The sequence below is a fragment of the Terrihabitans aquatilis genome (assembly GCF_052542005.1).
Genome location: NZ_JBOCUO010000002.1, coordinates 110,596 through 167,172, shown reverse-complemented (window position 1 = coordinate 167,172; position 56,577 = coordinate 110,596). Strand labels below are relative to the sequence as shown.

The following is a 56,577-nucleotide window of genomic DNA, read 5'->3' as shown; positions in this document are numbered from 1 at the left end:
GCCGGCCTCGATTATCTCGCGCTCGGCGACTGGCATGGCCCCCTTCAGGTCGATCCCCGCACTTTTTATTGCGGCGCACCCGAGCCCGACCGTTTCAAGCACGACCGGCCCGGCGAGGCCTTGCTGGTCAGCATCGCCGGTCCCGCCGCTTTGCCCGAGACACGCACGCTGGAAACGGCGAGCTTTGCCTGGCGCACGCTGCCGCTGCATCTGCTCGACGGTGACGATCCGGTTGCCGCGCTGGACGCTCTGCTGCCGGACATGCGTGATCGTCGCCAGACGCTGGTGCGCGTCGTGGCCACGGGCTGCAGCCGCCTCACGGGGCGGACGGCGCTGGCCGCGGCGGTGGCGCGTGCGGTGCCGGATTTCGCGTTTCTGGAACTGGACGACACCAACCTCGGGGCGGAGTGCGAGGTCGGCGACCTCGACGGTATCGACCGCGCGGGTGCGTTGCGCGAGGCGGCGAACGCGCTCCTCGCCGAGGCGGAGGATGCAAATCGGTCGGCGGCGGAGCGCGCCATCGCGCGGGCCGCACTCGCGCGTCTGTTCTCCTATGCCGAGACGGTGTCGCAATGAAAATCTCGGCCTTGCGTCTGTTCAACGTGAAGCGCTTCGCCGGCCGGGGCGTGGCGATCGAGGGGATCGGCGACGGCGTCAACGTACTGTGCGCCGCGAACGAATTCGGCAAGTCCACGAGCTTCGAGGCGCTGCACGCGCTCTTCTTCCAGCCCCATTCCGGAATGTCCGGCGATGTGAAGAATTTGAGGCCCTACAGCGGCGGGCATCCGCTGGTCGAGGCCGATATCTCGACCGTCGAAGGCGCCTTCCGCATCACCAAACAATATTACGGCGGCCGTTTCGCCCGAATAGCCGACCTCGCGACGGGCAGGATCGTCGCCCAGGCCGACGAGGCCGAGAATTTCATCGCTGATCTCATCAAGGGCGGCACGGCAGGACCGGCGGGCCTGCTCTGGGTGCGTCAGGGGATCACCGGCATCGAGAAACGCAGCCGGACTGAAGAGGAGAGCGACAATCGGGTTCGGGCAAGCCTGCTCGAATCCGTGCAGGGCGAAGTCGAGGCCGTGACCGGCGGGCGGCGCATGGCCGAAATATTGGCGGCTGCGCAGGAGGCGCGTTCAGCGCTCGTGACCGCAACGGGGCGGCCGAAAACCGGCGGGCGCTATGCCCAGGCGATCGAGGCGCGCGACACCCTCGCCGCCGAAGAGCAGCGGCTTGCCCGAGACGTCGCGATCCTGCGTGAGGCCTTGGACAAACGCACCGCCGCCGCCGCGAGGCTCTCCGAGCTCGACCGGCCCGAGGAGCGCCAGCAGCGGCGACAGGCAATCGAGACTGCCCAGTCCGCGTTCGATGCCGCCAAGACCCAAAGCGAGACGCTGAAGACGGCAGAGGCCGAATTGAAGCTCGTGCGCGAGCGCCGGGATGCCGCCCACCGCGATCTCACGGCTTTCCGGAGCGCCATGCGCAAAGCAGGCGAATTGCAGGAGCGCCAGCTGACCGCCGAGCAGGGCCGGGCAGACGCAATCGCCCGGCGGCAGAACACGTTCGACGCGATCGATCGGGCGCGGGCGGATGTCGAGACGGCCGAAGCCGGCGAGCAGGACATGCACAATCTCCTCGCCCGCGTCGAAACGGCCTTGAGAGCACGCGAGGCCGCGGAGCGACTGACGGAGCTAAAGGAGCGTCTGAGCCAGGCGGAAGCAATCCGCCGGGCTCTGGAGGAGGGCGAAGCGGGCTTTGCTCTCCTGAAGATACCCGCCAGCGCGATCGATGAATTGCAGGCGGTCGAACTGGACATCGCAAAGCTGCGCGCGATCGGCGAGGCGGCCCGCCCCTCCGTCATGGTCGCCTATGAGACGGACGCGGCCGTCACGATCGACGGTGTGCCGCTGATCGATGGGCAGGAGCGGGGCTATGACGGACAGGCGCAGCTTTCGATACCGGGTATCGGCCGGATAACGCTTCGCTCGAACCGTCCTCCGCATGACAACGACCGGCTCGTGAAGGCCGAGGAAAAACGGCGGACGCTGCTTGCCTCCTTGGGGATCGACACGCTTTCGGCGGCCCGCGAGCGGCAGGTTCGCGCGCAAGCCATGGAGGCCGAACTGCGCGAATTGCGTGCACGCCTGTCCTTCCTCGCACCGGAGGGGCTGCCGAAGCTCAGGGAAGACATCGCCGCGCGCGACGCGGCGGCCACCGACGCGCTCGAGCTGAAGGAAGACCCCCAACAGGTAAGGATGGCGCTGGCCGAGGCCGCGGAGATACGGACGAACGCCAGAGCGAGGCTTCGTGAAACGGAAGGCCTGCGGGGGAACGTCGAGCAAATCTTCGTCACCGCCGAAACGGCACTGGCCTCGCTGCAGGGAGAGCGTGCCCAGGTGGAAGCGATCCTCGGCCCGCCAGAGGGGCGTGTTGAGCGCGAGCAGGCCTTGTCGGCGCGATGGGAGGAACTGGAGGGGGAACTCACCGCGCTCGGCGAGCGCGTGGAAGCATTGAGGGCTAGGGTGGCCGATCTCGAAACCGCCGAGGCGGTGCTGAAGCGCGCCCGCTCGATCGAAGAGGCCGTCGAGAAGGAGGCCAACATTCTCCGCCAGCAGATCGCGGAGCTGAACGGCCGGATCCGCACCTCGGCCGATGAGGCCGTCGAGGAGAAATGGCGGGAGACCTCCGACGCCCTGTCGGCGGCGCGCGCGCGGGCCGATGCGTTCGAGAACGAGGTCAAGGTTCTACAACGTCTTGTATCCGCGCTTGAGGCCGCGCGATCCGAGGCCCGCGACCTCTATCTGAGGCCGGTCATGGCTGAGCTGAAGCCGTTGCTCGGCCTGCTGTTCGATGATGTCTCGATCGCCTTCGACGACAAGACGCTCCTTCCGCAGACGATCCGGCGCAACGGCCAGGATGAGGATGTCGAGCGCCTGAGCGGCGGCATGCGCGAGCAGCTCTCCGTCCTGACGAGGCTCGCCTTCGCACGGCTGCTGGCGCGCAACGGGCGGCCCGCTCCGGTCATCCTCGACGACGCTCTCGTCTATTCCGACGACGACCGCATCGAGAAGATGTTCGACGCGTTGCACCGGCAATCCAGAGACCAGCAGATCATCGTCTTCTCCTGCCGCCAGCGCGCGTTTCAGAAGCTTGGCGGCAATATCCTGCAAATGAAGGAGTGGGCGCCGGCTTTCTGATTAGGCGCTGACAAGCGGAGGCCGGATTACCTGTCCGAAAAGCGCGTCGGAAGATCTGCTTCCGGCCCGGCGGCCATTACGGCGGTGTAGACGGCCGCTCTCTCTCTACTGCGGGTCCGCGTCCCTCGGAATCGCGATGACGGCCCGTGGCCCTGCCCCAACCTTCAGGCGCCTGACATTCGTGATCCTCGCGGGATCCAACGAGATGATTTCATCTTTCGACCAGTCCACCACCAGCACGCATACGGGCGAGATGAACGTTACGCCCTCCGGGGCCGCGCCGATGCGCGCCGGGGCCTGAACCTCCAGAGAAACGCCATCGATGATGCTGAGCGTGCCGCTCTGTTGATTGGTCACGGCGATGCGGGCGCCATCCGCAGAGACGCTGACTCCGTAGGGCATGAGGCCTGTCTTCAGGCGTTTGATCTCACGCCGTGCCATGGTGTCGATCACCGACACATCGTTGCTTCGGACATTCCCGACATACAGACGCATGCCATCCGGCGAGAGGGCGAGGGCGAAGGGTCCGGTGCCGACCTCGATGGTGCCAACGCGGGTCATGCTTACGATGTCGACCACGCTGACAGAATTGCTTTCGCGATCGGCCACATAGGCCAGCGCGCGGCGGGCATCGAGGGCGATATGGGCGGGTGAGCGTCCCACCTCCGTCCGTGCTGTCTCGCGACCGCTTGTGGTGTCGATGCGGATCAAGGCATTGGCGGCCCAGTCGGTCGACAGCACGCTCCCGCCGTCGGCGGTGACCACGAGGCCGAATGGCTCACCTCCGATCTCGAACGTCATGACCATGTCGGTGGTGAGATCGATGCGGGAGATCTTGCCGAGATCGGGGTGCGAAATCCACAGGCTGCGGCCATCCGGCGACGCCGCCCCGCCTGCGGGTACGCCAGGAACCGCGATCGTGCGCAGCGCGCGCAGTTCGTCCACGGCGACGATGCTGACCGTGCCGGCCTGCTGGGAGATGACGGCCGCGTGTTTCGCATCTTCCGCCCGGCAGGGCCGGGGGGACAGGACAAGGGCAATGGCCAGTGCCGTTACAGCCGGCAGGCATCTGAACCGCGGCCGGTCTCTCACCGGGCCTCGGCCTTTGCCTTCAGACCGCTGAGGCCTTCCTTGACGAAGCCGGTCATGGCGGCAATGGCCGCCTCGTCATTCAGCTCATCCGGGGGGTAATTCCCGGTGTCGCCGCGATAGAAGCGGGCGCTCCAGGCCACCTGGCTGCCCCCGTCCGACGGGGTGATCTCGATGGTCGAGGTGTAGAAGCTGACGGGGATGGCCTCCGCGTTTTCGGTGAGCAGGCGCCAGGAGATGCGGCGTGCCCCGGCATCGCTCTCGTCGAGCCCTTCCGTGACGATGCCCTTGTCCAGCGTCAGCGCGCGCTCGGCGCCAGCGGCATCGCCGCCCTTGGCCTCGACCGTCTTCACCAGAGGATGCCACTCCCCGATGCCGCCGAACGCGCTGACCAGTGCCCACACCTTGTCGGGCGGCGCCGTGATGGTGATGATCTCATCGGCTTTCTGCGGGGTTGGGCCATGAGCCGCGACCGGAGCGGCGGTGAACAGCAAAGCAAGGGCGATAAGCAGGCGTCGGCAGGATGTCATCGAGCTTTTCCCGGTTGAAGATTGATGCGGCTCTGGCGTCGCCCCGATGCGAGCCTGAGGAGAAAGCTGGACGCGTAGAGCGCGCTCAGCGTCAGAAGTGCGAGGACCGCAGGGACGGGCGCCATGTCGATGCGGGTTGGAACGGGTCTCTCGCGGGTGGCCCCGGCAATCGCGGCAACGAGGCTGGCCGGTGAATCGAGACGGGCATAGGCGAGGCCGGTCTGGGCGGCGAGGGCCTGGAGGTGCGGCTCGCGCAGGGAGCTGAGATGCTCGTTGCCCCGCGCCTCTTCGCCGCCCCACGGGGCGTTGCGGGCGTCCCAGCCCTCGCGCAAATGAGCATCGTCGGGTGGCGGCCCGCTGCGGTTCTCCTGCGGCACGTCCATCTCGCCGTAGAAGCCGATCTCGCGCCCGTCATCATTGTATTTCGGGATGGGCACGGGCTCGGCCCCGCCCACGCCGACGATCAGCCCGCGCACCTTGCCGGGCTCGCCATCGAAGGTCGTCAGCCCCCCTCCGGGGAGAGGGGGTGCCTCCTGTCCGTCGGTGAGAAAGATGAGGTCCGCGTCCACCGTCCCGGCCTGGGCAATGCCGGCGTGCACGCCGCGCGCGACGTAGCTGTCGCCCTCCCATGCCATGCGCCAGTCGAGCGTGGCGATGGCGCCGTCGAGCGCGGCGAAGCTTTCGCAGACCTCCACCGGTTCGAACAGGAGGAAGGTCTGGCGTTCGGTGAAGATGCCGAGCCCCAGGCGCGAGCCGCAGGGTAATGCCGCAAGCAGGGCTCGCAGGCCCCTTTTGCCCATGTCCAGACGCGAGGTCGCGCTGCCGCCCACCATGTAGTCGCGCACATTCATGCTGCCCGTGACGTCGATGACGGCCAGCACATCCCGCGCCGGGCGCATCAATTCGATGCGGGGCGCAATTTGCGTGATGAGCAGCGCAACAAGCGCGACGGCGAGGAGCAGTGCCCGCCAGGAACGCGCGAGCCGACGCTGCAGGTCGGGATGGGACGCCCTCATGGCAGCCCCTTGGGCAGGCCGGGCAGGTCCATCCACAGACGCTTGGCCGTCTCCGGCGGCACGTCCTCGCCCGTCGCTTCGATCTGCGGGAAGTCGCGCACGAGGCGCATCGTGATGTCCAGATTGTACTTTGCGTCCCAAAGCCCCGGATCGATGACGAGGGCACGGCGATATCCGTCCTTGGCGAGGCGGACGAGCGGGATTGCGGGATCGATGTCGTTGGACCCGAGATGATCGAGGGCCGCGCGCAGCCGGGCATTGGCCAGATCATAGAGCGCGGCTGCGGCCAAGGCCTTGTCATCACCCTGTGCCAGGCGGGCGGCGATGGGCTGTGCCTCGTCGAGACGCCCTCGGACGGACAGGAAATGCAGCCGCGCGAACAGGGCTTCGGGAGATGCCCGGTCGTCGATCGCGATGTCATGGGCCGCCGCCAGCGCAGCGATGTCGGCATTGGCGCGCCGGTCCGAAAGCCAGCCAACGCCGTTCCAGACCGCAAGGGCGATGCCGGCGATGAGCGCCAGTCCGGTCAGGGCCGGCACGATGCGCCGGATGGCGGAGGGGTTGTGGAGCGCGCCCATTCTCATGCCGCGCGCCTCATCGGTGTGGGCTCGGCGCGTTGCATGGATGCGGCGGGGTTTACGCGGCGAAGCCCACGTTCGGCGAGTTTGGCGGCAAGAAGCCCTGCCACGCACAGGGCCGCGAGGGCGAAGGCAAGACGTGCGAAATCCCGCCTCGGCACCGCTTCCTCGTAGAGGATGGGGCGCGTCTCCTGCCGATCGATCTCGTTGATCGCCCCTTCCACGGCCTGCGGATCCCCGGCTTCGAAGGCGCGGTAAGGAATGCCGAGGCTTTGCAGGAAAAGGTGGAGATGGCGCTCGGGATTGGCCTGCGGCGTATCTTCGCCGGCGGGGGGCTTCTCGAAAATCCCGGGCGAGCCGCGTGAGCGCAAGAACAGCCAGTAAAGATGCACGGGCGTGCGGACCACCGCGTCGCGCAGGGCGTCCTGCACCCGGCGGTCGATGAGCGCTGCGCCGTCCGACACCAGCACCACGGCGCGCGAGGCCTCGCTGGTGTCGTCCGCGAAGGTGGAGAAAGCAAGCGCGAGGCCGCGGCCGACATCGGTGAAGGCGAGACCGGGACGGTCGATGGCGGCGATGGCCCCTTCGACGGCCTGGTGATGGTCGGTCAGCGGCAACACCGGCATGGGTGAGGTTGAGAAAGCGGCGACGCCGATGCGGTCGTGCGGGCGGCGCTTGACGAAGGCCGTAAGGAGCCGCTTCGCGGCCGCGGACTTGGATTCCTGGTCGCCGCTCGGGGCCCGGTCGGCGAAGCTGTTGTCCATGCTCGACGAGCGATCGAGCAGCAAAACGAGATGCGCACCGGTTCCTTCACGCACCACGATCTGTTCGCGACGATGAAGGCCGGCGAGCCCCAGCACCAGAGCGGAGATTGCGAGCGCGCCCATGATCCGCAGGGCCATGCCCACCAGCCGTGACGGAAGATCGTCCGGGATCAGCGCAACAGACGGCACCAAGCCTCCCTGCAGGGGGCTTGCCACAAACGGTAGCAAAGCGAGCGCCAGGGCAAGGAGGAGAAGCGGGTGATCGAAGCCAAACCCCGCAAGGTGGATTGGGGGAAGGTTCATGCCGCCGCCTGCTCGATTGCGCGCAGGCTGCGGGCAAGTTCGGTGAGGTGCCGGGCGGGCAATTCCTCCTGTGCTGCGGCAAGGTCGGCGGCGAAGAAGGCTCGACGGGAGGCCGCGAAAAGCCGATCGATTTCGGGCTCCGCGGCACGAAAGTCCGGATGCGCCGCGAAGAAGGCTGTGAGGTCTTCTGCAAAAACGCGTTTGCCCGCGGTTTTATCGAAGGCTCGATGCAGCGCGATGAGCGCCGCGTCGTAGTTTGGCGGTTGGTGCGCCAGCACGGTGCGGACCACGCGCCCGGCTGTCAGGAAGGGCCGGTTGCGCCGGGTATGGAACGGCCAGAGCCCGCGTTGCCAGGCGAGACCGGCGCCCGCCAGCGCTGACAGCGCAAGGCCCGTGAGAAACAGCGCCAAGGTGCGCCCTGTCGGGATGGGCCGGGGTGCGATGTCGGGCCGGGGAACCATCACCTCGCCCGAGCCCCCCGTGATCTCGCGCAGGGGGGACGTCACGAACGACCAGGAGGGAATGGTCAGAGCGATCCGCCGCTCCTCTCCGAACGCGGCGACCGGTACGGGCGGAATGGTGAGCCGCTTGGGCTCCAGCGGGGCGTAGAAGGTCTGGTAGGTGAAATCGAGCCGGTAGCGCCGCTCGCCGGCTCTTATGCCCTGATCGGTGAGACGGACGTCTCGCAGGTCGAGCCAGTAATCCACCGGCCGTGGCTGGGGCAGGGATGCCGGATCGAGCGTGAGGCCCTCATCCAGCGTGATGTCGGCGCTGAGTGCGATCGTGTCGCCGATGAGGTGGCCGAATGGGCGCGGCGCATAGAGCGTCACCTCCTGCCCATGGCTCTGCGTGGGGCTCACAGCCATGGGCAGCAGTGCAAGAAGGGCTGGCACCATCCTTTGGAACCGCATCGCTCACCCCGCCATCAGCCGGCGCGTCAGGGTGTCGATGTCGAGCCTGTCCACGAGGTCGAAGCCTCGCAGGCCCCGCCGTGCGAAAGCGTCCTCCAGCCTCTGCCGGCGGGCGCGGGTCTCGTCTTGCCAGCGCTTGCGAAGGGACGGGCGCATGAACACGAGACGCCGCGCCCCGGTTTCCAGATCGTCCAGCTCGATAAGCCCCCAGCGGGGCAAAGCGTCTTCGACGGCGCTGTTGCGCACCACGACCGGGATCACGTCATGGCGCCATAGCCGATCGAGCAGGCCGGCAAGCCGCTCGTGCGGAAACAGGAAGTCCGAGACCAGAAAAACGAGAGATCGACGCCGAGGCAGCCGGTCGGCCGCCTCGAACAATCCCTGTATGCCCGCTCCTCGTGCGGCGGCTCTGGTCAGGATGCGGTGCACCTCCTCCTCAAGGCCCGTACGACGTGAGAACGAGAGGCTGGCATCGGGCCGAATGCGCGCATCGCAGCCGAACAGCGCGAAGCTGTCGCCGCTGCGACGGGCGGACAGGGCGATCAGCGCACCAAGCTCCGCCAAGGCTTCGCGAGGCGCATCGCCGAAGGCCATCGATCCCGAGAGATCGACCAGCATCGCCACCGGCACCGAGCGGCGGGGCGCGAAGGCCCGGACTTTGAGGTCTCCGAAGGGATCGCGCAGCGAGGCGCGCAAATCGATCCGGCGTGGATCGGGATGGCGCAGCAGCGAGACGTGGCGACGGAACTCGCCCTCGGCTCCTTCACCATGGCCCGGATGGGCGCCGGGCAGAATGCCATCCGACCGCCAGCGCAGCCGGTAGGGAATGGGTTGGAGGCGCCGGTCCTGCACATCTGTCCCGGCGATCATGGCGCGGGCATCTGGGCGAACACGCCCGCGATGAGGGCCGCGACGATGCGCTCGCGATCCAGCTCATAAACCGGGTCGATGAAGATGCGGTGCGCCATGACTTCGGGGAACATGTCGCGCAGATCCTCGGGCACCAGGATGTCGCGCCCATCGAGCCAGGCACGAACGCGTGCTGCTCGTGCGAGATAGGACATGCCGCGTGGACTGGCCCCGCCCAGCACGAGCCGGTCCATGTCCACGCCGTTGATCTCGATGCCGTGGTCCCCCGGGTTGCGGATGGCGTCCCACAGCGCCAGCAGATAGGTCTCGAGCGTTGGGCTCGAGCGCACGCCGGTCTGGATGGCACGCGCCACATCCTCCAGCGCATCAGGATCGAGGATGCCGCCTTCAATTTCCGTCAGCAGGACGTCCACATCGTGGAAGCGGGGATCGAACACCAATTGCCGCCTCATCTCCTGTTCGGCGGGCATGCCCACGGCGATCTCCATCAGGAAGCGGTCGCGCGCGGCCGCCGGCAGTTCGAACGTCTCCTCGCGCTCCACGCGGTTGCGGTCGGCGAACACCTGCACATGGGGAAAGCGGTATTCGCGGTTGAAGGCGGAGACGGAGCGTTCCGCCATCAGCCGGAGCAGCAGCGAATGCACCTGCGGGCGGGCCCGGTTGATCTCGTTGAAGAAGAAGATCGCGAGGTCCTCGCCCTGCTTCAGGAGGGGGCCAGGGTCGATGCGCGGCTTTCCGTCCTCGCCGAGATGCGCGTGATAGACGAGATCGCTCGGCATCAGGTCGATCGTGCCCTCGATGCGCTCGAACGCGCCGCCGATTGCGCGGGCCAAAGCGCGCAGAAGGGTGGTCTTGCCGACACCGACATCGCCTTCGAGGAGGACATGACCTCGGGCGAAGGTCGCGATGGTCAGCAGACGTATGACACGGTCCTGGCCGAGCACCACTTTGGCGATCTCGCGCTGAAAAGTTTGAGCGCGGTTCTGCCAGTCCGACAGCATGGAATCCGTGTCGCGAAGGGCGCGCATCGCCGAACCTTTCTGCAGAATTCCAGGTGGGCCTAGGTACCTGCGGGGAAAAAGTGCGGTCGAAGCCGAGCGGATTGCTGCATCGGCCCCGACCGCACCAGTTGCTTGCGCGCGGGACGGGTTTCGTCTGGAGGAAGGCAAACCGACAGAGCGGTGCCGTCCGCGCACAAGGGTTCGCGTAGCTCGATCAGTTGGCGGCCGGGATCTGTTTGACGTCGTAGACGAACTTCCCGGACTTCTTGAAATGCTCGACCCGCTGCGCGTTGCGCTGCTCCATGGCCTTGATCGTTTCTTGCTGCTTGTTCAGCTCGGTCGGATTGTGCTTGGGGTCGTATTTCGAACCGGCGACCTTGTCGGGAAAACCGGGCTTCGGCTCCCAACAATTGCCCGGCTCCTTGCAATTGGTGCCGTCATAGGCAGCCGCGCCCGCCATCATGGCGAGGCTGAGGGCGCCCGCGCCAGCCACGATCCGCGATAATCTCACGCTTCGGTCGATGATGCTCATGGTCGTCTCCTCGTGGTTTCCACCCTTTATTGCCAGCGGTTCAGTCCGCCGGTCCGCCGCATTCGGGGGGCAGGTCCTCTGCCGGCTCGATATGCTTGGCGTTCTGGTCGAAGGGCTTGAACTGGCCGCGCTGCTCGTCGGTCAGCCACACCGCGCCCTTCGGGTCGTCCTTGTAGAGATGGCGTACCCACGACATCGAGAGCAGCATCTCGTTCATGTTGAGGGCGCCGTACATCGGGCCCATCTGGCCCTGGGCGCCGCCGAAGATTGTCTCGAACAGGCCCTGGTCGGTTTCGTTCTTCGGGTAGGTCCAATAGGCGTCGTTCAGGCCGGGGCCGATCTTGCCCTCGCCGTAATGCCCGTGGCAGCCCGAGCACATCGACAGGAAGATCTCGTGCGCCTTGGGCAGGCAGATCTGCTTTTCGTTGTAGATGTTCTCGCCCGTCTGCAGGAAATGCTTCACGGCGTCGGTGTCGCGCCCCTCCTCGGGCGCTTCCGCCAGATCCAGCGGCTGGCCGGTGACGGTGTGGGTCAGCATGATCGCGGCATGCGCGCCCCAGACGAGGCCGCTGACGGTGAGAAGCGCCGCCGCCGTCTTCAGAAATGTCGTTCGCATCGGACCTTCATCGCAATCGGAGGATGGAAGGCCGGGCGGTCGAGCCACCCGGCCGCGCGAGCCGCAATCAGCTGTCGGGCTTCAGGAGCGGTATTCCTTCCTCGGACAGAATCTTCTCAACCTCCGGGCGCGCCTTCTGGAGCGCGGAATCGATCTCGGCGAGCAACGCCGCATCGTCCTTGCGGACACCGATCGCCTGGTCGTATTGCATCCGGATCGGGTCGCCGTTGGGCTGGTCGATGTTGTTGGCGATCAAGGTCATGCGCAGAGGTGTCGACGATTGCTTGACGTAGCGCGCCACTTCGGGCGCAAACGCGATCGCGACATCCGCTTCGCCGCTCGTCACCTCGGTCACCAGCCGGTCGCCGGGCACCTGGACCCATTGATTGCGGCGCGATTTGAAGTTGACCAGCGAATACATGTAGGCCGCATTGTCTTCAAAGCGCCCGATGCGCTTCAGCAAGGTTTCGGCGGGCGAATAGAAGCGCACCGCGAAACGATCCTGCTCCTTGATCTGGGCGTCGTCCCAGCGGCTGGCCGTGATGCCGCGATCCTCCCGCGTCACCATCACATAACCGGTGCGGTAATAGGGTTTGGAGGTCAGCACCCGTTCGTCGCCGACATCGACGCCCATCACGACGTCGCAATTGTTCTTGTCGAGCTGGTCGCGCACCAGATAGATGCCCGGCTTGTCGGTGCGCACGAATGCAGCCTGTCGGCCCATCGCCTCGGCCAGCACCTTGGCGATGCGGTCCTCGAAACCGGATCCGTCCTTCTCTGAAAACGGTGCCTCGACGTCGGAGGCACAGATACGCAGGACATTCGACGTGTCGGGCTTTTCGGAAGCCGGGGCTGCCATGCCGGGGGAGCCGGCGAAAGCGAAGCCGCCCATCACGACCCCGGCGACGGCGAGAGCCAGTCGGCTGACGCCTTTGCGGTTCAACATCTGATTATCTCCCGCTTGCCGGTCGTCGCGCCGGCAAGGAATGTGAGGAGGAACGATCGCCCGACGGCGAGCTTTTGGGGCTCGCCCCGATCAGGGTCCGCATGCGCAGCGGCGGGCGATCGGTTGTGAGCGCGATCAGCCGCCCGTGCGGATGATTTCGGTCGAGTATTCGCCGAGGTTCGGGTCGTCGTACGGACCCTTTCCGTCGAGCGAGAACACCATCAGTCCGCCACCCATCTGGGTGTAGTGCTGCAGGTTCTTGAATGCGCCCACCGAGCCCAGACCGGCGGTCGGGTCGTTGAGGTCGAACACCAGGCCCACGCCCGGCCAGCCGCCGACGCCGTAATAGATGGCGACGTATTGCGTGCCGTTATGGGTGTAGGTCATCGGGTGGCCGATCGCGCCCGACGGCAGCTTGAACTTCCACAGCAGGTCGCCGGTGTCGCTGTCGCGGGCCTTGATGAAGCCGTCGAGCGTTCCGTAGAACATCACGCCGCCGGCGGTGGCGAGCGTGCCGCCCCAGGCCGCGAACCGCTCCATCACTTCCCATTTGTATGTGTTGTTGATGGCGTCATAGGCCTTGACCTGGCCGAGGCCTTCATAAGCCTGCCGGTCGCCCTTGGGGCCGGGATACATCCACAGGGTCGCGCCGACGAAGAACTGGCCGGCCCGGTAGGGCAGCATGAAGGGCTCCCAGTCCATGCAGATGTGGTTGATGCCCATGAAGAAGGACTTGCGTTCCGGATCGTAGGAATCGTGTCCCTGGTTGTGATAGCCCATGGCCGAGGGGCAGATGTCGCGGCCCTTGTGGTCCATGCGCGTGCCGAATTCGGGATCGCGCTGCGGCAGGCCGGTCTTAAGGTCGACCTGCTTCACCCAGTTCACGGTGTCGTCGATCTTGTCGGCCGAGATGAGGTCGCCATTGGTTCGGTCGAGCGTGTAGACGATGCCGTTGCGGTCCGGATGGGTCAGAAGCTTGCGCATCTTCCCTTCCTTGTCCTCCTGCTCCGACAGCATCATCACGTTGACGCCGGCATAATCCCATTCGTCGTGCGGGGTCTTCTGGTACCCGAACTTGGCGTCGCCTGTATCGATGTCGCGGCCCCAGATGGTCATCGTCCATTTGTTGTCGCCCGGACGCATCGTCTCGTTCCAGGGCGCCGGATTTCCCGAGCCGTAGTAGAAGAGGTTCGTGTCCGGATCGAAGGCGTACCAGCCCCAGTTCGTGCCGCCGCCGATCTTCCAGGCCTCGCCTTCCCAGGTGGCCTGGCCGAGACCCTTCTGGCCGTAATGCGGATTGGCGCTGTTGAAGTCGTCGGCGAGGCGGACCTCCTCGTCCGGGCCGGTCGCATAGGCGCGCCATTTCTGCTCGCCGGTCGCGATGTCATAGGAGGTGACGTAGCCGCGGACGCCCAGTTCGGCGCCCGAGGAGCCGATCAGCACGGTGTCCTTCACCACATAAGGGGCGATGGTCAGCGTCGAGCCGACCTTGATGTCGGAATTCTCGAGCTTCCAATATTCCTCGCCGGTTTTGGCGTTGAGGGCAACGACGTGGCCGTCGAGCTGTGTCTTGATGATCAGCGGGCCGACCGTGCCGTTGCCCGGCCAATAAGCGAGGCCGCGGTTGACGACGTCGCAGCAGGCGACCGCGCGGGCCGTCGGGTTCTGCTTGGGCTTGTGCTGCCACAGGATCTTGCCGGGATCTTCGAGCGCGACGGCGAAGGTCGTGTTCGGGAACGGAGAGTGGATGTACATCACGCCGTCGACCACGAGCGGCGTGCCCTCGTGTCCGCTCAGCACGCCGGTCGAGAACGACCACGCAGCCTTCAGCTGCTTGACGTTCTCCTTCGTGATCTGGTTCGCCTCGCTGTAATTGTTGGCGCTGTAGTTCTTGCCGGTCATCGGCCAATTGTCGGTGTTCTTCGACAATTCGACGAGCTTGTCATTGGCAGATGCCGGTGCCATGGCACCGAGGCCGACCGTGGCCACCAAAGCGGTGGCAACGGTGAGCGCTGACACAGAAGAGTGCAGTCGACTCATAGTATTATCCCTCGCGTTTCCTGTCCCAAACCGTTCCGAATCCCGTGTTGGCGTCTGCCGTCATGGGTGCGGACTTCTATGTTTTCTTTTTCCGGGCACCGGACTGCCGCGAGAACTTTTCAGGTCCGCGCGTCAGTCAAGGCCAAGGGGAGATGTTCTTTTGTTTGTCGACATCTCCTTCTGTGCGAAGTTTTGCCGCACATAAGACTTATGTCTCCAGGTAATTAGGCAATTCGAGCCGGGAACTTTTCCCTCGAGGACGGGAAAACATCTCAAAGCTACGCTGTTAGCTCCGCTGAATAATTTTCTGAAAAGCAGGCAGAAAACGGGTGACAACCCCTGCGGGTCAGCGAAGATGGGAGCAATCGCCGATCTGCATCTGCACCCCGTGTCGAGGCTAGCCATAAGAGCGAGATGAGGACCGCCCGCTGTATCAATTTTCGCTTAGCCTTGCCCGTGGCCTTCGTTCTCGCGCTAGCGGGATGTGACGAGGGCGAACCGGGACGAGGGGAGCGTGTGGCTGCTGCCGATCGGCAGGACCTGGCCCGTCGGGATTGGCTTCAACCGACCGACGACACCGCTCCGCAGCTGTGGCTCGCGAGCCGGGAAGCCGGTTCTGATCTTCCACCGAATGCGCCGGCGGTTCTGGCGTGGGGCGTGGTGCTGGATGATGCCGGCCAGAGGTTCGGCGAGGCCCCGCGGATGATCGCCAATCGGGCCGTCCAGTTGCAGGCCATGCTGATCGAAATCGATGTCGCCGAAACTCCGAAAGAGATCATCGACGGCTTTTCCGTGCTGGCCGCCAAAGGCTCGCGCAGCGGCTTCAGCGATATCTGCCAGCATTACTTCAATCTCCGCTCGCAGGGGCTGTCGCGGGAGGCGGCGCTCGCCGCGCTTCGTGTGGAGCAGGCCTATCGGACGAAAGCGCCATGACGGCGTTCGCTCCCATTGCCGGACCACGGCCCTGGCGACCCCGGTCGCTGCGCGCGCAAGTGATGGGCGCGGTGGTCGCGATCAATCTCTGCGCGGCCCTCGTCGCGCTCGTGGTCATCATCGCCAATGCGCGCCGTGCCACGGAGGTCGAGATGCTGGCCTCGATTGCCGTGGCCGAGCGGTTTGTGCAGGAAACGGTTGAGCGCCTGGTGAGCGAGCAGGCCGGCGCCCCCCTGACCCGGCTGCCGCTGCATATCCGTGATCTGCGCCATGTCGATATCCGTATCGAGGATGCTGCCGGCGGCGACATCGATGTGTCGCCCGGTGAAAACGCGGATGAAGCGCACAGCGATGTCGGCATTCCGCCCTGGTTCACCGCTCTCGTCTCGGTGCCTTCACCGGAGCGCATCGTACCTATCGTCGAGAACGGCCGGACTTTGGGGCGGGTGCACGTCACCGGCCAGGCGTCCGACGAAATCGCCGAGGTATGGGAGGATATGTCGGCGCTCGCTCTGCTGGCGGGCGCGGTGAACATCGCCATCCTCGTGGCGCTGTATCTGGTGCTGGGCCGCCTGCTGCGGCCGCTCGATACGTTGTCGAAGGGGCTTCAGCAGCTGGAGGAGGGGCGGTTCGACCATCGCGTTCCCGCGCCCCCGGTCCGGGAGCTCGGTCATCTCGCGGATCGGTTCAACGCGCTCGGCGCGGCGTTGCGCCTTGCGCGCGACGACAATCGTCGGCTCAACGAGCGGCTGATCCAGGTTCAGGACAGTGAGCGACGGCAGATCGCCTCCGATCTGCACGACGAGCTCGGCCCCTGCCTGTTCGGCCTTCGCGCCAATCTGGATTCGGTGGAACGTCTGAGTGCGCGGGCGGATGCCCCGATCGCGGCCAGCTTGGCCGAGCGGCTGACGACGATGGTGGAGATCCTCGACCGCATCCAGGGCCTCAATCGGCGCATGCTGCGCAAGCTGCGGCCCATGGTTCTCGGCCATTTGCCGCTTGCGGCCGTCATTACCGATCTGGTGGCGGATTTCGAAAGCCATTCACCCGATCGCGATGTGCGCCTGACGACGCATGGTTTGGCGGAGCATTACGGGGAAAGCATCGACATCACGCTGTTCCGCTGTGTGCAGGAGGCGGTAACGAACGCTCTGCGCCATGGGGATGCGCGCGCGATCTCCGTCCACCTGCGCCACGATCATGAGACCGACATGCTCGAACTTGCGGTGGAGGACGATGGGGCCGGCATGCCTCCGGAGGCCATTCCCGGCCTCGGCCTGACCGGAATCGAGGAGCGGGTGGGCGCTCTGGGAGGCGAATGGCGGATCGGCGCCGCCGAGCCCCGGGGAACGCGCATCGATATCCGTATTCCGCTGCCGGCTGCCAACCCCGCGTCAGCGGAACGAATGGTGATGACATGACCAGCGTCCTTGTGATCGACGATCATCCCATCGTGCTGCAGGGCTGTCGCCGCCTGCTCGAGGATGCCGGCGTGGAGCGCGTTCTGGAGGCCGGTACGGTGCTGGCGGGCTATCGCTTGTTTCGCCGTGAGCGGCCCGATGTGGTCATCGTCGATCTGTCCTTGCAGGGAAACGGTCTGAGCGGGCTGCTTCTGGTTCGCCGCTTGAGACGGCAGAGCTCGCGCACGCCGATCCTCGTCTTTTCCATGCATGGCGACCCGATCATCGCGAGCCGCGCACTGGAAGCCGGTGCCAATGGCTATGTGCTGAAGGACAGCGCATCCGGCGCGCTGGTCGAGGCCTTCGAGCGGGTGCGCCGAGGCCAGCCCTATATGAGCCATGATCTGGCCATGCAGGTCGCCATGCTGGGCACGTCGAAATCGGCCGTCCTCGCGGACATCACGCCGCGCGAATTACAGACGCTCTCCCTTCTGGCGGAAGGGCGCGGCTATTCTCAGATCGCCGAAGAGCTGGGTATCAGCTACAAGACCGTGGCCAACACCTGCTCGCAGCTCCGCGCCAAACTGGGCGCCAGCACATTGCCCGAATTGGTTCGTTGCGCCATCCAATATGTCGCCACGACACCAGGACGATGAGGCCGTTTTCTTAACTCACCGGCTAGGTCGTGGAAACGGCGGGAATGGCGGAGAGGGCGGGGAGAGCGTGACTAGCGCGGCCGCTTAACTTGCCTTGGTGGCTGACCGCACTTCTCGGCCGTGATGCTGACTAGCATGCGTCTATCAACGCGGAATGATCAAGCGAAGAACAGGGTCTCTTCGGACGTCTTGGACTCCGCTGTGAGTTCGATATTTGTCCTTACAATTCGGACGCCGAGTCGGCTCTCCCATTATCCCTGAATGTCGGTGATCCCGTTCATCGCGCGATCGACTTCGCAAACTTCACCTGCTGCGTCTCCGTGGGCTCGTGGCAATCAAGTGTGCCGGTAGAACGACCTTTTTTGTCGCATCGCGCCACAACGCGACCCTCTCGGCACTGTCTGCGCCGTCGCGATCAAGGTTGAGGTGAGCGGAGGAGGTGGGGGTATTCATGCCGGGCATACTTGAGACCGAAGACCGGGCAAATCATCTCGGGAATAGCGAAAAGGCCGTGCAGGATACCCGATTTGAGAATGGCCGATTGACGGGTTCTTGTCTCGACGTCAAGGTCCTTGCGGGGGAAACGCGTGCGCCTTTCGGCCCGGTTGGAAACCGAGATCGGACGGCGCGCCCGTTTTTATAAAGACGAAGAAGGCATAATCGCCTTCCGCCTGGGGGGCTTATGCGCGGTTTACCTTGCATCTACTATTTCGACATCGTTCACGATTATCCGAAAATCGGTGGTGTCGTGGATGTGTCGGTCACGCTGTTCCGCCTTCTAAAGGCTCGGTACGGCGCGCGCCTGATCTCGGTGCGGGATCGGTTCCCGGTTCGGGAAAGAAGCGATGTCGGCTATTTCGAGCGCGAACAGCGCGCGGCGCTCAGCCTCGCCGAGACGGACCCAAATTCGATCTTCTTCTTCCCGAACTTCTATTCGCCCGTTCCGGCCCGGGAGGGAATGCCACGTCCACGAATCGTGAATGTGGTTCACGATGTGCAATTCGCGCACCTGCCGGAATATTTCGAGGCGGGGACGTTGGAGTGGCTTCATGCGGCATTCGCGGACACCCGCACCAATGCTGACCATGTCGTCTTCATCAGCAATAGTGCCCGCGATGATTATACCGCGCTGTTCGGTGCTCCTCGCCGTGGCACGGTCATCTACAACCCGGTGGCGGCCACAAAGCCCTCCCGTCCGGCATCGACGCCCTACATCCTGACAAGCGCCCATTACGAGCACCATCCCCACAAGAACTTCGCGAATATGGTCTCGGCGTTCGCGGCGGTGCTGGAGGCCCCCAATGCACCGGCGGGGCTCGAGCTTCATCTCACCGGTCACGGCGGCGATCTTTTCGAGGCAGAAATCCGGAGCCGGCTGCCTGCGGCTCTCCAGTCTCGGATTCATCATCATGGCTATGTCAGCCGTAAGCGGCTGGGCGTGCTTCAGCGCGGTGCCAGGGCCTACCTATCGCTGTCGCGTTTCGAGGGGTTCAACCTTCCCGCCGCCGAGGCGGCCGCACGCGGCACGCAATTGATCCTGTCCGACATCCCGGTTCATCGCGAGCTGTTTCCCCACGCTGTCCATGTCGATCTATCCGCGCCCGATATCCATGCGATTGCGAAGGCGCTGAGCCAGCCCGTGCGCGCGTCCTGGGCGCTGGCGAGCGCGTGCCTGCCGGAACGCGTCGCCGGATGTTATGGCGATATCATCGATTCCGCAGGGCGCGATCTCGACGTGTGGACGACGCATTCCATGTCGACAGGTCCGGTCGTCGCGGCGCTTGGGGCGCATAGCAGGCGGAGCACTTTCGCTGGCATCCTCATGGCCGGCACGGCGCTGGTGGGTGGCTCACTGATGAGCATGGTCTTGCTGCCAACGCGCGCGCTCGCGGACGGCGGCGGCGGGGGGCATTATTCGGGCTCTCCTGTTCCGGGGGGAACTGGAACCAATGGAGAGGATGGGGCCGATGCGCTCCTGCTGGGCAGCGGTGGTGGCGGAGGCGGGGCCGGTGGCGGCGATGGAGGTGCGGGCAGCGGTGCCCACCTCGGCGGTCAGGGGGGCAGCCCAGGGCAAGTCGATGGCGCCAATGGGACCACGGTCCAGTTTCAGGCGGGTGAAGGCGGCGGTGGTGGCGGCGGCGGCGCGCACGGATTCGATGGCGATGCCGCCGATCTGCCGGTGGGAGCAATTCGCGGCGGTCGTGGCGGCAATGGTGGAGACGCCTTCTCAAGCGGCAACGGCGGCGGTGGTGGCGCCGGTGGTTACGGAGCGATGGTCCGAGACCCCGGAACCACCACCTCCGGGGCGAACATCACCGGCGGAGATGGCGGTGCGGGTGGCGGCGGATATTACAGCGGCGGCGCTGGTGACGGCGGGACGGGCCTGCAGCTTGTCGATGATGGGATTTCCTTCACCCACACGGGCACCATCCAGGGCGGCGCCGGTGGCGCGCTGGGCATAGGTAACCACTTTGATGTACGAGCGGGTGCCGGGGGAGCGGGCGTACATGCTCTCGGGAACGATGTGCGTTACGTCAGCAATGGCGTTGTTTCTGCTGGCGCCGGCGGTTTCGGCGGAATCAATTGGTCTGGCAGAGGCGACGGGGCCAGCGGGGGAGATGGCGGCATCGGCGCCCTGTTTGAAGGGGACCGTGCTACCGTCAACGTCGATGCGGACATAGAGGGTGGGGACGGGGGCGAGGGCGGCAATATCACCGTGAACTCCGAATTCCGAGGCGGTAATGGGGGCACAGGCGGTGCGGCGCTTCAGTTCCTGGGCCGCGATGTCAGTGTCGAGAACACAGCGACGTTGTCGGGTGGTGCCGGGGGCACGGGTGGCAGCGCCGTGAACTTCAGGGATCCCGACCCCGGCTTCGGCGGTGCGGGCGCCGATGCGGTGCGGTTCCTCGGTACCGCGGCGTCCTTCAGAAATTCGGGCACAGTCGTGGGTGGCGCCGGAGGCCAGCATGGAGATGTCCCCGATCCTTGGACAGAAGTCGACGCCGAGGTAGGCGCAGCGGGCGCTGGCGTTTTCTTCGCCGCGACTGGAATCCTCGAGAACGCCAACGGAGGCGCGATTATCGGCGGCGCGGGCGCGTCCTCGCGCGGCCAGCGCCCGAGTGCGGGAGGATCGGGCGTCATCTTCCAGAGCGGACAGATCACAAATTTCGGCAGGATTGCAGGAGGCGAAGGCGGAGCATCGCTGGCCTATGAAGATTTCGCCGCTGAAGCCGCGGGGGCAGGTGGTACGGCCGTGGAGGTCAACGCCGGCCGCCTGTCCAATTTGGGAACGCTTGCGGGCGGTGCAGGGGGGCTGGGCGGCTTTCAAAGTTTCGCAGCTGCGGGCAATGGGGGCAGCGGTGCCTTGCTGACGGGCGGCGAAGTGCACAACGAAGGAGCCGGCGCGATCATCGGTGGCGCCGGTGGCGACACGACTGACTCGGACATAGGTGAGCGCGCTGGAAATGGCGGCCACGGCATCTTGGCTGAGGGAGGCCTGATCACCAATGCTGGCCAGATCAGAGGTGGGGAGGCCGGTACAAGTTATTACAACATCAGCTTGAACTCCCAGGTGGGCCGTGGCGGTTCGGGCATTCAGGGGCGCGATGTCACGATCGTCAATGAGGGCTCGATCACAGCCGGAAACGGGTCGGATTTCGCTTATTTGTCGAGCTTTCCGGATGCGCCACTACCTCCTCCTCGTCCAGGTGGTGTGGGTGTCGAGGGCGAAAATATCACGCTCGTGAACTCCGGGACGATCAGCGGTGGTTTGAGCGGCGTTTACGCGGGTTCGCCGGGCGACGATCGCACGCGGGCAACGGCCGTCCATTTCACTGCGGGAACAAACCGGCTGGAACTCCGCAGGGGCGCAACCTTCGTCGGCGATGTCCTGGCGGACGGAGGGGCGGACACGCTGGCGCTGGGCGGCGAGGCGGACGATGTCTTCGACCTTGGCTCGGGCTTCTTCGGATTCGAGACGTTTGAGAAGATAGGCACATCTGCCTGGACGATCACCGGCATCGGCGGTGTGGGCGAAGGGCCGGCGACGGTTCGTGCTGGAACACTGATCGTCGATGGATCGCTCTCCAACGAGGTGGAGGTGCTGAATGGCGCTTTCCTCGGCGGCAGTGGCACCGTGGGCGGCCTTGATGCGCACGATGGCTCGACCATCCGGCCGGGCGGCATAGGCAGCATCGGCACGCTGAACGTCACCGGTGATGTGCGCTTCTCGGAAGGCTCGGTCTACGAGGTCCACGCCAATGACGAGGGCGAGGCGGACCGCATCACGGCTGGCGGCAACGCAGAGCTTAAGGGAGGTACGGTGAAGGTGCTGGCGTCGGACGGCCTCTACGATCCGGCGCGGACCTACACGATTCTTTCTGCGCTAAATGGTGTGTCCGGCGAGTTCGGCGGCGTTACGAGCAATCTGGCGTTTCTCGACGCCCGCTTGAGCTACGACGCCACCAATGTGTTTCTGGGCCTGTCGCGCAACGACATCGATTTCTCCGATGCCGCGACGACCCGAAACGGGCGTTCGGTCGCGGATGCGATCCAGAGCCTGGAGAGCGGCAATCCTGTGTTCGACGCCATCCTCGGGCAGGATGTTGCCGGTGCCCGCGCGGCTTATGACCAGCTCTCGGGCGAAGTGCATGCCAGCACCGCCTCGGTGCTGGCGGCCAATGCGCAGGCGGTGCGCAACGCCGTGCTCGATCGCACCCGGGCGCTGGCATCGGCCCCGGCCGATCTGCCGCCTTTGGCCTATGCCGGCGAGGCGGCCGTGCCGACGCCTTACGAGAGCAGGGCAGCGCTCGGCTACAGCGGCTGGGGCCAGGGCTTCGGATCCTGGGGCCACAGTGATGGCGACGGCAATGCGGCGCGACTCGACCGCGATACCGGCGGCTTTGTCTTGGGCGTCGATAGCGGCCGCGACGGCTGGGACATTGGATTGGCCGGCGGCTATCTGAGCACGAGTTTCGACGTCGACGACCGCTTGTCCTCGGGCTCGGTCGACAGCGTATTCGGCGCGCTCTACGGCGCCACCAGCATCAATGCCGTGCGGGTTCGCGGCGGCATCTCGGTGGCGCACAACAGCATCGAGACCGACCGCACCTTCGTGCTGCTGGATGAGCGCCTCTCGGCCGATTACGATGGCTATACCGCGCAGGTGTTCGGCGAGGCCGGCTACCGCTTCGACATGCAGCGCGGCATGGTCGAGCCCTTCGCGGGCCTGGCTCTGGTGCGTCTCCACACCGATGATTTTGCAGAGACGGGCGGCGATGCCGCGCTGGCCGGCGATGAGCAGGACGACGATTTCGGCGTTACCACGCTCGGCGTGCGCGGCGAGGCCCGCCTGTTCGAGAGCCTGCCGATGACGATCAGTGGCCTGTTAGCCTGGCAGCACAGCTTCGGCGATGTCGATCCCGCGCGTCTGCTGGCGTTCCGCTCGGGCGGAACCGACGTCGCGATCTCGGGCATTCCGCTGGATCGCAACGCAGCCCTGATCCAGGCCGGGCTTGGCTATGAGGCAAGCGAGACCGTCTCGCTCAGCCTGAGCTATGAGGGCGCGTTCGGAGAGGATGCCCAGGACCAAGGCGTCAAGGGACGGTTCGATGTTCGGTTCTGAGCGGAGCATCGTTTTCGGCAAAGCCTCAAATGGGGCGAAGGAAGCGTTCATAGGAACGGATTGGAACGGCTCTGTCGTCAATGGCGAGGTTCGGTATCTTCCCACGGACGAACTCAAGCTGCTTTACGTATAGAGTACGACACGATTACTTCGCCCGGTGGACTTCGGAAAAGTGATAGCCGACGGTTTATCATAAGGCAGCTCGCGCATGGGGGGGCTCGATGCCGCTTCGTGCGCGGCATCGAGCCTTCTGTATATTTTGTTTTACTATCGCGGAGCCAGCCTTGTTAGACCCGTGGCCGGCCTTTTTGGGGACCATGCTGGCTGGTCCGCGATGATCTCCTTCTGACACTCACGGCTTTGGCAACGGTGCTTGTGATGGTCCTGCATCTGTGCGGACGCCAAGACCGATGTGCCTCGCGTGCTGAGGTGGTGCCTGCGGTTGCGGGCAAGACCGACATGCATAGGATCTCTGAGTGAAGCGTTCAGCTGCTCGTCGCAGCGAACATCGTAACAACTGCCGTCTTTGTTGTATTGCCGCCACAGCGCCGACAAATGCGCGCCGCGCACCATTGTTGGCTTTGATCTAAGCCGCGCGACATCGCGCAGAAAAATCAAGAACTAATGGGCGTGCCGGGTTGTCACCCGACCAGCAGACATAGAAAGACTCTAAACACCTGTGGTTGCGGCGTTTTTCGCGATCCGCTAGTTGCGCTGGGTCTTGTTGTCGGGGCGCGTAATTGTGTGGGTGGTGTTCCCGTGAGCAAATCAAAGCTCGAAAAACTTCTCGATACTTTTGTGCAGATGCGGCCACGGCTTGAGGCCCTCGCGCGGTCGCGCACGGGTTGCGGGACAACGGCCGAGGACTTGATCCAGGACGCCTGGGTGAAATTGGAGACCGCAAGCATTCAAGTCATGATCGACAACCCGGGCGGATACATCACGCAGGTCGCGAACCGCACGGTGATCGATCACATCCGAAAAGAACGCCGCCGCGGCGAAATCAATCAGGAACTCGCGGATTTGCTGAGCGAGGGCGCGGGGGAAGTATCCGCTGAGCGCACCCTGATCGCCCGCGAGAATCTGAAGGCCGTCGAGGCGGTGCTGGAGACACTCCCAGAGCAGACACGCAAAATGTTCCTGATGAACCGCCTCGAAGGGGTTTCCCATCGCGCGCTGGCCGAACGGTTCGGGATGACGGACAAGGCCGTTTATTATCACATCCGCCGCGTTCTCGAGCGGCTCGCCGAAATTCGGAACTGACCTCAAATCCAGACTTTTAATAACAGGCCGTTTCAGGAAGAACTCGCTTTCGCGCGTCTATTGGGTAGAAGGAATCAAACTGATGCCTCGCCCCTCAGATTCCGTGCCCGAAACCGAAAAACGACACGAGATAGATCGCAGGATCGAACTAGACGCCCGCGATTGGATCGTGCGGTTGACGTCTGGTGATGTCAGCCAGGCGGACCTCGACCGCTTCAAGGCGTGGCGGGACGCGTCTTCCGCTCATAGACACGCTTTCGAACGCGAGCGCACATTCTGGCAAGAGCTGCGCGTGCTCGATGGCGCAGGCCCGGAAGCGCCTGTTCGAGTTGCTCGAATGCGCTCGGGCCCGGCGGTTATGGGGCGCCGCGCCTTCGTCTTGGGAGGAAGCGCGCTCGCGGCTGCTGCCGCAGGGGCGGCGGTTCTTCCGAGCCTCGATCTGTGGCGGCGGGCCGATTACATCACGGCGGCTGGCGAACAGTCGGAAGTCCGGCTTCCGGATGGCTCGACGGCTTGGCTCAATACCGACAGCGCGATTGCCCTCGACTTCCAGCCCGGTCTGCGACTTGTGGAGCTTCTCCGGGGCGAGGTGGAGTTTCAAGTTCGTCCGGAGAGCTCGTCCATATTCCGGGTGTCGGCGTTTGGAGGCAACAGCGACGCGCTTGGAACCACGTTTTCCGTCCAAGCGACGGACTCCCTCACGGTCGTCACCGTAAGCGAAGGAGAGGTGCGCGTGTCGGGACAAGTTGCCCCGGCTGATCTTCCCGAAGCCGTCGCCGACTCTGTGCTAGCCTCGGCGGGAGAGCAGGCCGTCTATGGACGCGGGGAGAAGCCGTCTTCGGCGCACCGCGTCGATATCGATGTGGCCCGTGCTTGGCGCATGGGAAAGATTGTCTTCGAAGCTCGCTCCTTCGCAAGTGCGATCGGCGAGCTCGGCCGATATTTGCCCGAGCACATCGTTATGGCCCCCGGAGTCGACGTCGGTGTCCCGGTCAGCGCTGAATTCCGGACTAGCGAAGTCCTGGCCGCCGTCGAAGCCTTGGCGCGCACGCAGGGGCGCACGGCGCGCCGGATCCCCGGAGTGGTCGTCCTGATCGCATAGTCCGGAAAATATTTCTCAAAAATCTCCGTTGCTGTCTTAGGCGTCGAGCCACCTCACCCGTCAATGATGTGACGGAGCAGTGCCAAGCACGCTTGCTCCTTGGCGGCGAACCTCGCGATGCGCGTTCGCTCGGGAAAAAGGGCTGGGTGAAATGGCGAGCGTGAGAGTTTCAACGAATGTCTTCCGGCATAGCCATTTTCTGAACGCGTTGATGGTAGGAACAGCGCTTTGTTTCGTCGGGTTTCCAGGCGCTCTCCCCGTTCGCACAGCCAAGGCACAAGCTGCGCAGACGAACTTCAACATTCCAAGCCAGTCTCTAGGAGGCGCGTTGCGCGCCTTCTCCGCGCAAGCCGGCGTGCAGATCGCCTATCAGACGTCCGTGGCTGCGGGGACAACAGCGCCCACGATTTACGGAACCTTGACCTCGCAGCAAGCTCTTACCAGTCTTCTTGCCGGGACGGATCTGACCTACTCCTTCACCAATGCTCATACAGTCACGATCATTAACCGAGCATCGACCGCGCCCACCCCGATAGATGGAGATGCCATACAGCTGGAGACAATCGTTGTCTCAGACGGCGGTGGGGCAGCCCTGCCTTATGAGACGCCGGGCGCGGTGGGCTATATTTCGGGCGAGCAGATCGAACAATATCGCGGCACGTCCCCCGCCGACATTCTCAAAGGCGTGCCGGGCTTGATGTCGGGTGCCTCCCGGTCCAGCGGCGGCATCGATCCCAACATTCAGGGTCTGCAAGGCATGGGCCGTGTCGCCGTGACCGTCGATGGCGCCAACAACGCCATGACGATGTATTATGGCTATCAGGGGGTCAATAACCGTTCCTACATCGATCCCGATTTCATCGGAGGCATCAGCGTCGAAAAGGGGCCGAGCACCGGCGCAGGCGGGGCAGGCGCCATCGGAGGCGCCCTGGCTATCAGCACGATCACAGCCGACGACATCATCCCCGAAGGCGCGAACCAGGCTTTCCGCATCAAAGGCGAAATCGGGACGAACACCTCGGATACTCTCCCTGTCGGTACGAGGAGCATGATAAGGGATGTCCGCAACAGCGATTATCTCTGGACGACGACGAATACCGGGACGCCTGCCGCGCCTGTGCGCAACATCGATCGGCCCGCATTTCTAGAGCCGACAGGCGGTGCTGGAAGCGTTGTCTATGCTTCGCGCAGCGAGAATTTCGATCTGGTGCTGGGCGCCGCGCATCGCAAGTATGGCGATTATCATGCCGGTACGCATGGGGATAACGCTCCCCGAAGGTCCGACGTTTGCTCTGGCGCGACAGGCACCACTCTGACGTATTGCAACCGAGGCAGCATTCCCTACGAGCCAGGGTTGACGACCTATCTGGCCGGCGAGCAGGTGCTTAACACGTCTCAGGACATTTTCTCCACCCTAGCCAAGGCAACCATCCGGAAGGACGATCACACGCTGGATCTGATCCAGACGCATTACGATACGATCAACGGTGAGACCTACGCTTTTGGCAGCGTTGTTACTGGACAGGTCTTGACGCAGAACCCGCTCGCGCGAACCGTGCTCGACACTTACGCAACGCGGTACCGCTGGAACCCCGATAGTGATCTCTACGACCTGAAGTGGAACGCCGCGTACACGCACATGAACGTGCAAGCGCCGGACGGTGTCGGCGGCGCATCTTTGACGGATGCGGTGACTGGTATGATCAGCGCCGATCTCAGCAACACATCCCGCTTTACCACGGGGTGGGGTGAATTCGCGTTCAACTACGGCGCCGCGTTGCTGGATGAGTCTACTGGGCCAGGAGAGAAGTCAGACGGTTCGGTGAGAGATGGCGATCGCACCGAGGTTTCGGGATTTATCAACGCCACGTTCAAACCGATCGACTGGCTGCAGCTCGATGGGGGTCTTCGCCACCATCACTTCTGGGTGAAGGACAATTACGATAGCTCCATTATCCAAGCCATAAATAGCAGCGAGGGAGCCTGGGACTACAGTGTCGGCGCATCGGTGACGGCGCTTGACTGGCTCCAGCCTTTCGTCAACTACCGAAATGCTGCGCGCATGCCGTCGCTTTGGGAAAGCGTAACCGGCGGGCTCATCACGATTGATCCGGATCTCGGACCGGAACGGGCCAGCAGCTGGCAGATTGGCGCCAATCTGGTCACGGATAGTCTGCTCCGCGAGGACGACACGTTAAAGCTCAAATTGTCCTATTTCGACAACACCGTGGACGATTATATCTACCGCCGGCTCACAACCACCTATCCGTATCCGCAGTTGCCGAATTATGCCGTTACGCAAATTGATGTAACCAATCTCGATAAAGCTAAATTCTCCGGGCTCGAGCTGTCGGGGCGCTACGCTATAGGAACGTTCAGCGCCGAACTGGCGGCGACATACTACACAGAGTTCGAATTCTGCCGGACGTCGGATACATGCGTTAAAAGCTCGTTGGGCGGCGACTACTCGACTAATAATGTGCCGCCGGAATTTTCTGTCAGCCTGACTTTGAATAAGAAATTCTTCGACGACAGGTTCCTGCTCAGCGGCCGCGCTACATATCACGGCAGGCGTGCTGCCGATGCCGAGGATGCGGTTTCAGGCGCCAATCCGCTTATTGCGATGATCCCATGGGATCCTGTGCTAATTCTTGATGCTAACGCCCAGTATAAAATCACCGAGGACGCCAAGCTTACCCTTAGCGTGGAAAACTTGACGGATGAATATTACGTCGATCCGTTGAGCTTTGTGCTCCTGCCCGCTCCGGGCCGCACCATCAAGGCAGGTTTCACGACAACGCTTAGCGATGCGCCCGGCGGCTCCCTCTTCTTCGGCGGTCTTGATGGCCGGACGCGCGACTGGAGCGGCTTTCACGTCGGCGGCAGTCTGGGGGCCACCGCAGCAAACACCCACATACATGACTACCACCGGACCTCGACTAATCTGAATACTGGAGCGGTCAACGAGCTAGGACCGGCCTTTTTCGATGAGGGCGACGCATCCCATTGGCTGGGTGAAATCCGTGCCGGCTACGATTATCAATTCGACAGCAATTTCGTCCTTGGGTTCAACATCGAGGCAGGCTGGACTGATATCGAGACCGGAACAGGGCCGCGCGTCTCGGCGCCTGGTGTCAACACTCCGAAGACCTCCACGACTTACGAGACCATAGCTTCGGTCAATGTTCGCGGCGGTTTCGCGGCGGGAGATTTTCTCGTCTACGGCAAGGGAGGCATCGCCGCTGCTAATATGCGCAGCCATGTCGATATGAGAGAACACACGGCCGATACCGAAGGTTATGGAGTTGGTTTTGCCGTCGGCGGCGGTCTTGAATATGCGTTGACCGACAACATCAGCGTGTTCGGCGAATACCAGCATATGCGTCTTTGGGGACCCGATGCAGATGGCGGTTTCGTCTCGGGCACTACGTCGTACAATTATGAATACACGAGCCGAAGCAGTGTGGATCATGTGAAGACAGGCGCGAATTTCCGGTTCTAGTGACCAGCCAGGAATACACTTGGCAGATCGTGCAGGACGTCGCGTAGCAAAGCGCAATTCGACGTCCTCTTTGACCTGGCCAGTATGGCCTCGGAATCGACTTTGAGCCCACGGCTCTCGATCAATTCCTCTGTGAACTGCGTGCACTTCTGCCGCATGAGGATGAACGTCAGCCAGGCGAGCGCGCGGACGCTGGGCTGATGGGCTGCATCTGGAAGGTACCTATCGTGGGCATGGTCCGGACTTCCCTTGTCGTCCAGACGTCAGCGCCGAGCTCCACCTCCCAGAAATTCTGCGAGGACGGGTTATCGGCGAACGTCGCCGTCATCCAGTCGTACGCAGGCGTGGCAAACTGGTGAGCCTCAATCTCAAAGAAGCTGGCTACGGGCTGTCGAAGGCCTTCCCATCGCCGCTCTAGCGCCGCCCGCTCTTCCGCGTGTCGAGCTTTTGCAACGCCTGGGTCTTTCGTCCGAAGGCTGATCCTGACTTCAGGTCGACCAACCTGCTGCACCAAATCCTGCGGTACACGTTTGCGCAGCTGTTACACCAGTTTTAGGATGCTTCGTTGGACGTGCCATGGGCAGGGGCATGTGTACCACCCGTGTGTACCCACCAGGCAGCTCCTAAGTTGTTGATTTGCTTGAACCCTAAGCGCGGTCAATGGCTTAGGCAGGTGATGGCGGAGAGGGTGGGATTCGAACCCACGGTACGGTTACCCGCACAACGGTTTTCGAGACCGTCCCAATCGACCACTCTGGCACCTCTCCGCAAGGCAGGCCGTCGATCAGCAGGGCGTCATGTATACGGAGCGCTCGCGCCGCACAAGCCGCTTTTACAGGGTTTCGGTTGACGAAAGGGGGCTCCGCGCGTATGGAACAGCGCTCGAAGCGGCGGGGATCCATGTCCCCGCTTTCTTCGTTTCATCCCGCAGACTGCCAAGAAGACGGCCCTTCGAGGCCGGTTCGAACACGAAAGGAAAAACGATGTTCGCAGTCATCAAGACGGGCGGCAAGCAATATCGCGTTGCCGCCAATGACAAGATCACCATCGGCCGCATCGAGGGCGATGCCGGCTCGAGCGCCGAATTCGGCGAAGTCCTCGCGCTCGGCGGCGACACGCCGTCCTTCGGCGCGCCGTTCGTCGATGGCGCCCGCGTCGTGTACGAGATCGTCGAGCACACGCGTGGCGACAAGGTCATTGCGTTCAAGAAGCGCCGCCGGCAGAATTCGAAGCGCAAGCGTGGCCATCGTCAGGATCTGACGGTGATCCGCATTACGGACATCCTGGCCGCGGGCCAGAAGGCTGGCAGCAAGGCGAAGGCCAAGAAGGCCGCGCCGGCCGCCGCCCCTGAAGAGGCCGCTAAGCCGGCCGCGAACGAGCAGGAGTAAGATCAATGGCTCATAAGAAAGCGGGCGGTTCTTCGCGCAACGGTCGCGATTCCGACGGCCGCCGCCTCGGCGTCAAGAAGTTCGGTGGCGAAGCCGTCATTCCGGGCAACATCATCGTTCGCCAGCGTGGGACCAAGTGGCATCCCGGCGCGAATGTCGGCATGGGCACCGATCACACCCTCTTTGCGCTCGTCGAGGGCAAGGTTGCGTTCGTATCGAAAGCCAACGGTCGAACCTACGTGACCGTGGCCCCGGCCATGGCCGAGGCTGCAGAGTAAAACGGCGGATCATGCGACAATCCGCCGGTGTCCCAGACACCCGGCGGAGCCGCCAGAGCTCCGGTCTTTGAAGGGGAGATGGGACATCCATCTCCCCTTCGTCGCGTCTGGAGCTGGGCACATGCACATCGAAGACAGGATATTCCACCACAGCGAGCACAGTATCCCCAGGACGGGCAGAATCGCGCTGCGCCGTCCGCGCGCCGCCGATGCTCTTGGCATCGTCCGGGTCGCACATGATCGTTCGATCGCCGAGAACGTCGCCAGCATGCCGTTTCCCTATACGGCCGCCGACGCGCAGGCGTGGATCGCCTCCGCCGCGCGAAACGAGTGCGTGGCGTTCGTGGCGCTTGCGGATGACGAGATCGTCGGCGGCGGTGGTTTCGTGCACGGCAATCACGGCGCGCCGGAGCTCGTCTACTGGATCGGCGCGGAACATCGCGGGCAGGGCTACGGAACCGAACTCGTGCGCGCTCTTGTGGATTATGCCTTCGAGGCGATGGGCGCGGAGCGGCTGTGCACCTCCTGCCGGGTGACGAATCCGGCCGGGCGGCGCGTTGTCGAAAAGTGCGGGTTTCAATGGGCCGGCTGCGGGCTGGCAGGTTCGGTCGGCTTCCGGGGCGCGTTCCCGGTTGACCGGTTCCGGCTCGACGCCCGCATCTGGGAGAGCCTCGTCAGCTGGGGCCAATCGCGGACTGGGTCTTGGCCGGGGGCCGATCTATCCGCTAAAGCGGACGCAGGAGCTGTGACGTTATGAAATTTCTCGACCAGGCCAAGGTCTATATCCGCTCCGGCAATGGTGGTGCCGGGGCGGTGTCGTTCCGCCGTGAAAAGTTCATCGAGTTCGGCGGGCCGGACGGCGGCGACGGCGGGCGCGGGGGCTCGGTCTGGGTCGAGTGTGTCACCGGCCTCAACACGCTCATCGATTACCGCTACCAGCAGCATTTCAAGGCCAAGACCGGCGGCCACGGCATGGGTGCCAACCGTACCGGCGCGGGCGGCGCCGATGCCGTGCTGAAGGTGCCGGTGGGCACGCAGATCTTCGACGAGGACGAGGAGACGCTGCTGGCCGATCTCACCGAGCCCGGCCAGCGCATCCTGCTGGCCAAGGGCGGCAATGGCGGTTTCGGCAACGCCTATTTCAAGACGTCCACGAACCAGGCGCCCCGCCGCGCAAATCCGGGGCAGGAGGGCGAGGAGCGCACTATTTATCTGCGCCTCAAGCTCATCGCGGACGCCGGCCTTGTGGGCCTGCCGAATGCCGGCAAATCCACCTTCCTTGCGGCCACGACCGCGGCCAAGCCGAAGATCGCGGATTACCCGTTCACCACCCTGCATCCGGGCCTCGGCGTGGTCCGCTCCGACGACCGCGAATTCGTGCTGGCCGACATTCCCGGCCTCATCGAGGGCGCGCATGAGGGCATCGGCCTGGGTGACCGCTTCCTCGGCCATGTCGAGCGCTGCCGTGTGCTGCTCCATCTCATCGACGGCACGTCGGAGCATGCGGGCGAGGCCTACACCACGGTGCGCCACGAACTCGAAGCCTATGGCGGCGGTCTCGCCGAGAAGCCGGAGATCGTGGCCTTGTCGAAGGCCGATGCGCTCGACGCGGATCTCCGCAAGAAGCAGGTCGCCCGCCTGAAGAAGGCCTGCGGAAAGACGCCGCTTCTGCTGTCCTCGCAATCGCGTGAGGGTGTGCCGGAGGTGTTGCGGTCCCTGCTCGCCGTCATCGACGAGGATCGTGCGGAAGAGGCCGCCTTGTCGGCTCCGGCCGCGGCGGACTGGCAGCCATAACGCCGTGATCGCTCCCAAACTCATCCAGTTCCGCCGCGTCGTCGTCAAGATCGGCTCCGCGCTTCTCGTCGATCAGGCGGAGGGCGCGCTCAAGCAGAACTGGCTGAACAGCCTCGCCGATGATCTCGCGGGGCTGACGCGGCGCGGGGCGGACGTACTCGTCGTCTCGTCAGGATCGATCGCGCTCGGCCGGGCCATCCTCGGCCTGCCCAAGCGCGTGCTGCGGCTCGAGGAAAGTCAGGCGGCCGCGGCTGTCGGCCAGATCGCGCTGGCGCGGGCGTGGTCGGAAGTGCTTGGCCGCCATGGGCTGAGGGCCGGACAGATCCTCGTCACGCTCGGCGATACCGAGGAGCGGGCGCGTTACCTCAACGCCCGCGCCACGATCGGCCGCCTGCTCGATTTCAAGGCCGTTCCCGTCATCAACGAGAACGACACCGTCGCCACGTCCGAGATCCGCTATGGCGACAATGACCGCCTGGCCGCGCGGGTCGCCACCATGGCCAGCGCCGATCTTCTGGTTTTGCTGTCGGATATCGACGGCCTCTACACCGCGCCGCCGGCGCAGGATCCATCCGCCGAGCACATCGCGGTGGTGCCCCGCATTACGCCGTCCATCGAGGCCATGGCGGGCGGGGCGGCGTCGGCTCTGTCTCGAGGCGGCATGCGCACCAAGATCGAGGCCGGCAAGCTCGCCACCGATGCGGGCACCCACATGGTCATCGCGTCCGGCACGATCGATCATCCCCTGCGCGCCATCGAGCAGGGCGCACGCTGCACCTGGTTCCTGTCGGCGGCGAACCCGTCCGCCTCGCGCAAGCGCTGGATCGGCGGCACGTTGGAGCCCAAGGGCGCGCTCTATCTCGACGAGGGCGCAGTGAAGGCCCTCCGCGGCGGCAAGAGCCTGCTCCCCGCGGGCGTCACCCGCGTCGAGGGCAGCTTCCAGCACGGCGATGCGGTGTTCATTCGCGATGCGGACGGCCATGAGATCGGCCGCGGGCTCGTGGCCTATGATGCGGCGGATGCGCTGCGCATTGCGGGCAAGAACAGCGCGGCCATTGCGGAGGTGGTCGGCACGCCGTTCCGCAGCGTCATGGTCCATCGCGACGATCTCGTTCTGCGCGCCTTGGGGTCGTCAGGAGTCGAATAACAAAATCGTAGCAGGTGCCTGTATACACTCCCGCATATTGCAATTGCGGGAGCCTGTCTGAATGACCAAAAGCATGAACCCCAGGGTATTCTGGGGGGCAAGCGCTATCATCGGTGTTTTCCTCCTCATCGGTATTGCCGTGCCGGACGGGGCGGAACATGTCTTTGGCGCCATCCAGTCGTGGATCGTCCAGAGCTTTGGCTGGTTCTACATTCTGGCCGTCGCCGGTTTTCTGTTTTCCGTCCTCATTCTGGCTTTCTCCAGCTTCGGCAAGATCAAGCTCGGGCCCGACGATTCCGTGCCCGATTACAGCTATGCCTCCTGGATCGCGATGCTGTTCGCGGCCGGCATGGGCATCGGCCTGATGTTCTTCGCCGTCGCCGAGCCCATCCAGCATTTCGCCACCCCTCCGGAAGCCGATCCCCGGTCCCTTCTGGCGGCGCGGCAGGCCATGACGTTCACCTTCTTCCATTGGGGTGTTCACGCCTGGGCGGTTTATGCGGTCATCGGGCTCTCGCTCGCCTATTTCAGCTTCCGCTACAATCTGCCCCTGACCATCCGTTCGGGCCTCTATCCGCTGCTGGGCAACCGCATCAATGGCGGGCTCGGGGATGCGGTGGACATTCTGGCCGTCGTCAGCACGGTGTTCGGCATCGCCACGTCGCTCGGGCTCGGCGTCCTGCAGATCGATGCCGGCCTGGGTTATCTTCTCGGCGTGCCCCAGGAAGCCTGGGTGCAGATCATCCTGATCTTCGTCGTCATCGGCATGGCAACGCTTTCGGTCGTGAGCGGGCTCGACCGGGGCATCAAATTCCTGTCCGAGGCCAATCTCGTTCTTGCGCTTCTTCTCATGCTCTTCGTGCTGGTGCTGGGCCCGACGAGCTTCCTTCTGAAGGCGTTCGCCCAGAACATCGGCCAATATCTCGACCAGTTCTTCGCCCGCACCTTCAATCTCTACGCCTATGAGCCGCGCGACTGGATCGCCAACTGGACGCTGTTCTACTGGGCGTGGTGGATCGCATGGTCTCCGTTCGTCGGCATGTTCATCGCGCGCATCTCGCGGGGCCGCACGCTGCGGGAATTCGTGGTCGGCGTGTTGCTCGTGCCTTCGGCCATGACCTTTCTCTGGATGACGGTGTTCGGCAACACCGCCATCTGGCTCGATATGGGCGAGGCCGCCGGCGGCGTGTCGCAGGCGGTGCAGGCCGATATTCCCGTGGCGCTGTTCAAGTTCCTGGAATATCTGCCCTTCAGCACATTCACCTCGTCGCTTGCCGTGCTGCTGGTCGCGGTGTTCTTCGTCACCTCGGCCGATTCCGGGTCGCTCGTGGTCGATACGATTTCGGCCGGCGGCGCCACCGACACGCCGGTCTGGCAGCGTATCTATTGGTGCGCGCTGGAGGGCGTTTCCGCGGCTGCCCTGCTGCTTGCAGGCGGGCTTGCCGCGCTTCAGACCATGACGCTGATCGCGGCGCTGCCGTTCACCGTCATCATGGTGCTGCTGGTGGCCGGCCTGTTCAAGGGCATCAAGGCCGATATCGCGCGCACCACCACGCAGGGCCGAGTGGCGGCGCGGCCCTCGGCCGACCTGCCCTGGCGCAAGAGGCTGGCTCACATCCTTCACGAGCCGACGGCCGCGGAGGTCGCGGCCTTCATCGCCGATGTCGCGAAGCCCGCTCTCAGCGAGGTTGCCGAAGAAATGCGGCGGCGCGGGCAGGAGGTGGATGTCGTCCACGAGGAAGGCCGTCTCTCCCTCACGGTCGTCGCCACCGGCGTCCGTAATTTCGTGTACGGCGTCGAACCCGTCCGCGAACACACCCTGGCTTTGTCGACGGCGGAGCTGATCGGCCCCGAGCGGCGGCGCGCCCAGGCCTGGACCGCGCAGACCTCGTTCTCCGACAACAGCCTCGGCTACGACATCATGGGGCTGACGCGCGAGCAGATCATCGACGACGCGTTGAACCAGTACGAGCAATACCGGGCGCTCATGCAGTCCAACGAATCGGCGTTGTTCATCACCTCGCCGGACCCGGTCTGAGAAGGAATGGCGGCCCTACGGGGCCGTCAAACCCTTCAGCCGGTCGGCATCCTTGGGCGCCGCGCTCTTCTGGTCGTTATCGAAATACACGTAGACGTCGCGTTTTCCCTTGCGCCAATCGGTGATCTTCCCGGACCAATCGGCCAGCGCGTCGTCGGAATAGCTGCCGTGATAGCGTCCCGTCGGGCCGTGGCCGCGCAGATAGACGAAATCGGCCGTCACCTCCCACGGCGCGGGCGCCGCGGCGTGATCGCTGATGCACAGCGCGATGTTGTGATCGGCCAGCAGGGCCATGATCTCGGGCACGTACCACCCGGGATCGCGGAACTCGACGGCGCAGCGATGCTTCCTGGGCAGCTGCGCGAGGAAGCCCGCCAGCCGTTCGGCGTCCAGCTTCATCTGGGGCGGCAGCTGGAACAGAACCGGCCCGAACGTCGCACCCAGCCGCTCCATCCGCCCGAACACGAGGTCGAGGCTCTCGTCGACGTCCTTCAGTCGGCGGAAATGGGTGATGAAGCGCGAGGCCTTCCAGGTGAACACGAAATCCGCCGGCACGGTCTCGCGCCAGGCGTCGATCGCTTTCTCCGTGGGCAGCCGATAGAAGGAATTGTTGATTTCCGTCGTGTCGAAGCGGCTCGCATAGAAGGCGAGCTGGTCCTTCACCTTCACATTCGGCGGGTAGAACGGGCCGAGCCAGCTGCCATAATGCCAGCCGGACGTGCCGATGCGCAGCGACGTCATCGCGTCACCTGGGTGCATCTGTCCGGCGCATGGCCTATATGTCTGTATGTTGTTTGGGTCACTGGTGTTGTCATGGGTCTTGTGAGTGCGGTGAAGCTCAACGCGGTCGCGCCTTCCGGGATTGCCGCCGAGGAAAATATTTCTGACATCATGATGACGATGGGGCGGGACGCACGCGCGGCCGCGCGCCAGCTCGCTCTGCTCGACCGTCCGTCCAAGGACCGCGCTCTGCTCGCCATGGCCGCCGCCGTTCGGGCGCGCACGGCCCAGATCCTCGACGCCAATCGCGAGGACGTCGCGGCCGCCTCGGCGGCCGGCATCGGCTCCGCCTTGATGGACCGCCTCGTGCTCGACGAAAAGCGCCTCGCGGGCATCGTGCAGGGCATCGAGGACGTGGCCGCACTGGCCGATCCGGTCGGCGCCGTCACCGCCACCTGGCAGCGGCCGAACGGGCTGCACTTCGAGCGCGTCGCCACGCCCATCGGCGTCATCGGCATGATCTATGAGAGCCGCCCGGGCGTCACCGCCGATGCGGGGGCGCTGGCGCTCAAATCCGGCAATGCCGTCATCCTGCGCGGCGGCTCGGAAAGCTTCCGCAGCTCGCGCGCCGTCCACGCCGCCCTTCAGGAAGGCCTGGTCGAGGCTGGCCTGCCCGCCGCGGCGATCCAGATGGTGCCGACGCGCGACCGTGCCGCCGTGGGTGAGATGCTGGCCGGGCTCGACGGCAATATCGACGTTCTGGTGCCACGCGGCGGCAAGGGCCTCGTCGCCCGCGTACAGGCGGAAGCGCGCGTGCCCGTCTTCGCCCATCTCGACGCCAACAACCACATCTACGTCCACGCTCCCTGCGATCTCGATCAGGCGCTGACCATCGTGCGCAACGCCAAGCTGCGCCGCACCGGCGTCTGCGGCGCGGTCGAGACCTTGCTGGTGGACCGGGCGCTGGCCGCCACCCACCTTGCCCCGCTGGTCACCATGCTGCTCGATGCGGGTTGCGCGGTGCGTGGCGATGCCGAAACGCAGGCGGTCGATTCTCGCATCACCGCCGCCGGCGAGGAGGACTGGGCCACGGAATTCCTCGACGCCATCATTGCGGTGCGTGTGGTGGAAGGGCTCGACGCGGCGCTCGCCCACATCGAGCGCTACAGCTCGCATCACACCGACGGAATCCTGACGGACGACCCGGCGGCCGCCGAGCGTTTCCTGCGCGAGGTCGATTCCGCCATCGTCGTGCACAACGCCTCCACCCAGTTCGCGGACGGCGGCGAGTTCGGCTTCGGCGCGGAGATCGGCATTGCCACCGGGCGCATGCACGCGCGCGGCCCGGTCGGCCTCGAACAATTGACGAGCTTCAAATATCGTCTGCGGGGCAGCGGCCAGACCCGGCCGTGAGAGGCCTGCCGCCCCATGCAGCCGGCATGCGCATCGGCCTGTATGGCGGCTCCTTCAATCCGCCGCACGCGGCCCATGTCATGGTCAGCCGCCGGGCGCTCCTACGTCTCGGCCTCGATCGCGTCTGGTGGCTCGTCAGCCCCGGAAATCCCCTGAAGGACAATGACGGCCTGCCGCCGGTCGAGACACGGCTCGAACAGGCGCGCGCGCTCATCACCGATCCGCGCATCGTGCCGACCGACGCCGAAAGCCGGCTCGGTACCCGCTACACCATGGACACGCTAAGCGCGCTCCAAGCCCGCTGCCCCGGGGTGCGCTTCGTTTGGATCATGGGCGGTGACAGCTTCGCCGCCTTTCACCTCTGGCGCGACTGGCAGGCCATTGCGGGCACGATGCCTTTCGCCGTCATCGACCGCCCCGGCACCACCCACACCGGGATGCGGAGCAAGGCCGCGCTCCGGTTCGCGGCCGGTCGCATCGACGAGAGCGATGCCGCCCTCCTGCCGCTGTGCGCGCCGCCGGCCTGGGTGTTGCTGCACGGTCCCAGATCGGACCTTTCGTCGTCGCGACTCCGGGGCGATAAAACGCGTGCTTGAACCGGATGTCACACCGTCACTATATTCTGGGTGTGTTCCGGCAGCGGCCGGAGCCGACAGAGAGGAAGAACACTGCACATTTCCACGAACCAGGAGGCGGCTATGAGCCTGCCCCCGATTGGCGCTCAGGTCGCCGCATCGGCCCCCGAGAGCCTCATCGCGTTGATCCAGGCGATTCTCGACGACGCTAAAGCCGAGAACACCGTCACGATCGATCTGACCGGAAAATCGCTCATCGCCGATGCGATGATCGTGAGCGAGGGCCGTTCCGACCGCCACGTCGCCTCGATCGCCGAGCGTGTCATCCAAGGCCTCAAGGAAGCCGGATACGGCCGTTGCCGGGTCGAGGGCCTCCAGATGGCCGATTGGGTGCTGATCGATGCCGGAGACGTCATCCTTCACGTGTTCCGGCCGGAAGTGCGCTCCTTCTACAATCTCGAGAAGATGTGGTCGTCCGACCGTCCGAGCGAGAGCTCCGTCGCCTGAGGCGATGAGCCTATGCGCATTGTCGTCGCGGTTGTCGGGCGTCTGAAGGACGGCCCGGAAAGGGAACTTGTCGGCCGTTATGTGGAGCGCACCGGCGGCATCGGCCGGGGCGTCGCCCTCGGTCCGGTCGATGTGCGCGAATTGCCCGAAAGCCGCGCCCGGCGGCCGGAGGATCGCAAGCGTGACGAGGCGGAGGCGCTCTGCGCCCTGCTGGAGCCGGGCGCTCCCATCGTCGTCCTCGACGAGGGCGGCCTCAATCTGACCAGCGCCGATTTCGCCGCCCGCATCGGCCGCTGGCGCGACGAGGGCGCACCCTGCCTTCATTTCGTCATTGGTGGAGCCGATGGTCTCGCTGCGGAGCTTCGGCAGCGGGCGCAATTGGTGCTCGCCTTCGGGGGCCTCACCTGGCCACACGGCATCGTCCGCGTGCTTCTGGCCGAACAGATCTATCGCGCGGCGACGATTCTGGCGGGCCATCCCTATCATCGCGAATAGGCGCGGCGGGCAGGGTTAAGCAAACGTCAAGGGTTCGGGCGCAGCAAGGTGGGGATGCAGACGATCCGGCACATCGGGCATGGACTGGCGGCGGGCGTGTTGGCGCTCCTCATCGCCGCGTGTCCGCTCGCGGTGTCCGCCCAGCCGCGTGATCCGGAAACGAAGCGGCAGGAGCTCGAGGCGCGCCGCGCCGAGCTCGACCGTGCCCGCCAGAACGAAGAGCGCATCCGCGCCGAGCTTGGCGACATCGCGCAGGAGCGCGAGCGCCTCGCCGAGGAACTCGTCACCACCGCCGCCCGGATCCGTTCGACGGAAGGCGAGATCACGGGCGCCGAGCAGCGGCTGACGGATCTTTCCGCCAGCGAGCGCGACGTTCAGGTCAAGCTCGCCGAAAGCCGTGCCGTGGTGGCTGAGCTGCTGGCCGCGCTGCAGCGCATGGGTCGCCGCCCTCCGCCCGCCATCATCGTCCAGCCCAAGGACGCGCTCACCTCCGTGCGCACCGCCATGCTGCTGGGCAATCTCCTGCCGGAGATTCGGGGCCAGACGCAGGTGTTGGCGCAGGATCTCGCCGAGCTTGAACGGGTGCGCGGCGAGATCGCCGGACAGCGTGACACGCTTGCCACGGCCCATGCCGACCTCCAGGCCTCGCAGCAACGCATCGGCATTCTGATCGAGGCGCGGCAGAAGCGGCAGAGCGAGCAGGAGACGGCGCTCGTCGACGAGCGCCAGAACACGCAGAAATTGAGCCGCGATGTGCGCTCTCTCGAAGAATTGATCGCCCGCATGGAGCGCGAGATCGCCTCCTCCCGCAAGGCTGCGGAGGCGGCGGCCCGCCAGCGCCCGGGCGAGCTCGATGCGCCGCCATCGCGCTCGGAGCTGGCAGCCCTCAACGATCCCGGGCGCATTGCACCGGCTTTTTCGTTCGCTTCGGCCAAGGGGCTCTTGCCCTTGCCGGTGAATGGCCTCACCTTGACCCGGTTCGGTGAAGAGGATGCCTACGGCAGCACGCAGAAGGGCATTTCCATCTCGACCCGGTCGCGCGCGCAGGTCACGGCCCCGTGCGATGGCTGGGTCGTGTATGCGGGACCGTTCAGATCCTATGGACAGGTCTTGATCCTGAACGCCGGCGGTGGATACCATGTCTTGCTTGCCGGCATGCAAACGGTCAACGTGACGCTTGGGCAATTCGTGTTGACCGGAGAGCCGGTGGCCGAAATGGGCGAGGGCGCCAATCAGACGGCTTCGATGATCGGTGGCGGTGCGGCGCAACCGGTTCTCTATGTGGAATTCCGCAAGGACGGACAGTCCATCAATCCTGGCCCCTGGTGGGCCAACAGTTCTGCCGAAAAGGTACGCGGATGATGCGTAAGGTTTCCCTAGTTCTCGTCGGCGCCCTCCTTGGCGCCACCTCGGTCGGAGTGGCCCAGAACCACGGCGTGTTCACCCGGGCCTGGGCGGCGGGGAATGCGGAGACCTACCGCAATCTCAACCTGTTCGGAGACGTGTTCGAGCGCGTGCGCGCCGAATATGTCGAGAAGCCGGAAGATTCCAAGCTTGTGCAGGACGCCATCAACGGCATGCTGTCGGGTCTCGATCCCCATTCCAGCTACATGGACGCCAAGCGCTATCGCGACCGCCAGGTCGACATCCGCGGCGAATTCGGCGGCCTCGGTATCGAGGTCTCGATGGAGAACAACCTCGTCAAGGTCATCAGCCCCATCGACGAGACGCCCGCCTCGCGCGCCGGCATCCTGGCCAACGACATCATCACCCACATTGACGGCCAGCAGATCGAGGGGCTGACGCTGCAGCAGGCCGTCGAGAAGATGCGCGGTCCGGTCAACACCTCGATCACGCTCAAGATCATGCGCAAGGACACCGAGCCGCTCGACGTCAAGCTGACGCGCGACGTGATCCGCATCCGCGTGGTCCGCAGCCGCATGGAAGGCACCGATGTCGGCTATGTCCGCGTCGCGTCCTTCAGCGAGCAGACCAGCGAGAACCTCGAAAAGGCCATCGAGGAGATCAAGAAGAACACGCCCGAGGCCGATCTGAAGGGATATGTGCTCGATCTGCGCAACAATCCGGGCGGCCTTCTCGACCAGTCCATCCGCGTCGTCGACACCTTCCTCAACCGCGGCGAGGTCGTGTCCACGCGCGGCCGCCAGCCGCAGGACATCCAGCGCTATAGCGCCCGCAATGGCGACCTGACGGGCGGCAAGCCGGTCATCGTGCTCGTCAACGGCGGCTCCGCCTCGGCCTCCGAGATCGTGGCCGGCGCCCTGCAGGATCACAAGCGCGCCACGGTGCTGGGCACCCGGTCGTTCGGCAAGGGCTCGGTGCAGAGCCTCGTCGATCTCGGCCCCAACGGTGCGCTCTCGCTCACCACGGCGCGCTATTACACGCCGTGCGGCCGCTCCATTCAGGCCAAGGGCATCGAACCCGACATCATCGTCGAGCCGAAGATCCCCGACGATCTGAAGGGCAAGGACCGTACCCAGGGTGAGGCGGGTCTGCGCGGCCATCTGCTCGGCACCGGCGAACAGCCGCGCCAGGCGGATCCCGTGTCGGAAGGCGAGATCAAGAACGAGGACAAAACCTCGGAAGAGGGCGGTTCCTCGGCCTATGTGCCGCCGGAGGCAAAGGACGACGTGCAGCTCCAGGCCGCGCTCGAGCTCCTGCGCGGCACCCGCTCCGACGAGCACTTCCCGCCCAAGGCCGGCGAACTCTCGGCCGAGTGCTCCCAGATGGCCAAGGCTCCGGCCAAGGCCCAGAAGAAGACGAATTAAGCCTTCTCGTGGCGCCCTTCTTCGCGAAAGGGCGCCACGCACGTCATGGATGACGCGCCGTGGACGATGAATTCCGCACCCCGCTGGGGATGCACCGCCGGCCGCCGCGTCGCTTTCCCCGAATCCTCCCTTATCTCGCTGCCGCGCTTCTGCTCCTGATCGTGGGTGCGGTGCTGTGGGCGGCTTTGCTGGGCGATCCCATGGGTGGGGAGCCCCAGGCCGTCGCCACGATCGAGCGCGAGCCTCTTGCCCCGCCGGTTCCAGTCTCTCCAGAACGGGCTGCGCGCTCGGGCCCGCCTGCCGCGCCGGTGCCGATCGACGACGTCATTACCGCGACCGAGCCCGCGTCCGGCCCGCTCATCATCCGGATCCCGCAGAACAATCGCCCCGGCACGGGCTCCGGTGGCGGCACCGATTCCGCGCTCGTCGAAGACACACCCGCCGGCCCCCTGCCGAGGATCGCGCCCGATGGCAGGCGTCCGCTCGATGTCTATGCCCGCCCCGCGCCGCCTTTATCCGGCCGCCCGCGCATCGCGCTCGTCGTCATGCTCGACACCTCCATGGAGGGCGCCCTGGCCCGTGCTATGGCGCTTCCGGAGGATGTCGGCTTCGCTTTGCGGGCGGATGAGGAGAACGTCGAGGCCGGGGCCCGCCTTTTGCGCAATCGCGGCCGTGAGCTCCTGCTCGGGTTGCCGGTTCAGCCTTTCGGCGAGGACGAACTCGGCCCGTTGACCGTCAGCGCCCGGCTTCCTGCCACGGCCAATCTGCAGCGGCTCGCGCACGCCATGGGTCGGTTCAGCGGCTATATCGGCCTCGTCAACGTGTCGGACGGTCCGCTTACCGCCGAACCCGAGGCTTTGCGTCCGCTTCTCGCGGAGGCCGGGCGTCGCGGGCTGGGGCTGGTCGATCCGGGGGCGTCCGCCAATGGCCGCGTGCATGAGACCGGCCGCGCCGTCGGTGCTCCGTCCGTGCGCGCGGAATTCCTCGCCGGAGACGGCGAGCCGGCGGCCGCATGGCTGCAACGGCTGGAGCTTGCCGCGCGCCGCGATGGAAGGGCACTGGGTATGTGGAACACGCCGCCGGCCGATCCGGCGACCATCGCCGAATGGGCCAAAAGCCTGTCGGATCGGGGCTTTGACCTCGTCCCGGTCAGCGCCATGTTGAGGCAGCAAGACCCCTCCTGATTCTCCCGCAAAGGCGCCGGCCATGACCGATCCCAAATCTCTCCCGTATCGCCCCTGCGTGGGCGTCATGCTGGTCAACCGCGAGGGGCTGGCCTTCATCGGGCGGCGCGCGAAGGGCACGGAGACCATTGGCGAGGATCAGGCCTGGCAGATGCCGCAAGGCGGCATCGATGAGGGCGAGGACCCCTACCAGGCCGCCCTGCGCGAGCTTTACGAGGAAACCAATGTCCGCTCGGTCGAGCCCATCGCCGAGACGAAGGATTGGGTGACCTACGATCTCCCGCCGGAGCTCGTTGGCGTCGCCTGGAAAGGGCGCTATCGCGGTCAGCGGCAGAAATGGTTCGCTCTGCGCTTCACCGGTGACGAGAGCGAGATCGACATCGAGCATCCGGCAGGCGGCCACCACAAACCGGAATTCTCGGCCTGGCGCTGGGAGCCGGTCGAGCGCCTGCCCATCCTCATCGTGCCCTTCAAGCGGTCGAGCTATGAGCGGATCGTGGCCGAGCTCGGGCCGGTGGTTGGGGCATGAACGACAAGCCCTACCGCCCGAATGTCGGCGTCGCGCTTTTCAACCGGGACGGCTTGGTCTTCGCCGGCCATCGCTTCGCCTCGTCGGGCCCGGAAACCATTCCCGCCGGATTCGAATGGCAGATGCCGCAGGGCGGCATCGATGAAGGCGAGGACGTGGTCGAGGCGGCGCGGCGCGAATTGTGGGAGGAAACGGGCGTGAAATCCGTCTCCCTCCTCGCCGCCACGGAGGCGTGGTGGAGCTACGATTTCCCACCCTATGCCGGCCCGCTGACGCACAAGCTCGCGCCCTTCCGCGGCCAGCGCCAGCTCTGGGTGGCCTTCCGGCTGGAGGGCGGGCTCGACGAGATCAATGTAGACGTTCCGGAATGTCTCGAGGACCCGGAATTCGACGCCTGGGGCTTCTTCCCCCTCCGCAGCCTGCCGAAGCTCGTCGTGGACTTCCGCCGTCCGGTCTATGACAAAGTGGCGGAGGCCTTCGCCCCGTTCGCGGTGCCCGTCAGCTAGACGGGCCAGCGTCCCAGATTCCAGGCCGAATCCCAGAACATCCATTCCAACTGCGTGGCACGCGTGAAAGCCTCGTGCATGTCCGCGACGATCTGCGGCGAGGCCGATGCGGCCACGCGGTCGGTTGTCGCGATCACGCCGCGCACCGCCTCATGGAATTCCTCGCCGGAATAGGTGTCGATCCACGCCGAATAGGGATTCGGGCTCGCCGCGCGGGTCAGGATGTCGCGGCCGATCTCGGCATAGATCCAGAAGCAGGGAAGCAGCGCGGCCAGCGCCACGGGGTAGGGCTCCGCCCAGGCCGTCGCCTTGAGATAGCTCGTGTAATGATGGCAGGCTGGCGTGAGTTCGGCCGCCGCGAAATCCTCCACGGTCACGCCGAACTGCCGGAAATAATCGGCATGCAGCGCGCGCTCGACGATGATGGCCACCTTCGCCGCTTCGGCGAACTGCACGATGCCGTCCGGATCGTCCGCCTTGGCTGCGGCCACCGCCAATGCGCGGCCGAACGCGATCAGGTAATGGGCATCCTGGACCATGTAATGCCGGAACGACGCTTCCGGCAGCGTTCCCGCTGCGAGCGCCTCGTTGAACGGCATGGTGCGAATGGTTTCATAAAGAGCCGCATTGGCGGCCCACGCATCGGTACTAAACGGCATCAACGACCTGTGCTTGAGCGGCAATCGCCGGTTTGCGCCGGCGGATCAGAAGCGACGGCCCGAAAAACAGGCGGTGCATGCCGGCGATGAGAATGAGGGTCAGGCTGGCGCTGATCACCACGTCGGAGAACCAGTGCCGGCCGAAGGCCACGCGGAGGAAGGCGGTGGCTGCCGTCAACGTTACGGCGGCCCCGATGGCGAAAGGCCGGATCTGAGGCGGTGCGAGGCTGGCGGCGGCGGCCGTCCAGGCCACGGCCGAGACCTCTCCCGACACGAAGGAGCAATTGCCTTCGCACGGACCGCCCGGTTTCCACCACGGCCAGAAATTGGTGGTGCCGCCGAACATGGCGGATTCGGCCGGGCGCGGCCGGCCCCAATTCTCCTTCAACCCGCCATTGACGACGAGGCCGGGAACCACGATCAGCGTGGAAAGGAGAAACAGCGCCTGGCGGGAAGGAAGATGGCGCGCGATGCGCCATTTGAAACGGTGCCCGACCAGGGCCAGCACCGCGACGATCGTGATGGCGTGCGGCAGGTGCATCAGCGACCAGCGCACGCCGCGCACCCAGGCGCTGTCGTCGAGCGGAAAATCGCGCAGGGCGGGATCGTAGAAGAGCGCCGTGATCGACACGTCGAGCGACGCGTTCAAGGCGCACAGCAGGGCCACGAGGAGGCCGATGACGGCGGCTAAGCGTGCGGTAATCGGCATGAACCCCCCGGTTGCCGAAGCAAATCACCCTACCTGCAGTTTGGGAGCATGGAGGGGCGAAATTGCGTCGTCAACGGGGTTCGTGATCGTAAACCGTATCTTAATGGGTGTTCGGTGCGGTACCGGCCACAGCGGTGCCGAGATCGCTGATCCAGGCAATGTGCTCCTCGGCGCGGAGCTTGGCGTCCGCGTCGTGGCTGTGCGCCGCGACGCTGCGCGCGGCCTCGATTTCGGCCGTGAGACGCGCGCCATCCAGCTCTTCCGCTGGAAACGCGTTGTCGGCAAGGATGGTGAGTCCGGTCGGGTTCACTTCCGCGAAGCCGCCGCGCACATAGAGCCGGCGGACGGGGCCGCTTGCCGGCGTCACGGTCACGATGCCGGGACGCAGCAAAGCGATGAGCGGCGCGTGGCCGGCCATCACGGTGAACTCACCTTCCAGGCCCGGGGCGGTCACGCTGTCGACCTGCTCGGACACCAGAAGCCGTTCCGGCGAGACGAGTTCGAAAGGGAAGCTGGCCATGATGATGTCCTCAGAGGCGACGGCGGTCGGCAACGAAGCCGAGGCCGAGCCCGATGATTCCGCCGATCACGGCGAACAGGCCGATATGCTGCCATTGGTCGGAGGTGATGTCTCCGCCGCCGCGCGCCGGCTCGTCGCCCGTGATCTGGATGTTGACGCCCGGAAGGCTGATCTCCGCCGATTGCGGCCGCGTCACATAACCGATCAAGCCGCCGGCCACGAGGCCGATGATCAGAAGAATGACTTTGCCGTTCATGCGGAGATCCTTTTCCCGACTCAGGCCGCTTCGGCCGCGAGCTTCTGGGCCTTCTCGATCGCCTCGTCAATGGAGCCGACCATGTAGAAGGCCGATTCCGGAAGGTGATCGTATTTGCCCTCGACCAGGCCCTTGAAGCTCTTGATCGTGTCTTCGAGCGCCACGAGCTTGCCCGGCGAGCCGGTGAAGATCTCGGCGACGTGGAAGGGCTGCGACAGGAAACGCTCGATCTTGCGGGCGCGCGTCACGGTCAGCTTGTCCTCTTCCGACAGCTCGTCCATGCCCAGGATGGCGATGATGTCCTGAAGCGCCTTGTAGCGCTGCAGGATCTGCTGCACCTGGCGGGCGGTCTGGTAGTGCTCCTCGCCGACGATGGCGGGGCTCAGGATGCGCGAGGTGGAGTCGAGCGGGTCGACCGCCGGGTAGATGCCCTTTTCCGCGATCGAGCGCGACAGAACGGTCGTCGCGTCAAGATGGGCGAAGGAGGCGGCCGGGGCCGGATCGGTCAAATCGTCGGCCGGCACGTAAATGGCCTGCACCGAAGTGATCGAACCCTTGGTCGTGGTGGTGATGCGCTCCTGCAGCGCGCCCATGTCGGTCGCAAGCGTCGGCTGGTAACCCACGGCCGAGGGGATGCGGCCGAGCAGCGCCGACACTTCCGAACCCGCCTGCGTGAAGCGGAAGATGTTGTCGACGAAGAACAGCACGTCCTGACCCTGGTCGCGGAAATGCTCGGCGACGGTCAGGCCGGTCAGTGCCACGCGGGCGCGGGCGCCCGGGGGCTCGTTCATCTGGCCGTAGACGAGGGCGCATTTCGAGCCGGCGGTCGAGCCGTTGTTCTCGTGCGGGTCCTTGTTCACGTTGGACTCGATCATCTCGTGATAGAGATCGTTGCCCTCACGCGTGCGCTCGCCGACGCCGGCGAACACCGAATAGCCGCCGTGCGCCTTGGCGACGTTGTTGATGAGTTCCATGATCAGCACGGTCTTGCCGACGCCCGCGCCGCCGAACAGGCCGATCTTGCCGCCCTTCGAATACGGAGCCAGCAGGTCGACGACCTTGATGCCCGTGACGAGGATTTCCGATTCCGTCGCCTGGTCGGCATAGGACGGGGCCGGCTGATGGATGGCGCGGGTGGTCTCGCCGACCACCGGGCCGAGCTCGTCGACCGGCTCGCCGATGACGTTCATGATGCGGCCAAGCGTGGCGTCGCCGACCGGAACCATGATCGGGCCGCCGGTGTCGGTCACCGGCTGGCCGCGGGTCAGGCCCTCAGTGGTGTCCATGGCGATCGTGCGGACAGTGTTCTCGCCCAGATGCTGCGCAACCTCGAGCACAAGGCGGTTGCCGCCGTTGTTGGTCTCGAGTGCGTTCAGGATCTCCGGCAGCTGACCGTCGAACTGCACGTCGACGACGGCGCCGATAACCTGTGCGATGCGCCCCGTATTGGTGGCCATTCTCGTCTCCTTGGGAATTCGTAAGCCGTCAGACGACGGTCAGCGTCACCGGAACGTTGTTCCGGATCGCCTTGGAATAGGGGCACACCTGATGGGCTTCCTCGACCAGCGCCTCGACGGCGGCCTTGTCGGCGCCGGGGATCGAGACCTTCAGGTCGACGGCAAGCGAGAAGCCGCCATCGGTGTTGAGCGTGACTTCCGCGGTGACGCGGGCGTCCTTCGAATCGATATTGTGCTTCTTGCCGAGGCCGAGCAGGGCCTGGCCGAAGCAGGACGAATAGCCCAGCGCGAACAGCTGCTCGGGGTTGTGACCCTGGCCGTCGCCGCGGATCTCCTTGGGTGCGGCCATGGCCAGCGCCAGCCCGCCGTCGGCCAGGATCGCGCGGCCGTTGCGGCCGCCAGTCGTCGTCGCTACCGTCTTGTAAGCCATGCTCGCCTCCTCACGGACGTGGATCAGAGCGCCTCGGCACCGGAGATGATCTCGATCAGCTCCTTGGTGATCTGCGCCTGACGCGTGCGGTTGTAGTTCATCGTCAGCTTCTTGATCATGTCGCCCGCGTTGCGGGTGGCATTGTCCATGGCGCTCATGCGCGCGCCCTGCTCGGACGCCGCGTTTTCCAGAAGCCCACGGAAGATCTGCACCGCGATGTTACGGGGCAGGAGGTCGGCGAGGATTTCGCTTTCCTCCGGCTCGAACTCGTAGGGCAGGGAGTTTGCCGCGGCATCGTTCGCCGGCAATTGGGCCGGGATGATCTGCAGCGCGGTGGGAACCTGCTGCACGACCGACTGGAAGCGCGAGAAGAACAGGGTGGCGACATCGAACTCGCCGGTTTCGAAACGCTCGATCACGCTCGTGGCGATCGCCTCGGCGTTGACGAAGCCGAGCTGCTTGACGTCGCGCAGATCGACATTGGCCTCGAGACGCTCGCTGAACTGCCGGCGCAGGATGTCCACGCCCTTGCGGCCCACCGGCAGGATCGTGACGTCCTTGCCTTCGGCCAGAAGCCTGTTGGCATGCTCGCGCGCCAGACGGGCGATCGAGGAATTGAAGCCGCCGGCCAGGCCGCGCTCGGCGGTGGCGACGATCAACAGATGCTTCTGCGTCTGGCCGGTGCCCCGCAGCAGGCGCGGCGCGTCCGGAGAATCGGCGAGGCCGCCGGCGAGGTTGGCCAGCACGCGCTCCATGCGTTCCGCATAGGGGCGTGCCGCCTCGGCTGCCATCTGGGCGCGACGCAGCTTCGCCGCGGCGACCATCTGCATCGCCTTGGTGATCTTCTGCGTCGCCTTGACGGAGGCGATCCGGTTGCGGAGATCTTTAAGAGAGGCCATTCCGTGCCGCCTTCAGCCCGCGATCAGGCGAAGTTCTTGGCGAAGGCGTCGACCGCCGCCTTGAGCTTCGTGGTGGTGTCCGCCGACAATTCCTTGGTCGTGCGGATGGTGTCGAGCAGATCGGCGTTCTGGGAACGCAGATGGGTCAGGAGACCCTGCTCGAACGGGCGCACGCGCTCCAGCGGCAGCTTGTCGAGATAGCCGTTGGTACCGGCGTAGATCACGGCAACCTGCTCCTCGACCTTCAGCGGCGAGAACTGCGCCTGCTTCAGAAGCTCGGTAAGGCGGGCGCCGCGGTTGAGGAGGCGCTGCGTCGTGGCGTCGAGGTCGGAGCCGAACTGCGCGAAGGCCGCCATCTCGCGGTACTGCGCGAGCTCGCCCTTGATCTTGCCGGCAACCTGCTTCATCGCCTTGATCTGAGCGGACGAGCCGACGCGCGACACCGAGAGGCCCACGTTCACCGCCGGGCGGATGCCCTGGTAGAACAGGTCTGTCTCGAGGAAGATCTGGCCGTCGGTGATCGAGATCACGTTGGTCGGGATGTAGGCCGAGACGTCGTTGGCCTGCGTCTCGATGACGGGCAGGGCGGTCAGCGAACCGGCGCCGTTCTCGTCGTTCAGCTTGGCCGAACGCTCCAGCAGACGCGAGTGGAGATAGAACACGTCGCCCGGATAGGCTTCGCGGCCCGGCGGGCGGCGCAGCAGAAGCGACATCTGACGGTAGGCCACGGCCTGCTTGGACAGGTCGTCATAGGTGATGAGGGCGTGCAGGCCGTTGTCGCGGAAGAATTCGCCCATGGCGCAGCCGGCGAAGGGCGCCAGGAACTGCATCGGGGCCGGATCGGACGCGGTCGCGGCCACCACGATGGAATAATCCAGCGCGCCGTTTTCCTCGAGCGTCTTCACGAACTGCGCGACCGTCGAGCGCTTCTGGCCGATGGCGACGTAGACGCAGTACAGCTTGGCCTTCTCGTCCGTGCCCTGGTTGATGGGCTTCTGGTTGAGAATGGTGTCGAGGATGACGGCGGTCTTGCCGGTCTGGCGGTCGCCGATGACGAGCTCGCGCTGGCCACGGCCGACGGGGATCAGGGCGTCGATGGCCTTGAGGCCGGTCTGCATCGGCTCGTGCACGGATTTGCGCGGGATGATGCCCGGCGCCTTGACGTCCACGCGGCGGCGCTCGGTGTATTCGATCGGGCCCTTGCCGTCGATCGGGTTGCCGAGCGCGTCGACCACGCGGCCGAGCAGGCCACGGCCGACCGGCACGTCCACGATGGCGCCGGTGCGCTTGACGGTGTCGCCTTCCTTGATGTCTCGGTCGGAGCCGAAGATCACGACGCCGACATTGTCGGTCTCGAGGTTGAGGGCCATGCCCCGGATACCGCCGGGAAATTCGACCATCTCGCCGGCCTGAACCTGGTCGAGGCCGTAGATGCGGGCGATGCCGTCACCCACGGACAGCACCTGGCCAACTTCGGAAACCTCGGCTTCCTGGCCGAAATTCTTGATCTGGTCCTTGAGGATCGCGGAGATCTCAGCGGCGCGGATGTCCATCAGCGCACCTCTTTCATGGCATGTTGGATGGCGGAAAGTTTTGTACGGAGGGAGGCGTCGACCATGCGGCTGCCGAGCTGCACGATGATGCCACCGATAATCTTGGGGTCGACCTTGACGTCGATTTTGACGTCCTTGGACGTCACCTCACGCAGCGCGGCCTGCACGTCCCGCATGCGGGCGTCGGAGAGCGGCTCGGCCACGGTGACCTTGGCGGTCAGCTCGCCCCGCGCCTGGGCGACGAGGGCGCGGAAGCCGCTGATGATGCGCTCGATCGCGAACAGGCGACGATTCTTGGCCACGAGACGGACGAAATTGCCGACGAGGCCCCCGATGCCGGCGCGCTCCAGAACCGCGGAGATCGCGGCGAGCTGGTCCTCGGAGGAAAAGACGGGGCTTTCGACGAGGCGGCGCAGGTCGGCGCTTTCCTTGAGCAGCGCTCCGAACCGGTCGAGATCGGCCAGGACGGCGTCGATCGCGTTTTCGTCTTTGGCAAGCTCGAACAGCGCGGTCGCGTAGCGGCCCGCCATTCCCGTCGGAGTTTGATCGTCTGCTGCCACCGGAAACGGTCTCTCGTCTGGTCTGCTCAAGGGGCGACCGGCGCAAGGGCCTGTCAAATCTTGAGAAATCTCTTGAAGATGGCCGAGAAAGGCCGGTCCGTAAGGGGTTCCCTACAGACCGGGCGTTGACTAACACAGCTGTCACAGCGGTGCAACGCGCCTTGATGCGGCGGAATGGCCACTTTTTGGTCGTATTCAGAGAAAGCTGATCGGATCGACGTCGATATGGACGCCGACGCTGCCGGTCGGGGCAGGGGCGGCCGAAATCCAGGCGCGGATCAGGCCCGAGACATCGGTGCTGCGCTCGGCCCGCACCAGCAGTCGGATGCGGTGGCGGCCGCGCAGAATCGCGATCGGCGCCTCGGCGGGGCCCAGCAGGCGCGCCCCGTTCGCCTCGGGGAAGGCCTGCGCCAGCACGCGGGCGTAAACCTCGGCATCGACCTTGTTGGGCGCCGACACGACGAGGCTCGCCAGCCGCCCGAAAGGCGGCAGCAGGGCGTCGGCGCGGGCGGCGATCTCGGCGGCGTAGAAGGCCGCACCGTCATGCCGTTTCAGCGCCTGCATCACGGGGTGGTCGGGGTCGTGGGTCTGGATGATTCCCTTGCCCGGCCGTTCGCCGCGGCCCGCGCGTCCGGTCACCTGTTCCAGCATCTGGAAGGTGCGTTCCGCGGCACGGGGATCGGAGGTGCCGAGCCCGAGATCGCCGTCCACCACGCCCACCAGCGTCAGATGCGGAAAATTGTGCCCCTTGGTCACCAGCTGCGTGCCGATGACGAGATCCACCTGATGCTCCTCCACTGCCTTCAGCTCGGCGCGGATCTGGTCGGCGCCGGTGATGAGGTCGCTGGAGAGCACGGCCAGTCGCGCCTCGGGAAAGAGCGCGCCGGCCTCGTCGCGGATGCGTTCCACGCCCGGCCCCACGGCCGCCAGCTTGTCGACCGTGCCGCATTTCGGGCAGGCCGGCGGCACCGGCTCGTGGTGGCCGCAATGATGGCACATCAGCTGGCCGCGAAACCGGTGCTCCACGAGCCAGGCCGTGCAGTTCGGGCAGGCGAATCGGTGGCCGCAGGCGCGGCACAGGGTCAGCGGCGCAAATCCCCTCCGGTTGAGGAACAGCAGCGCCTGCTCGCCCCGCCCCAGGGTCTCGCGAACCTCGTTTTCGAGAGCGGGCGCGATCCAGCGGCCGCGCTCGGGCGGATCGGCGCGCAGATCGAGCAGGCCGATCTGCGGCATGGAACGGCCGCCGAATCGCTCCGGCAATATGTGATGGCGGTAGCGCTTCGCCTCCGCGTTGACGCGGCTTTCCAGCGAAGGCGTCGCCGACACCAGCAGAACAGGCGCATGCGCCAGCCGTCCGCGCACCACCGCCATGTCGCGGGCGTGGTAGATCGGCACGTCGTCCTGCTTGAAGCCGGCATCGTGCTCCTCGTCGACGACGATGACGCCGAGATCGCGGAACGGCAGGAACAGGGCCGAGCGCGCGCCGATCACCACCCTCGTCTCGCCGGTCGCGGCGCCGTGCCAGATGCGGGCGCGGCGGCGCGCACCCACGGTCGAATGCCATTCGCCGGGCGCGGCTCCGAATCGGGCGGTCACACGGTCGAGCAGCGCCTTCGTCAGCGCAATCTCCGGCAGCAGGATCAGCGCCTGGCGGCCCGCCCTCAGCGCCTCGGCGACGGCCTCCAGATAGGTCTCGGTCTTGCCGGAGCCCGTCACGCCTTCGAGCAGATGGGTGGAGGCCTCGCGCTCGTGCACCGCTCGCCGCAATTCCGTCGCCAGCTCGCTCTGCCCGGCGCTGAGGCCGGGCGGGGCATGATCGGGATCGAGGCCCGCGCCGACCGGCTCCGGCTCCAGCTCGGCCACGCGCAGCGCGCCATCGGCGACCAGGCCGTCGATCACGCCGGGCGAAACGCCTGCTTCCCGCGCCAGATCGGCCTTGGCGCGCGGCCGTCCGTCGGATGCCACGGCCATCACGCGGGTGCGGGCGTCGGTTGCGCGCGAGGGCGGCTGCCCCGTCGCCATGATGACGCGGCGCACCTTCTCCTCGCCCACGTCCCGCGCGCCGCGCACGGCGATGCGCAGCACCATGCCGCGCGGGGCCAGGGTGTAGCGCGCCACCCAATCCACGAAGTGCATCAGCTCGGCACCCAGCGGCGGCAGATCCAGCACGCCGCGCACGGCCTTCAGCCGCTTCTGCGGCACGTCCGGATCACCCGGCCCCCACACCACACCGCCCACGGCGCGCGGGCCGAGCGGCACCTCCACGAAGGTGCCGGGCTCCAGCGTCAGCCCCTCGGGCACGGAATAGGTGAAGCTGCGGTCGAGTGCGACGGGCAGCAGAACTTCGGCGGTGTTCATTCCGGCTGGTGGCAGACGGCTTCCAGATTGTGGCCGTCGGGGTCCAGGACGAAGGCGGCGTAATAGTTCGCGTGGTAATGGGGGCGGAGGCCGGGTGGCCCGTTGTCCACGCCGCCGGCGGCAAGAGCGGCCTCATGAAAGGCGCGAACGTCCGCACGGTCCGACGCCGTGAAGGCAATATGGATGGCTGGCGCCGTCAGCACGCTCGCGGAGAGCCACAATTCGGGCCGTCCATTGCGGCCCAGACCGCAACCGGTGCTGCCGCCGCCCTTTTCCTCCGCCGTCACCTCCATGGAGATTTCGATGCCGAGGGGTCGCAGGGCCGCGAGATAAAATGCTTTCGACGTGTCATAATTGGCGACAGCAAGTCCTATATGGTCGAAAATCATCCGCTCTTCCCCTGGCAAGAGGCCGCCGCACGTCTGGATAGCCCGCCAATTTGCGAGACATAGACCATGAAATTCTTCGTTGACACCGCCGACATCGCCGAAATCCGCGAACTGGCCGAAACCGGCCTGCTCGACGGCGTCACCACCAACCCGTCGCTCGTGCTGAAGGCCAACCGCCCGTTCCGCGACATCATTGCCGATATCTGCGAAGTGGTGCCCGGCCCGGTTTCGGCGGAAGTGTCCGCGATCGACGAGGAGGGCATGCTGGCCGAAGGCCGTTACCTGGCGAAGATCGCCAAGAACGTGGTCGTCAAGCTGCCGCTGACGCTCGATGGCCTCAAGGCCTGCCGCAAGCTGCGCGACGACGGTACCATGGTCAATGTCACGCTCTGCTTCTCGGCCAATCAGGCGCTGCTCGCCGCCAAGGCCGGCGCCAGCTTCATCTCGCCCTTCGTCGGCCGCCTCGACGACATCAACGTGGACGGCATGCAGCTCATCCGCGACATCCGCCAGATCTATGACAATTACCCGGCGCTGGAGACCGAGATCCTCGCAGCCTCGATCCGCACCGCCAACCACGTCACGGACGCGGCGCTGGCGGGCGCCGACGTCGCCACCATCCCGCCCTCGGTCATCAAGGGCCTCGTCAAGCATCCGCTGACCGACAAGGGCCTCGAAACGTTCGTCGCCGATTGGGCCAAGACCGGCCAGACCGTCCTGCCGAAATAATCATCGGCGCGGCCTTTCCCGCTTAAGGGGAAGGCCGCCTCCTGTCGGAAGGTACGTCATGTACCTTCCCGCACCCATTCGATCACCCGTTTTGCGACCGAGCGCTTGCGGCCGGCAAGAACCGCGATGTTGTCGACATCGAAGACGGCCCCGGACGCTTCGGCAATATCCCTGAGCCAGGACGGAAAGGCGTCGAGCCGGTGAAGCGGCTTCACGCCGGCATCGTTGCGATAGACTTTCTTCGGGCTCTCGGAATATCGGCCGAGCGTCGAATGGGTGAACTCGACCTCCCATTCGAAATCGGGCTCGGAGCGAACGCTTAGCCTCAGATGGGGCGCGAGGTGCGGGCTGCGCTCGCTGCCCTGTTCCGCAACGGAGATGGAAATCGTCCAGTCGAACTCGTCGGCGAGATCGAGGTCGAGCGCCCGGACGAGGGCGGCGGATTCCGTCTTGTCACGGCGGGCTTTTTCGATGGCGGCCAGCTTGCCGACCAGTTCGTGAAACCTGGTCTCCTCGCCGCCCGCCTCGTCCGCCATGGCGCGAACCATGGTGTAGAGAAGAGCGAGATATTCATCCCGACGCGGCAGATCAGGCGCACCCTCGACGAGGCCGCGGAGGAGTTCGGTGCGGGTTTCCGGGTTGAGGAGGATGATCAGAATCATGCCCCACAGCCTCAGATTGACAAGGTCGAACGCCTCTCCCGACCGGCGACGGTCGTGAACGTAATCGAGATGACGCAGCATCTGGAGCAGCCGGGGCGCCTCGCCGATAAAAGGCCGGAACTTGTCCTTCTTGTCGCGCTGGGCCGGAAGCGTCGTGTACTTGCCGACCTGAACAAGCGTCTTCAGCCGAACCTTGAGATCCTTAGCGCTGTCGAGCGCTCCACCGGGGAGTTCGCCCGCGTCGTCGAAGCCGAAGACGTAAAGGCTGTCGAAGCGCGTCTCCATGTGGTTCGGGCGCGATTGGTCGATGCCCGGAAGCAAACGCCGATAGGCGTCGACCAGAAGGGGGATTTCCTTTTCGGGCACCGGCGGAAAGCCGCCTGACCGCTGCATGTAGAAGGCATAGAACGCGGTGCGCTCAGCAGGTTCGAGCGCACCCGGCAGCTTGCCGGCGATCGGCGCAAGCCGGTGGTGGTTCATCGTCCAGAAGCTCGGTTTCGAGCCGCCGGCGTTTTCTTGATCCGCGATGAAAGCGCGCGCGAGTTCGGCGGGATCGGATTGCGTCAAGATGATCTCCTGGGGCGGGGGGTCGAAAGCGGTCGTGCTGGATCGGTAGGAGCATTTCCGTGTTCTTGGTTTACGCCTAATGACATTTTAAGCCGCTCGGCCTCATTCTCTTCGGCATGACCGACGATCTCACCGCCATCCTGCTTCCCGCCGCGCCGGACGTGCAGGCCGCGTTTCGCGATTGGCTCGCCCATCTCGCGCATGAGCGGCGGCTGTCGCCGAAATCGGTCGATGCGTATGGGCGCGACGTGCGCTTTTTCCTCCGTTTCCTGCAGGATCATCTCGGCCAGCCGCCGGCTTTGGCCGATCTCGGCTCGCTTGCCCCGCGCGACATCCGCGCCTTTCTTGCCCGCCGGCGGGGGGAGGGGCTGGCCAGCCGCTCGCTGGTGCGGGCGCTGGCCGCGTCGCGAAACTTCGCCCGTTTTCTGGAACGCTCGGGCCGGGGCTCCGCCGCCGCGCTTACCGCCATTCGCGGGCCCAAGGTTCCGCGCAGCCTGCCGAAACCCATCGCCGCCGAATCGGCCCGCCGCCTCGTCGATCCCGACGTTCGCTCCGAAGCACGTGACCCCTGGATATTGGCGCGCGATGCCGCCG

The 56,577-nt window shown here is 65.2% G+C and carries 52 protein-coding genes and 1 tRNA gene (2 of these 53 cut by a window edge); 26 read left to right on the top strand and 27 right to left on the bottom strand.

Annotated features, from left to right (window positions below; all coding sequences use genetic code 11):
• Positions 1-576: the 3' portion of a metallophosphoesterase family protein gene (locus tag ACQ6S1_RS06805; RefSeq protein WP_445040434.1), read on the top strand. Its footprint begins 549 nt before the window's first position; 576 of the gene's 1,125 nt are visible here — the last part of the coding sequence; the start codon falls outside the window, past its left edge; the stop codon is at positions 574-576.
• The gene (locus ACQ6S1_RS06800) at positions 573-3,197 is read left to right on the top strand and encodes an AAA family ATPase (protein WP_445040433.1); all 2,625 of its coding nucleotides are present in this window, start codon (positions 573-575) and stop codon (positions 3,195-3,197) included. Before ACQ6S1_RS06805 ends, ACQ6S1_RS06800 begins: the two co-directional genes overlap by 4 nt.
• Positions 3,198-3,302: 105 nt before the next feature.
• Here the strand turns inward: ACQ6S1_RS06800 and ACQ6S1_RS06795 are convergent, their stop codons facing one another.
• From ACQ6S1_RS06795 to ACQ6S1_RS06740, 12 genes are all read right to left on the bottom strand, one after another.
• The gene (locus ACQ6S1_RS06795; RefSeq protein WP_445040432.1) at positions 3,303-4,289 is read right to left on the bottom strand and encodes a YncE family protein; all 987 of its coding nucleotides are present in this window, start codon (positions 4,287-4,289) and stop codon (positions 3,303-3,305) included.
• Positions 4,286-4,816, bottom strand: a complete 531-nt coding sequence (locus ACQ6S1_RS06790) for an SRPBCC family protein (protein ID WP_445040431.1) — start codon at positions 4,814-4,816, stop codon at positions 4,286-4,288. The genes ACQ6S1_RS06795 and ACQ6S1_RS06790 overlap by 4 nt, the downstream gene beginning before the upstream one ends.
• A complete protein-coding gene (locus tag ACQ6S1_RS06785; RefSeq protein WP_445040430.1) occupies positions 4,813-5,832 on the bottom strand; it encodes a vWA domain-containing protein in 1,020 nt (339 codons plus the stop codon). Before ACQ6S1_RS06785 ends, ACQ6S1_RS06790 begins: the two co-directional genes overlap by 4 nt.
• A complete protein-coding gene (locus tag ACQ6S1_RS06780) occupies positions 5,829-6,416 on the bottom strand; it encodes a hypothetical protein (protein ID WP_445040429.1) in 588 nt (195 codons plus the stop codon). Before ACQ6S1_RS06780 ends, ACQ6S1_RS06785 begins: the two co-directional genes overlap by 4 nt.
• On the bottom strand, positions 6,413-7,477 hold the full coding sequence (locus ACQ6S1_RS06775) for a vWA domain-containing protein (protein WP_445040428.1): 1,065 nt from the start codon (positions 7,475-7,477) through the stop codon (positions 6,413-6,415). Before ACQ6S1_RS06775 ends, ACQ6S1_RS06780 begins: the two co-directional genes overlap by 4 nt.
• The gene (locus ACQ6S1_RS06770) at positions 7,474-8,373 is read right to left on the bottom strand and encodes a nonribosomal peptide synthetase MxaA (protein WP_445040427.1); all 900 of its coding nucleotides are present in this window, start codon (positions 8,371-8,373) and stop codon (positions 7,474-7,476) included. Before ACQ6S1_RS06770 ends, ACQ6S1_RS06775 begins: the two co-directional genes overlap by 4 nt.
• A gap of 18 nt (positions 8,374-8,391) precedes the next feature.
• Positions 8,392-9,258, bottom strand: a complete 867-nt coding sequence (locus ACQ6S1_RS06765; protein WP_445040426.1) for a DUF58 domain-containing protein — start codon at positions 9,256-9,258, stop codon at positions 8,392-8,394.
• Positions 9,255-10,286: an AAA family ATPase gene (locus tag ACQ6S1_RS06760; protein ID WP_445040425.1), complete on the bottom strand. Its 1,032-nt coding sequence runs from the start codon at positions 10,284-10,286 to the stop codon at positions 9,255-9,257. Before ACQ6S1_RS06760 ends, ACQ6S1_RS06765 begins: the two co-directional genes overlap by 4 nt.
• Before the next feature lie 187 nt (positions 10,287-10,473).
• The gene (locus ACQ6S1_RS06755; protein ID WP_445040424.1) at positions 10,474-10,791 is read right to left on the bottom strand and encodes a methanol dehydrogenase [cytochrome c] subunit; all 318 of its coding nucleotides are present in this window, start codon (positions 10,789-10,791) and stop codon (positions 10,474-10,476) included.
• A 40-nt stretch (positions 10,792-10,831) separates the two neighbouring features.
• Positions 10,832-11,407 (bottom strand): cytochrome c(L), periplasmic, encoded by a 576-nt coding sequence (moxG, locus tag ACQ6S1_RS06750; protein ID WP_445040423.1) that lies wholly within the window; start codon positions 11,405-11,407, stop codon positions 10,832-10,834.
• A gap of 67 nt (positions 11,408-11,474) precedes the next feature.
• Entirely contained in the window at positions 11,475-12,353 is an 879-nt protein-coding gene (gene moxJ / locus ACQ6S1_RS06745) for a methanol oxidation system protein MoxJ (RefSeq protein WP_445040422.1), read from the bottom strand.
• Positions 12,354-12,488: 135 nt separating this feature from the next.
• The gene (locus ACQ6S1_RS06740) at positions 12,489-14,393 is read right to left on the bottom strand and encodes a methanol/ethanol family PQQ-dependent dehydrogenase (RefSeq protein ID WP_445040421.1); all 1,905 of its coding nucleotides are present in this window, start codon (positions 14,391-14,393) and stop codon (positions 12,489-12,491) included.
• Between the two features lie 516 nt (positions 14,394-14,909).
• Between ACQ6S1_RS06740 and ACQ6S1_RS06735 the strand changes: the two genes are divergently transcribed.
• From ACQ6S1_RS06735 to ACQ6S1_RS06705, 7 genes are all read left to right on the top strand, one after another.
• Positions 14,910-15,326, top strand: coding sequence for a hypothetical protein (locus ACQ6S1_RS06735; protein WP_445040420.1), 417 nt, complete (start codon positions 14,910-14,912; stop codon positions 15,324-15,326).
• Positions 15,323-16,747 carry an ATP-binding protein gene (locus ACQ6S1_RS06730; protein WP_445040419.1) on the top strand — a complete coding sequence of 475 codons (1,425 nt, stop codon included), beginning with the start codon at positions 15,323-15,325 and terminating at the stop codon, positions 16,745-16,747. Before ACQ6S1_RS06735 ends, ACQ6S1_RS06730 begins: the two co-directional genes overlap by 4 nt.
• Positions 16,744-17,382 carry a response regulator transcription factor gene (locus ACQ6S1_RS06725; RefSeq protein ID WP_445040418.1) on the top strand — a complete coding sequence of 213 codons (639 nt, stop codon included), beginning with the start codon at positions 16,744-16,746 and terminating at the stop codon, positions 17,380-17,382. Before ACQ6S1_RS06730 ends, ACQ6S1_RS06725 begins: the two co-directional genes overlap by 4 nt.
• 682 nt (positions 17,383-18,064) lie before the next feature.
• Complete coding sequence (locus ACQ6S1_RS06720; protein WP_445040417.1) at positions 18,065-23,005, top strand: autotransporter domain-containing protein; 4,941 nt, start codon at positions 18,065-18,067, stop codon at positions 23,003-23,005.
• A 759-nt stretch (positions 23,006-23,764) separates the two neighbouring features.
• On the top strand, positions 23,765-24,268 hold the full coding sequence (locus tag ACQ6S1_RS06715) for an RNA polymerase sigma factor (protein WP_445040416.1): 504 nt from the start codon (positions 23,765-23,767) through the stop codon (positions 24,266-24,268).
• A gap of 82 nt (positions 24,269-24,350) precedes the next feature.
• The gene (locus ACQ6S1_RS06710; protein ID WP_445040415.1) at positions 24,351-25,370 is read left to right on the top strand and encodes a FecR family protein; all 1,020 of its coding nucleotides are present in this window, start codon (positions 24,351-24,353) and stop codon (positions 25,368-25,370) included.
• A gap of 151 nt (positions 25,371-25,521) precedes the next feature.
• Entirely contained in the window at positions 25,522-28,872 is a 3,351-nt protein-coding gene (locus ACQ6S1_RS06705; protein WP_445040414.1) for a TonB-dependent receptor domain-containing protein, read from the top strand.
• A 169-nt stretch (positions 28,873-29,041) separates the two neighbouring features.
• Here the strand turns inward: ACQ6S1_RS06705 and ACQ6S1_RS06700 are convergent, their stop codons facing one another.
• Positions 29,042-29,410: a DUF6538 domain-containing protein gene (locus ACQ6S1_RS06700; protein WP_445041229.1), complete on the bottom strand. Its 369-nt coding sequence runs from the start codon at positions 29,408-29,410 to the stop codon at positions 29,042-29,044.
• 139 nt (positions 29,411-29,549) lie between these two features.
• A tRNA-Ser gene (locus tag ACQ6S1_RS06695) sits at positions 29,550-29,639 on the bottom strand.
• A 216-nt stretch (positions 29,640-29,855) separates the two neighbouring features.
• On the opposite strand from ACQ6S1_RS06695, the gene rplU reads away from it, so the two are divergent.
• The 6 genes from rplU (at position 29,856) to ACQ6S1_RS06665 (ending at position 35,517) form a co-directional block, all read left to right on the top strand.
• Positions 29,856-30,260, top strand: a complete 405-nt coding sequence (gene rplU / locus ACQ6S1_RS06690) for a 50S ribosomal protein L21 (protein ID WP_445040413.1) — start codon at positions 29,856-29,858, stop codon at positions 30,258-30,260.
• A 5-nt stretch (positions 30,261-30,265) separates the two neighbouring features.
• Positions 30,266-30,538 (top strand): 50S ribosomal protein L27, encoded by a 273-nt coding sequence (gene rpmA, locus ACQ6S1_RS06685; protein WP_445040412.1) that lies wholly within the window; start codon positions 30,266-30,268, stop codon positions 30,536-30,538.
• 121 nt (positions 30,539-30,659) lie between these two features.
• Complete coding sequence (locus tag ACQ6S1_RS06680; RefSeq protein WP_445040411.1) at positions 30,660-31,295, top strand: GNAT family N-acetyltransferase; 636 nt, start codon at positions 30,660-30,662, stop codon at positions 31,293-31,295.
• Entirely contained in the window at positions 31,292-32,332 is a 1,041-nt protein-coding gene (obgE, locus tag ACQ6S1_RS06675; RefSeq protein WP_445040410.1) for a GTPase ObgE, read from the top strand. The genes ACQ6S1_RS06680 and obgE overlap by 4 nt, the downstream gene beginning before the upstream one ends.
• Before the next feature lie 7 nt (positions 32,333-32,339).
• Positions 32,340-33,479 carry a glutamate 5-kinase gene (proB, locus tag ACQ6S1_RS06670; RefSeq protein WP_445041228.1) on the top strand — a complete coding sequence of 380 codons (1,140 nt, stop codon included), beginning with the start codon at positions 32,340-32,342 and terminating at the stop codon, positions 33,477-33,479.
• A 73-nt stretch (positions 33,480-33,552) separates the two neighbouring features.
• Positions 33,553-35,517, top strand: coding sequence for a BCCT family transporter (locus tag ACQ6S1_RS06665; protein ID WP_445040409.1), 1,965 nt, complete (start codon positions 33,553-33,555; stop codon positions 35,515-35,517).
• 15 nt (positions 35,518-35,532) lie between these two features.
• Here ACQ6S1_RS06665 and ACQ6S1_RS06660 read toward each other — a convergent pair whose 3' ends face one another.
• Positions 35,533-36,258: a DUF72 domain-containing protein gene (locus ACQ6S1_RS06660; RefSeq protein ID WP_445040408.1), complete on the bottom strand. Its 726-nt coding sequence runs from the start codon at positions 36,256-36,258 to the stop codon at positions 35,533-35,535.
• Positions 36,259-36,330: 72 nt separating this feature from the next.
• Here ACQ6S1_RS06660 and ACQ6S1_RS06655 point away from each other — a divergent pair, with 72 nt between their 5' ends.
• The 9 genes from ACQ6S1_RS06655 to ACQ6S1_RS06615 all read left to right on the top strand — a co-directional run bounded on the left by ACQ6S1_RS06655 (position 36,331) and on the right by ACQ6S1_RS06615 (position 44,235).
• Positions 36,331-37,650, top strand: coding sequence for a glutamate-5-semialdehyde dehydrogenase (locus ACQ6S1_RS06655; protein ID WP_445040407.1), 1,320 nt, complete (start codon positions 36,331-36,333; stop codon positions 37,648-37,650).
• Positions 37,614-38,246 carry a nicotinate-nucleotide adenylyltransferase gene (locus ACQ6S1_RS06650; RefSeq protein WP_445041227.1) on the top strand — a complete coding sequence of 211 codons (633 nt, stop codon included), beginning with the start codon at positions 37,614-37,616 and terminating at the stop codon, positions 38,244-38,246. The genes ACQ6S1_RS06655 and ACQ6S1_RS06650 overlap by 37 nt, the downstream gene beginning before the upstream one ends.
• A 102-nt stretch (positions 38,247-38,348) precedes the next feature.
• On the top strand, positions 38,349-38,732 hold the full coding sequence (gene rsfS, locus ACQ6S1_RS06645) for a ribosome silencing factor (protein ID WP_445040406.1): 384 nt from the start codon (positions 38,349-38,351) through the stop codon (positions 38,730-38,732).
• 12 nt (positions 38,733-38,744) lie between these two features.
• Complete coding sequence (gene rlmH / locus ACQ6S1_RS06640; protein WP_445040405.1) at positions 38,745-39,227, top strand: 23S rRNA (pseudouridine(1915)-N(3))-methyltransferase RlmH; 483 nt, start codon at positions 38,745-38,747, stop codon at positions 39,225-39,227.
• A 54-nt stretch (positions 39,228-39,281) separates the two neighbouring features.
• Complete coding sequence (locus ACQ6S1_RS06635; RefSeq protein ID WP_445040404.1) at positions 39,282-40,589, top strand: murein hydrolase activator EnvC family protein; 1,308 nt, start codon at positions 39,282-39,284, stop codon at positions 40,587-40,589.
• On the top strand, positions 40,589-42,016 hold the full coding sequence (locus ACQ6S1_RS06630) for a S41 family peptidase (RefSeq protein WP_445041226.1): 1,428 nt from the start codon (positions 40,589-40,591) through the stop codon (positions 42,014-42,016). Before ACQ6S1_RS06635 ends, ACQ6S1_RS06630 begins: the two co-directional genes overlap by 1 nt.
• 59 nt (positions 42,017-42,075) lie before the next feature.
• A complete protein-coding gene (locus tag ACQ6S1_RS06625) occupies positions 42,076-43,200 on the top strand; it encodes a divergent polysaccharide deacetylase family protein (protein ID WP_445040403.1) in 1,125 nt (374 codons plus the stop codon).
• Positions 43,201-43,222: 22 nt separating this feature from the next.
• Positions 43,223-43,729 carry an RNA pyrophosphohydrolase gene (locus ACQ6S1_RS06620; protein WP_445040402.1) on the top strand — a complete coding sequence of 169 codons (507 nt, stop codon included), beginning with the start codon at positions 43,223-43,225 and terminating at the stop codon, positions 43,727-43,729.
• Complete coding sequence (locus tag ACQ6S1_RS06615) at positions 43,726-44,235, top strand: RNA pyrophosphohydrolase (RefSeq protein WP_445040401.1); 510 nt, start codon at positions 43,726-43,728, stop codon at positions 44,233-44,235. The genes ACQ6S1_RS06620 and ACQ6S1_RS06615 overlap by 4 nt, the downstream gene beginning before the upstream one ends.
• On the opposite strand, the gene tenA is transcribed toward ACQ6S1_RS06615, so the two are convergent.
• From tenA to ACQ6S1_RS06560, 11 genes are all read right to left on the bottom strand, one after another.
• The gene (gene tenA, locus ACQ6S1_RS06610) at positions 44,232-44,894 is read right to left on the bottom strand and encodes a thiaminase II (protein WP_445040400.1); all 663 of its coding nucleotides are present in this window, start codon (positions 44,892-44,894) and stop codon (positions 44,232-44,234) included. The two genes, ACQ6S1_RS06615 and tenA, sit on opposite strands and share 4 nt — an antisense overlap.
• Positions 44,884-45,603 (bottom strand): phosphatase PAP2 family protein, encoded by a 720-nt coding sequence (locus ACQ6S1_RS06605; RefSeq protein ID WP_445040399.1) that lies wholly within the window; start codon positions 45,601-45,603, stop codon positions 44,884-44,886. The genes tenA and ACQ6S1_RS06605 overlap by 11 nt, the downstream gene beginning before the upstream one ends.
• 100 nt (positions 45,604-45,703) lie before the next feature.
• The gene (locus tag ACQ6S1_RS06600) at positions 45,704-46,123 is read right to left on the bottom strand and encodes a F0F1 ATP synthase subunit epsilon (protein ID WP_445040398.1); all 420 of its coding nucleotides are present in this window, start codon (positions 46,121-46,123) and stop codon (positions 45,704-45,706) included.
• 10 nt (positions 46,124-46,133) lie between these two features.
• Entirely contained in the window at positions 46,134-46,379 is a 246-nt protein-coding gene (locus ACQ6S1_RS06595; RefSeq protein ID WP_445040397.1) for a hypothetical protein, read from the bottom strand.
• A 20-nt stretch (positions 46,380-46,399) separates the two neighbouring features.
• Positions 46,400-47,836: a F0F1 ATP synthase subunit beta gene (gene atpD / locus ACQ6S1_RS06590; protein WP_445040396.1), complete on the bottom strand. Its 1,437-nt coding sequence runs from the start codon at positions 47,834-47,836 to the stop codon at positions 46,400-46,402.
• A gap of 28 nt (positions 47,837-47,864) precedes the next feature.
• Positions 47,865-48,266 (bottom strand): organic hydroperoxide resistance protein, encoded by a 402-nt coding sequence (locus ACQ6S1_RS06585; protein WP_445040395.1) that lies wholly within the window; start codon positions 48,264-48,266, stop codon positions 47,865-47,867.
• Between the two features lie 23 nt (positions 48,267-48,289).
• A complete protein-coding gene (locus ACQ6S1_RS06580) occupies positions 48,290-49,165 on the bottom strand; it encodes a F0F1 ATP synthase subunit gamma (protein WP_445040394.1) in 876 nt (291 codons plus the stop codon).
• 23 nt (positions 49,166-49,188) lie between these two features.
• Complete coding sequence (atpA, locus tag ACQ6S1_RS06575) at positions 49,189-50,718, bottom strand: F0F1 ATP synthase subunit alpha (RefSeq protein ID WP_445040393.1); 1,530 nt, start codon at positions 50,716-50,718, stop codon at positions 49,189-49,191.
• Positions 50,718-51,278, bottom strand: a complete 561-nt coding sequence (locus tag ACQ6S1_RS06570; protein WP_445040392.1) for a F0F1 ATP synthase subunit delta — start codon at positions 51,276-51,278, stop codon at positions 50,718-50,720. Before ACQ6S1_RS06570 ends, atpA begins: the two co-directional genes overlap by 1 nt.
• Positions 51,279-51,473: 195 nt before the next feature.
• On the bottom strand, positions 51,474-53,636 hold the full coding sequence (locus ACQ6S1_RS06565; protein ID WP_445040391.1) for a primosomal protein N': 2,163 nt from the start codon (positions 53,634-53,636) through the stop codon (positions 51,474-51,476).
• Positions 53,633-54,022 (bottom strand): VOC family protein, encoded by a 390-nt coding sequence (locus ACQ6S1_RS06560; RefSeq protein WP_445041225.1) that lies wholly within the window; start codon positions 54,020-54,022, stop codon positions 53,633-53,635. The genes ACQ6S1_RS06565 and ACQ6S1_RS06560 overlap by 4 nt, the downstream gene beginning before the upstream one ends.
• 69 nt (positions 54,023-54,091) lie before the next feature.
• On the opposite strand from ACQ6S1_RS06560, the gene fsa reads away from it, so the two are divergent.
• Entirely contained in the window at positions 54,092-54,754 is a 663-nt protein-coding gene (fsa, locus tag ACQ6S1_RS06555) for a fructose-6-phosphate aldolase (protein ID WP_445040390.1), read from the top strand.
• Positions 54,755-54,810: 56 nt separating this feature from the next.
• Here the strand turns inward: fsa and ACQ6S1_RS06550 are convergent, their stop codons facing one another.
• Entirely contained in the window at positions 54,811-55,983 is a 1,173-nt protein-coding gene (locus ACQ6S1_RS06550; protein ID WP_445040389.1) for a hypothetical protein, read from the bottom strand.
• Positions 55,984-56,099: 116 nt separating this feature from the next.
• On the opposite strand from ACQ6S1_RS06550, the gene ACQ6S1_RS06545 reads away from it, so the two are divergent.
• On the top strand, positions 56,100-56,577 hold the 5' portion of the coding sequence (locus ACQ6S1_RS06545; protein WP_445040388.1) for a tyrosine recombinase XerC. It continues 476 nt past the right edge of the window; the window shows 478 of its 954 coding nt (coding positions 1-478); the start codon lies at positions 56,100-56,102; the stop codon falls past the right edge of the window.

Excerpts from the sequence above, each read along its gene's own strand:
- ACQ6S1_RS06800 (WP_445040433.1), top strand. The coding sequence starts at position 573 with ATGAAAATCTCGGCCTTGCGTCTGTTCAACGTGAAGCGCTTCGCCGGC.
- ACQ6S1_RS06790 (WP_445040431.1), bottom strand. The coding sequence starts at position 4,816 with ATGACATCCTGCCGACGCCTGCTTATCGCCCTTGCTTTGCTGTTCACC.
- ACQ6S1_RS06785 (WP_445040430.1), bottom strand. The coding sequence starts at position 5,832 with ATGAGGGCGTCCCATCCCGACCTGCAGCGTCGGCTCGCGCGTTCCTGG.
- ACQ6S1_RS06780 (WP_445040429.1), bottom strand. The coding sequence starts at position 6,416 with ATGAGAATGGGCGCGCTCCACAACCCCTCCGCCATCCGGCGCATCGTG.
- ACQ6S1_RS06775 (WP_445040428.1), bottom strand. The coding sequence starts at position 7,477 with ATGAACCTTCCCCCAATCCACCTTGCGGGGTTTGGCTTCGATCACCCG.
- ACQ6S1_RS06770 (WP_445040427.1), bottom strand. The coding sequence starts at position 8,373 with ATGGTGCCAGCCCTTCTTGCACTGCTGCCCATGGCTGTGAGCCCCACG.
- ACQ6S1_RS06765 (WP_445040426.1), bottom strand. The coding sequence starts at position 9,258 with ATGATCGCCGGGACAGATGTGCAGGACCGGCGCCTCCAACCCATTCCC.
- ACQ6S1_RS06760 (WP_445040425.1), bottom strand. The coding sequence starts at position 10,286 with ATGCGCGCCCTTCGCGACACGGATTCCATGCTGTCGGACTGGCAGAAC.
- ACQ6S1_RS06755 (WP_445040424.1), bottom strand. The coding sequence starts at position 10,791 with ATGAGCATCATCGACCGAAGCGTGAGATTATCGCGGATCGTGGCTGGC.
- moxG (WP_445040423.1), bottom strand. The coding sequence starts at position 11,407 with ATGCGAACGACATTTCTGAAGACGGCGGCGGCGCTTCTCACCGTCAGC.
- moxJ (WP_445040422.1), bottom strand. The coding sequence starts at position 12,353 with ATGTTGAACCGCAAAGGCGTCAGCCGACTGGCTCTCGCCGTCGCCGGG.
- ACQ6S1_RS06740 (WP_445040421.1), bottom strand. The coding sequence starts at position 14,393 with ATGAGTCGACTGCACTCTTCTGTGTCAGCGCTCACCGTTGCCACCGCT.
- ACQ6S1_RS06730 (WP_445040419.1), top strand. The coding sequence starts at position 15,323 with ATGACGGCGTTCGCTCCCATTGCCGGACCACGGCCCTGGCGACCCCGG.
- ACQ6S1_RS06725 (WP_445040418.1), top strand. The coding sequence starts at position 16,744 with ATGACCAGCGTCCTTGTGATCGACGATCATCCCATCGTGCTGCAGGGC.
- ACQ6S1_RS06720 (WP_445040417.1), top strand. The coding sequence starts at position 18,065 with ATGCGCGGTTTACCTTGCATCTACTATTTCGACATCGTTCACGATTAT.
- ACQ6S1_RS06710 (WP_445040415.1), top strand. The coding sequence starts at position 24,351 with ATGCCTCGCCCCTCAGATTCCGTGCCCGAAACCGAAAAACGACACGAG.
- ACQ6S1_RS06705 (WP_445040414.1), top strand. The coding sequence starts at position 25,522 with ATGGCGAGCGTGAGAGTTTCAACGAATGTCTTCCGGCATAGCCATTTT.
- rplU (WP_445040413.1), top strand. The coding sequence starts at position 29,856 with ATGTTCGCAGTCATCAAGACGGGCGGCAAGCAATATCGCGTTGCCGCC.
- rpmA (WP_445040412.1), top strand. The coding sequence starts at position 30,266 with ATGGCTCATAAGAAAGCGGGCGGTTCTTCGCGCAACGGTCGCGATTCC.
- ACQ6S1_RS06680 (WP_445040411.1), top strand. The coding sequence starts at position 30,660 with ATGCACATCGAAGACAGGATATTCCACCACAGCGAGCACAGTATCCCC.
- obgE (WP_445040410.1), top strand. The coding sequence starts at position 31,292 with ATGAAATTTCTCGACCAGGCCAAGGTCTATATCCGCTCCGGCAATGGT.
- ACQ6S1_RS06665 (WP_445040409.1), top strand. The coding sequence starts at position 33,553 with ATGAACCCCAGGGTATTCTGGGGGGCAAGCGCTATCATCGGTGTTTTC.
- ACQ6S1_RS06660 (WP_445040408.1), bottom strand. The coding sequence starts at position 36,258 with ATGACGTCGCTGCGCATCGGCACGTCCGGCTGGCATTATGGCAGCTGG.
- ACQ6S1_RS06655 (WP_445040407.1), top strand. The coding sequence starts at position 36,331 with ATGGGTCTTGTGAGTGCGGTGAAGCTCAACGCGGTCGCGCCTTCCGGG.
- rsfS (WP_445040406.1), top strand. The coding sequence starts at position 38,349 with ATGAGCCTGCCCCCGATTGGCGCTCAGGTCGCCGCATCGGCCCCCGAG.
- rlmH (WP_445040405.1), top strand. The coding sequence starts at position 38,745 with ATGCGCATTGTCGTCGCGGTTGTCGGGCGTCTGAAGGACGGCCCGGAA.
- ACQ6S1_RS06635 (WP_445040404.1), top strand. The coding sequence starts at position 39,282 with ATGCAGACGATCCGGCACATCGGGCATGGACTGGCGGCGGGCGTGTTG.
- ACQ6S1_RS06630 (WP_445041226.1), top strand. The coding sequence starts at position 40,589 with ATGCGTAAGGTTTCCCTAGTTCTCGTCGGCGCCCTCCTTGGCGCCACC.
- ACQ6S1_RS06620 (WP_445040402.1), top strand. The coding sequence starts at position 43,223 with ATGACCGATCCCAAATCTCTCCCGTATCGCCCCTGCGTGGGCGTCATG.
- ACQ6S1_RS06615 (WP_445040401.1), top strand. The coding sequence starts at position 43,726 with ATGAACGACAAGCCCTACCGCCCGAATGTCGGCGTCGCGCTTTTCAAC.
- tenA (WP_445040400.1), bottom strand. The coding sequence starts at position 44,894 with ATGCCGTTTAGTACCGATGCGTGGGCCGCCAATGCGGCTCTTTATGAA.
- ACQ6S1_RS06605 (WP_445040399.1), bottom strand. The coding sequence starts at position 45,603 with ATGCCGATTACCGCACGCTTAGCCGCCGTCATCGGCCTCCTCGTGGCC.
- ACQ6S1_RS06600 (WP_445040398.1), bottom strand. The coding sequence starts at position 46,123 with ATGGCCAGCTTCCCTTTCGAACTCGTCTCGCCGGAACGGCTTCTGGTG.
- ACQ6S1_RS06595 (WP_445040397.1), bottom strand. The coding sequence starts at position 46,379 with ATGAACGGCAAAGTCATTCTTCTGATCATCGGCCTCGTGGCCGGCGGC.
- atpD (WP_445040396.1), bottom strand. The coding sequence starts at position 47,836 with ATGGCCACCAATACGGGGCGCATCGCACAGGTTATCGGCGCCGTCGTC.
- ACQ6S1_RS06585 (WP_445040395.1), bottom strand. The coding sequence starts at position 48,266 with ATGGCTTACAAGACGGTAGCGACGACGACTGGCGGCCGCAACGGCCGC.
- ACQ6S1_RS06580 (WP_445040394.1), bottom strand. The coding sequence starts at position 49,165 with ATGGCCTCTCTTAAAGATCTCCGCAACCGGATCGCCTCCGTCAAGGCG.
- atpA (WP_445040393.1), bottom strand. The coding sequence starts at position 50,718 with ATGGACATCCGCGCCGCTGAGATCTCCGCGATCCTCAAGGACCAGATC.
- ACQ6S1_RS06565 (WP_445040391.1), bottom strand. The coding sequence starts at position 53,636 with ATGAACACCGCCGAAGTTCTGCTGCCCGTCGCACTCGACCGCAGCTTC.
- fsa (WP_445040390.1), top strand. The coding sequence starts at position 54,092 with ATGAAATTCTTCGTTGACACCGCCGACATCGCCGAAATCCGCGAACTG.